This is a genomic window from Tepidisphaeraceae bacterium, from assembly GCA_035998445.1.
Lineage (GTDB): Bacteria > Planctomycetota > Phycisphaerae > Tepidisphaerales > Tepidisphaeraceae > DASYHQ01.
Window position 1 is genome coordinate 1 of sequence record DASYHQ010000008.1, and the last position, 57,379, is coordinate 57,379.

The 57,379-nt window shown below is 63.2% G+C and carries 53 protein-coding genes and 1 tRNA gene (1 of these 54 cut by a window edge); 27 read left to right on the forward strand and 27 right to left on the reverse strand.

Going from position 1 to position 57,379, the window contains the following annotated elements:
- A partial coding sequence (locus tag VGN72_01640) for a response regulator (protein ID HEV7298037.1) occupies positions 1-291 on the forward strand: 291 nt, incomplete at its 5' end.
- Between the two features lie 248 nt (positions 292-539).
- Positions 540-902 carry a hypothetical protein gene (locus VGN72_01645; protein HEV7298038.1) on the forward strand — a complete coding sequence of 121 codons (363 nt, stop codon included), beginning with the start codon at positions 540-542 and terminating at the stop codon, positions 900-902.
- A 115-nt stretch (positions 903-1,017) separates the two neighbouring features.
- On the opposite strand, the gene VGN72_01650 is transcribed toward VGN72_01645, so the two are convergent.
- Positions 1,018-1,737: a PEP-CTERM sorting domain-containing protein gene (locus VGN72_01650; protein ID HEV7298039.1), complete on the reverse strand. Its 720-nt coding sequence runs from the start codon at positions 1,735-1,737 to the stop codon at positions 1,018-1,020.
- A gap of 871 nt (positions 1,738-2,608) precedes the next feature.
- Between VGN72_01650 and VGN72_01655 the strand changes: the two genes are divergently transcribed.
- Complete coding sequence (locus VGN72_01655) at positions 2,609-3,283, forward strand: hypothetical protein (protein HEV7298040.1); 675 nt, start codon at positions 2,609-2,611, stop codon at positions 3,281-3,283.
- Positions 3,284-3,383: 100 nt separating this feature from the next.
- Positions 3,384-4,283 (forward strand): J domain-containing protein, encoded by a 900-nt coding sequence (locus VGN72_01660; protein HEV7298041.1) that lies wholly within the window; start codon positions 3,384-3,386, stop codon positions 4,281-4,283.
- A gap of 401 nt (positions 4,284-4,684) precedes the next feature.
- Here the strand turns inward: VGN72_01660 and VGN72_01665 are convergent, their stop codons facing one another.
- Positions 4,685-4,960: a DUF3302 domain-containing protein gene (locus tag VGN72_01665; protein HEV7298042.1), complete on the reverse strand. Its 276-nt coding sequence runs from the start codon at positions 4,958-4,960 to the stop codon at positions 4,685-4,687.
- Between the two features lie 498 nt (positions 4,961-5,458).
- Between VGN72_01665 and VGN72_01670 the strand changes: the two genes are divergently transcribed.
- The gene (locus tag VGN72_01670; protein ID HEV7298043.1) at positions 5,459-5,707 is read left to right on the forward strand and encodes a hypothetical protein; all 249 of its coding nucleotides are present in this window, start codon (positions 5,459-5,461) and stop codon (positions 5,705-5,707) included.
- Between the two features lie 254 nt (positions 5,708-5,961).
- On the opposite strand, the gene VGN72_01675 is transcribed toward VGN72_01670, so the two are convergent.
- Together VGN72_01675 and VGN72_01680 are read right to left on the reverse strand one after the other, a co-directional pair.
- Positions 5,962-6,342 carry a hypothetical protein gene (locus VGN72_01675; protein ID HEV7298044.1) on the reverse strand — a complete coding sequence of 127 codons (381 nt, stop codon included), beginning with the start codon at positions 6,340-6,342 and terminating at the stop codon, positions 5,962-5,964.
- 201 nt (positions 6,343-6,543) lie between these two features.
- Complete coding sequence (locus VGN72_01680) at positions 6,544-7,179, reverse strand: hypothetical protein (GenBank protein ID HEV7298045.1); 636 nt, start codon at positions 7,177-7,179, stop codon at positions 6,544-6,546.
- A gap of 648 nt (positions 7,180-7,827) precedes the next feature.
- On the opposite strand from VGN72_01680, the gene VGN72_01685 reads away from it, so the two are divergent.
- From VGN72_01685 to VGN72_01695, 3 genes are all read left to right on the forward strand, one after another.
- Complete coding sequence (locus VGN72_01685; GenBank protein ID HEV7298046.1) at positions 7,828-8,955, forward strand: helix-turn-helix domain-containing protein; 1,128 nt, start codon at positions 7,828-7,830, stop codon at positions 8,953-8,955.
- A gap of 10 nt (positions 8,956-8,965) precedes the next feature.
- Complete coding sequence (locus tag VGN72_01690) at positions 8,966-9,493, forward strand: hypothetical protein (protein HEV7298047.1); 528 nt, start codon at positions 8,966-8,968, stop codon at positions 9,491-9,493.
- A 63-nt stretch (positions 9,494-9,556) separates the two neighbouring features.
- Complete coding sequence (locus VGN72_01695; GenBank protein ID HEV7298048.1) at positions 9,557-10,006, forward strand: DUF6173 family protein; 450 nt, start codon at positions 9,557-9,559, stop codon at positions 10,004-10,006.
- 426 nt (positions 10,007-10,432) lie between these two features.
- Here the strand turns inward: VGN72_01695 and VGN72_01700 are convergent, their stop codons facing one another.
- Genes VGN72_01700 through VGN72_01710 form a run of 3 tightly spaced genes read right to left on the reverse strand, consistent with a single transcriptional unit; the run spans position 10,433 to position 12,194 of the window.
- On the reverse strand, positions 10,433-10,693 hold the full coding sequence (locus tag VGN72_01700) for a hypothetical protein (GenBank protein HEV7298049.1): 261 nt from the start codon (positions 10,691-10,693) through the stop codon (positions 10,433-10,435).
- A complete protein-coding gene (locus VGN72_01705) occupies positions 10,687-12,018 on the reverse strand; it encodes a hypothetical protein (protein ID HEV7298050.1) in 1,332 nt (443 codons plus the stop codon). Before VGN72_01705 ends, VGN72_01700 begins: the two co-directional genes overlap by 7 nt.
- Positions 12,015-12,194, reverse strand: a complete 180-nt coding sequence (locus tag VGN72_01710) for a DUF87 domain-containing protein (GenBank protein HEV7298051.1) — start codon at positions 12,192-12,194, stop codon at positions 12,015-12,017. Before VGN72_01710 ends, VGN72_01705 begins: the two co-directional genes overlap by 4 nt.
- A 285-nt stretch (positions 12,195-12,479) precedes the next feature.
- Here VGN72_01710 and VGN72_01715 point away from each other — a divergent pair, with 285 nt between their 5' ends.
- Entirely contained in the window at positions 12,480-12,773 is a 294-nt protein-coding gene (locus VGN72_01715) for a hypothetical protein (GenBank protein HEV7298052.1), read from the forward strand.
- 199 nt (positions 12,774-12,972) lie between these two features.
- On the opposite strand, the gene VGN72_01720 is transcribed toward VGN72_01715, so the two are convergent.
- The 6 genes from VGN72_01720 to VGN72_01745 form a co-directional block, all read right to left on the reverse strand.
- Positions 12,973-13,383 (reverse strand): DUF1643 domain-containing protein, encoded by a 411-nt coding sequence (locus VGN72_01720; GenBank protein HEV7298053.1) that lies wholly within the window; start codon positions 13,381-13,383, stop codon positions 12,973-12,975.
- Between the two features lie 106 nt (positions 13,384-13,489).
- Complete coding sequence (locus tag VGN72_01725) at positions 13,490-14,806, reverse strand: site-specific integrase (GenBank protein HEV7298054.1); 1,317 nt, start codon at positions 14,804-14,806, stop codon at positions 13,490-13,492.
- A gap of 31 nt (positions 14,807-14,837) precedes the next feature.
- Positions 14,838-15,494, reverse strand: coding sequence for a hypothetical protein (locus VGN72_01730; protein ID HEV7298055.1), 657 nt, complete (start codon positions 15,492-15,494; stop codon positions 14,838-14,840).
- Positions 15,491-15,748 (reverse strand): hypothetical protein, encoded by a 258-nt coding sequence (locus tag VGN72_01735; GenBank protein ID HEV7298056.1) that lies wholly within the window; start codon positions 15,746-15,748, stop codon positions 15,491-15,493. The genes VGN72_01730 and VGN72_01735 overlap by 4 nt, the downstream gene beginning before the upstream one ends.
- A 38-nt stretch (positions 15,749-15,786) precedes the next feature.
- The gene (locus VGN72_01740; GenBank protein ID HEV7298057.1) at positions 15,787-16,191 is read right to left on the reverse strand and encodes a hypothetical protein; all 405 of its coding nucleotides are present in this window, start codon (positions 16,189-16,191) and stop codon (positions 15,787-15,789) included.
- Between the two features lie 27 nt (positions 16,192-16,218).
- Positions 16,219-17,577, reverse strand: coding sequence for an AAA family ATPase (locus tag VGN72_01745; protein HEV7298058.1), 1,359 nt, complete (start codon positions 17,575-17,577; stop codon positions 16,219-16,221).
- 47 nt (positions 17,578-17,624) lie between these two features.
- On the opposite strand from VGN72_01745, the gene VGN72_01750 reads away from it, so the two are divergent.
- From VGN72_01750 to VGN72_01770, 5 genes are all read left to right on the forward strand, one after another.
- On the forward strand, positions 17,625-17,909 hold the full coding sequence (locus tag VGN72_01750; GenBank protein ID HEV7298059.1) for a hypothetical protein: 285 nt from the start codon (positions 17,625-17,627) through the stop codon (positions 17,907-17,909).
- Between the two features lie 587 nt (positions 17,910-18,496).
- Entirely contained in the window at positions 18,497-19,963 is a 1,467-nt protein-coding gene (locus VGN72_01755; GenBank protein ID HEV7298060.1) for a DUF3375 family protein, read from the forward strand.
- Positions 19,960-20,673 (forward strand): DUF4194 domain-containing protein, encoded by a 714-nt coding sequence (locus VGN72_01760; GenBank protein HEV7298061.1) that lies wholly within the window; start codon positions 19,960-19,962, stop codon positions 20,671-20,673. The genes VGN72_01755 and VGN72_01760 overlap by 4 nt, the downstream gene beginning before the upstream one ends.
- On the forward strand, positions 20,670-23,975 hold the full coding sequence (locus VGN72_01765) for an ATP-binding protein (GenBank protein ID HEV7298062.1): 3,306 nt from the start codon (positions 20,670-20,672) through the stop codon (positions 23,973-23,975). The genes VGN72_01760 and VGN72_01765 overlap by 4 nt, the downstream gene beginning before the upstream one ends.
- A 110-nt stretch (positions 23,976-24,085) precedes the next feature.
- Positions 24,086-25,231 (forward strand): Wadjet anti-phage system protein JetD domain-containing protein, encoded by a 1,146-nt coding sequence (locus VGN72_01770; protein ID HEV7298063.1) that lies wholly within the window; start codon positions 24,086-24,088, stop codon positions 25,229-25,231.
- Positions 25,232-25,586: 355 nt separating this feature from the next.
- On the opposite strand, the gene VGN72_01775 is transcribed toward VGN72_01770, so the two are convergent.
- Complete coding sequence (locus tag VGN72_01775) at positions 25,587-25,892, reverse strand: hypothetical protein (GenBank protein HEV7298064.1); 306 nt, start codon at positions 25,890-25,892, stop codon at positions 25,587-25,589.
- Between the two features lie 104 nt (positions 25,893-25,996).
- On the opposite strand from VGN72_01775, the gene VGN72_01780 reads away from it, so the two are divergent.
- Positions 25,997-26,239 carry a helix-turn-helix transcriptional regulator gene (locus VGN72_01780; protein ID HEV7298065.1) on the forward strand — a complete coding sequence of 81 codons (243 nt, stop codon included), beginning with the start codon at positions 25,997-25,999 and terminating at the stop codon, positions 26,237-26,239.
- 244 nt (positions 26,240-26,483) lie between these two features.
- Here the strand turns inward: VGN72_01780 and VGN72_01785 are convergent, their stop codons facing one another.
- Both VGN72_01785 and VGN72_01790 read right to left on the reverse strand, forming a co-directional pair.
- Entirely contained in the window at positions 26,484-27,959 is a 1,476-nt protein-coding gene (locus VGN72_01785; protein ID HEV7298066.1) for a hypothetical protein, read from the reverse strand.
- A 116-nt stretch (positions 27,960-28,075) separates the two neighbouring features.
- Positions 28,076-28,149, reverse strand: a tRNA-Arg gene (locus VGN72_01790).
- A 149-nt stretch (positions 28,150-28,298) separates the two neighbouring features.
- Here VGN72_01790 and lpxD point away from each other — a divergent pair.
- From lpxD to VGN72_01805, 3 genes are all read left to right on the forward strand, one after another.
- Complete coding sequence (lpxD, locus tag VGN72_01795) at positions 28,299-29,291, forward strand: UDP-3-O-(3-hydroxymyristoyl)glucosamine N-acyltransferase (GenBank protein ID HEV7298067.1); 993 nt, start codon at positions 28,299-28,301, stop codon at positions 29,289-29,291.
- 162 nt (positions 29,292-29,453) lie between these two features.
- Complete coding sequence (locus VGN72_01800; protein HEV7298068.1) at positions 29,454-31,403, forward strand: ABC-F family ATP-binding cassette domain-containing protein; 1,950 nt, start codon at positions 29,454-29,456, stop codon at positions 31,401-31,403.
- Positions 31,404-31,422: 19 nt separating this feature from the next.
- A complete protein-coding gene (locus tag VGN72_01805; protein ID HEV7298069.1) occupies positions 31,423-31,638 on the forward strand; it encodes a lipoyl domain-containing protein in 216 nt (71 codons plus the stop codon).
- Positions 31,639-32,249: 611 nt separating this feature from the next.
- On the opposite strand, the gene VGN72_01810 is transcribed toward VGN72_01805, so the two are convergent.
- From VGN72_01810 to VGN72_01835, 6 genes are all read right to left on the reverse strand, one after another.
- The gene (locus VGN72_01810) at positions 32,250-33,026 is read right to left on the reverse strand and encodes a glycosyltransferase family 2 protein (GenBank protein HEV7298070.1); all 777 of its coding nucleotides are present in this window, start codon (positions 33,024-33,026) and stop codon (positions 32,250-32,252) included.
- Positions 33,023-34,696, reverse strand: a complete 1,674-nt coding sequence (locus VGN72_01815; protein HEV7298071.1) for a hypothetical protein — start codon at positions 34,694-34,696, stop codon at positions 33,023-33,025. Before VGN72_01815 ends, VGN72_01810 begins: the two co-directional genes overlap by 4 nt.
- Positions 34,697-35,342: 646 nt before the next feature.
- Positions 35,343-37,376, reverse strand: coding sequence for an ABC transporter ATP-binding protein (locus VGN72_01820; protein HEV7298072.1), 2,034 nt, complete (start codon positions 37,374-37,376; stop codon positions 35,343-35,345).
- Positions 37,377-37,522: 146 nt separating this feature from the next.
- Positions 37,523-37,909 (reverse strand): response regulator, encoded by a 387-nt coding sequence (locus tag VGN72_01825; protein HEV7298073.1) that lies wholly within the window; start codon positions 37,907-37,909, stop codon positions 37,523-37,525.
- A 369-nt stretch (positions 37,910-38,278) separates the two neighbouring features.
- On the reverse strand, positions 38,279-39,802 hold the full coding sequence (locus VGN72_01830; GenBank protein ID HEV7298074.1) for a TolC family protein: 1,524 nt from the start codon (positions 39,800-39,802) through the stop codon (positions 38,279-38,281).
- A gap of 2 nt (positions 39,803-39,804) precedes the next feature.
- Positions 39,805-40,380: a TetR/AcrR family transcriptional regulator gene (locus VGN72_01835; protein HEV7298075.1), complete on the reverse strand. Its 576-nt coding sequence runs from the start codon at positions 40,378-40,380 to the stop codon at positions 39,805-39,807.
- A gap of 135 nt (positions 40,381-40,515) precedes the next feature.
- On the opposite strand from VGN72_01835, the gene VGN72_01840 reads away from it, so the two are divergent.
- The 4 genes from VGN72_01840 (at position 40,516) to VGN72_01855 (ending at position 45,062) form a co-directional block, all read left to right on the forward strand.
- Positions 40,516-41,832 carry an efflux RND transporter periplasmic adaptor subunit gene (locus tag VGN72_01840; protein HEV7298076.1) on the forward strand — a complete coding sequence of 439 codons (1,317 nt, stop codon included), beginning with the start codon at positions 40,516-40,518 and terminating at the stop codon, positions 41,830-41,832.
- 354 nt (positions 41,833-42,186) lie between these two features.
- On the forward strand, positions 42,187-44,100 hold the full coding sequence (gene asnB / locus VGN72_01845) for an asparagine synthase (glutamine-hydrolyzing) (GenBank protein ID HEV7298077.1): 1,914 nt from the start codon (positions 42,187-42,189) through the stop codon (positions 44,098-44,100).
- A gap of 132 nt (positions 44,101-44,232) precedes the next feature.
- A complete protein-coding gene (locus tag VGN72_01850) occupies positions 44,233-44,628 on the forward strand; it encodes a transposase (GenBank protein HEV7298078.1) in 396 nt (131 codons plus the stop codon).
- The gene (locus VGN72_01855) at positions 44,628-45,062 is read left to right on the forward strand and encodes a transposase (protein ID HEV7298079.1); all 435 of its coding nucleotides are present in this window, start codon (positions 44,628-44,630) and stop codon (positions 45,060-45,062) included. Before VGN72_01850 ends, VGN72_01855 begins: the two co-directional genes overlap by 1 nt.
- A gap of 57 nt (positions 45,063-45,119) precedes the next feature.
- Here VGN72_01855 and phoU read toward each other — a convergent pair whose 3' ends face one another.
- The 4 genes from phoU to VGN72_01875 form a co-directional block, all read right to left on the reverse strand.
- Entirely contained in the window at positions 45,120-45,773 is a 654-nt protein-coding gene (gene phoU, locus VGN72_01860) for a phosphate signaling complex protein PhoU (protein ID HEV7298080.1), read from the reverse strand.
- Positions 45,774-45,958: 185 nt separating this feature from the next.
- A complete protein-coding gene (locus VGN72_01865; GenBank protein HEV7298081.1) occupies positions 45,959-46,474 on the reverse strand; it encodes an NADH-quinone oxidoreductase subunit A in 516 nt (171 codons plus the stop codon).
- A gap of 910 nt (positions 46,475-47,384) precedes the next feature.
- Positions 47,385-50,081 (reverse strand): hypothetical protein, encoded by a 2,697-nt coding sequence (locus VGN72_01870; protein ID HEV7298082.1) that lies wholly within the window; start codon positions 50,079-50,081, stop codon positions 47,385-47,387.
- A gap of 172 nt (positions 50,082-50,253) precedes the next feature.
- Complete coding sequence (locus VGN72_01875; protein ID HEV7298083.1) at positions 50,254-50,448, reverse strand: hypothetical protein; 195 nt, start codon at positions 50,446-50,448, stop codon at positions 50,254-50,256.
- Positions 50,449-50,605: 157 nt separating this feature from the next.
- Between VGN72_01875 and VGN72_01880 the strand changes: the two genes are divergently transcribed.
- Together VGN72_01880 and VGN72_01885 are read left to right on the forward strand one after the other, a co-directional pair.
- Complete coding sequence (locus VGN72_01880; protein HEV7298084.1) at positions 50,606-51,385, forward strand: SRPBCC family protein; 780 nt, start codon at positions 50,606-50,608, stop codon at positions 51,383-51,385.
- An 84-nt stretch (positions 51,386-51,469) separates the two neighbouring features.
- Positions 51,470-52,642, forward strand: coding sequence for a zinc-dependent alcohol dehydrogenase (locus tag VGN72_01885; protein HEV7298085.1), 1,173 nt, complete (start codon positions 51,470-51,472; stop codon positions 52,640-52,642).
- A gap of 170 nt (positions 52,643-52,812) precedes the next feature.
- On the opposite strand, the gene VGN72_01890 is transcribed toward VGN72_01885, so the two are convergent.
- Positions 52,813-55,023, reverse strand: coding sequence for a hypothetical protein (locus tag VGN72_01890; GenBank protein HEV7298086.1), 2,211 nt, complete (start codon positions 55,021-55,023; stop codon positions 52,813-52,815).
- 140 nt (positions 55,024-55,163) lie between these two features.
- Here VGN72_01890 and VGN72_01895 point away from each other — a divergent pair, with 140 nt between their 5' ends.
- The 3 genes in view from VGN72_01895 to VGN72_01905 are tightly spaced (at most 17 nt apart) and all read left to right on the forward strand, a layout consistent with a single transcriptional unit that may run on beyond the window.
- Positions 55,164-55,946, forward strand: coding sequence for an ABC transporter ATP-binding protein (locus VGN72_01895; protein ID HEV7298087.1), 783 nt, complete (start codon positions 55,164-55,166; stop codon positions 55,944-55,946).
- The gene (locus VGN72_01900) at positions 55,943-56,710 is read left to right on the forward strand and encodes an ABC transporter permease (GenBank protein HEV7298088.1); all 768 of its coding nucleotides are present in this window, start codon (positions 55,943-55,945) and stop codon (positions 56,708-56,710) included. Before VGN72_01895 ends, VGN72_01900 begins: the two co-directional genes overlap by 4 nt.
- A 17-nt stretch (positions 56,711-56,727) precedes the next feature.
- Positions 56,728-57,379 carry the 5' portion of an ABC transporter substrate-binding protein gene (locus VGN72_01905; GenBank protein HEV7298089.1) on the forward strand. The gene runs 365 nt beyond the window's last position, so only the first 652 of its 1,017 coding nucleotides appear in the window; its start codon is at positions 56,728-56,730; the stop codon falls past the right edge of the window.

Here is a 57,379-nt window from a genome sequence, read left to right on the forward strand (position 1 = left end):
TTTACCGCCGCGACCGCAGCCGAGGGGATGGAGGTACTTCAGGCCGAGCGGCCGGACGTGGTGGTGAGCGACATCGGCCTCCCGACGCGAGACGGCTACGAGTTCATGAAGCAAGTGCGGGCGCTCGCCGAGGATCGCGGCGGTAAAACGCCCGCGCTGGCGTTGACCGCCTACGCCCGCGCGGAGGATCGGATGCGGGCGATCCGCGCAGGCTTCCAGATGCACGTGCCGAAGCCGGTCGAACCGGCCGAGTTGATTACGATGGTCGCCAGCCTCGCGGGCCGAGCATAAGCGGACCTCCTGCAAACCTCGGACGCCCCGCCGTGCAAAAGACCGCTGCAGCACCGGCGACGCGGCTGGCGGTATAGCCGCACTGCGACGGACCGGCCGGGCAGAACGGTCCTTTTGACCGCGTCGCGGCTCGGCGCCCGGCCGGCCGCTGAACGTCGGTCCGTTATGCGGCGGGGGCACACCCTATGACAACCACAGGCCGACGCGTCGTCTTTGGCCTAGTCGTCCTCGCCGTGGTGGCGGGGACCGTGTCCGAGGCGTACCGTTTTTTCGACCGACGCGCAATCGTGCGTGAGGCGGCGCAGGCCGCCGATATCGCGTTGGCATCGGCATCGGCGTCAACGGCACCTGAGGACGCGCGGCGATGGTTGGAATTCCATGGCTTTCGCGTCATCGTTTGGAACCCGCACGACTCGCGTGGCTATGTCGGCATGCAGCAAAGCGGATCGAATGAAAGACGCGCCATCGTGCAAGGACAACGGCAGATGCGAGATGGGGCAGAACCGACGTGGCTGGATCTGACGTTCCGATTCAACCACGACGGCACGTTTCACGACGTCCAGTCGCGTCCATCCCGGCTTGAAGTCCCGACCACTCGGCCCGCTGCGTAGCCCGCTGGTGGCGCGATTCCCTGCCCCCTTCCCGGTCGAGGCGGTACGATGACGGGCGTGGCGTGGGGCCGGCGAACGTCGACCGTTACGTGCCCCCACCAACGCGCCCCCTGCCTTACGCCCTGCGTCGGCGCAGCAGCGCAACGCCGCCAAGGGCCAGCAGCGACAGGCCCGCCGGCTCAGGGACGGCGACGATTGCGAAGTCGAACTGACCTCTGGCAGTCGAGCCGCCGTCCGCGTCGGGCGACGCGAATGTGAACGCCTGATGGAACAGCTCGTACGTGCGGCCCGCCACCAGCGCACCGCTGAGGCTGCCGCTAGAGAGGTTGACGTTATCGCCTGCGGTCCCACCAAACACGAACGTTTGATCGACGGTGTTGAGGCTTTCCTGCTGGGCCCGATACAAGTACGTGTTGGTCGTCTTGTCGAGCAGGTGGCCGTCGAAGCGCGTGCGGCCGGCGCTGGTCGCATCGTCCGCCACGTACTGGCCGCTCGCCGTGTATGTGGAGTCTGTCGTGACCTGAAATGTGACGATGCTGTAGGAGTCGGCAAAGTTGTATTGCGTGCCGTCCCGGGCATGGTCGAACGTGAACTTCAGGTCGGTCTGGGTCAGGTCGTAGGTGGTGGTGCTGGTCGCGCCGTTGGAAGTGGCGGTGTTCGTCTCAACGTAGGGCGACGCTGCGAGCGAACCCGTGGGATACTTCTCGCTCCTCACGCTGGCGGCCTGCGATTTGAGCACGGTGGGCGGCGCGAGGATGACGTCCGCGACCGCGGTTGCCGCCGTGGGACCACACAGCGCCGCCGCAATCATCACCGTCTGCACGCACTGCTTCATCTGGAACCTCTTGGTGATCGATCGCACCCCGACCCGCCCCGCGCGGCCGGCTGCCGATAGAAGGTACACCGACAACTCCGACAAGCAAGCGCGGTGTGCCGGTGGCACCGTCGCGAGCGGGTTCGCAGTTGGCGGAGTAGGCAAATGGTGGCGCGATGGAGGGAAACGTGGCCCGCGATCCGTTCGTCGGCCGCGTGGCCGGGTTGGGAGTTGGAACAACACGCGGATTACGAAGAGCGTCAGCCGGAGGGTGCCGATCCCGACACGGTTGTTAACTGGCAAGCGGAAATAGAGCGGAGAGTCCGAGAGTTCCGGGCCAGAGGAGGCCGGGACGGTTGGACCTGGCGCCAGTGCCCTGCTCTCTCCCCTTCCCGGCCGAGAGCACCCAATCCCAAAACCCGCAATTTCAGCCCGAAAACGAGCGAACCCTGTTAACTGGAAGTAACAGGGTTCGCGGTAAACTATATAACGCCTTGCCATACAAGAAGTTATGAAGCTCACACTGCAGGACTCGAACCTGCAACCGGTGAGTTAACACCCAACTCATGACCGTGTTTGGACGAGGCAGCTATGCGCGACCACGGTTGTCGCCCGAAGGGGGTCGTTCGGGTCCACTCCACGCTGGGGCGCTCCCGCTCCGTCGCACACCTGCCCAGAAATCTGGTCGTGCCGACGTGAGGCCTTCGTATCGTCCGTCCCCCTTGCGACCGTGTACCGTACAGGCCCCCACTCCGCCGCATCGAAGATCCGATCGCTTGACACGGAAACGGTGTCATCGCCACAATGCGTGACACGGAAACCGTGTCGAGCGTCCGCCGGCGTGTTGCGGGGCGACAGGGGTACCGTCTCGACGGGGACAACCATGAGATCGATGTCGACCACGGAACACAGCGGTACTGCGCCGATGCCCGGCGGCCCGAACCGCCGACACCACGACCGGGCAGCAGCCCGACCAAACTGCTGCCAGCTCGGGACGCTGTTACTAACCGCGGCACTGGGGACGGTGGCCGGCTGCGAGGACCGTCAGGAGCAACGGGCCGCCGCAAGCACGCCCGCAGCCCCGCCGGTCGTGACCGTCTCGCTGGAGCAGCAGTCGTACGAGCGGTACCGCGCGACGATCGGGCCAATCGTCGAAGAGCTGATGCGCATGCGGGCGACCAACGGAGGGGCCGGCGTCGACGCCGACGCGTTCCGCCGCCAGCACCCCGAGGCGAAGCTCCGCCACCGCCAAGCGGACATGGCGCTGACGGCCGCGGACCGCGCGCGGCAGAGCTGGACCTACATCGAGACCGCGATGCGGTTAATGGAAGGGGCCGAGGAGCTGCTCCAGCGAATCGACCAGATCGAAGCCGAGGTTCGGGCCGAGTCGCCCCGACACGACGGCCCGGCGGCCACGGCCAGCCGCGAGGAGACCCACAAGTGGACGCTGAAGCTGATCGATTACGTGGCGGAGACCGAGGCCTCGAGTCGCACGGCGGCCCAGTCGATCGTCGCGGCCGGCACCGCGATCCAGCAAATGGAGCAGGCCCTGAAGGACGGAAAGTAGCGACCGGTCTCGCACGGTTCGCATCAACGCCGAGCTGAGGCATGAGCACGTACGGCGGCGTCGGTCGCATTCTGGAACGAACGGCTCAGCAGGAGAGGTCATGGCCACGGCATCCTCGTCGCTGCCCGATGCCTACGCGGTCCTGAGCGTCGCCCGTACGGCGAAGCCCGAGGAGATCCGCGCCGCCCATCGCCGAATGGTGCGGGCGCATCATCCGGACGCCAACCAAGGGCAGGACGCCGCCGTCGCCCAGCGGCGGTTCCAGCAGGTGCAGGAGGCCTACGACCTGCTGCGCGATCCTGCGCGGCGGGCAGAGTTGGACCGGCAGTTGCAACGGCTCGACGAGCAACGGCAGCGGGCGGCAGCAGAGGCGGCGCGGGCGGCGGCCGCAGCAGCAGAAAAACGACGCGCGGCGCAGGCCCATGAGCGGGCCGCATCGTACGACACGGAGGAACTGGAGCGGGAACGGCTGCGGCGCGATGCTCCGAGCGACCGGCGTTCCGCGATGCCGCGGGACCCCTACGCGACGCGATCGAGCGACAGGAAGGCCACGGCAGCATCGCGACCGTCACCAGGAGACGAACGCCATGCGGCGCCATCGCGGCGTGCGGTGAACCCGAAGTTCAAGGCCGAGCAGGACGCGATCGACCGGCTGATCCGGGAACTGGAGGAACTGCGTTCGTTTCCCGATCCTGAGGACGCCCCACCGCCGCCGCCTGAGGTCCGGAACGGCAGCGCGACCAGAGTGTGGTGGGCGGCGCGGGATTGGGTGCATTGGCTGTTCGACGGGTACAACGCGATGTGGACCGTCGGCGCTGTCGTCACTACGTTGATCGCCACTTCCCTGGCTATGTGGGGATTCGATCGGACGCGGGAACTCGTGGGCGTCGCGCTGGTCCTTTTGCTCGGGGGGATTTGCGTCATGATTGTCGCGGTACACCTATGGTTGTGGGCGACTTGGACACTGCGGCAGCTACTCGAGCGTCTGAGGTCGTCGTAGAGGCGATCGCGGCGGCGCACTTTTAGCGGCCGTGGCCTCGCAGGGTGCTCCACGCGCCGCTGAAGAGTGGTGCACTGGTCACGACGCCCGCGCAATCTGACAGCTTTCGTCTGCGCCTCCTTGGTCGTGCTGGCTCGCGGGCGTTCATCAGCCTACCGTGCTTCGCCTGCGCCCGTTCTTCCAGCCAACATTTCGCGTTGACCGTCTCACAATCACTCGCGCATCTTGGCCCCCGCGACGTCCCGAAGTGTGTGACGCCGCAGCAGGCCCGGCCGGTTGCACCGCGCCGGGCCAATTTCGTTTCTCGGTCGGCCGGCTTGGTGGTACGACGGCGACGCGTTTGCACGGTCAGGAAATGCTGGGCAAGTTTAAGGACGGGGGCAGTGTCTAATGGGCGCGGGCTATTCCGTGTGCACGGTGGGACGCCCGTCCTTCGACCGCGTCTGGACCGGAAACCCGGAAGCGACGTGGGTACTCGCTGGATTGTTCTGGGTGAACGCCCAGACGATGACCACGAGCCAGAGGGGCCAGAACACGGTGGACACCCGGCCGCAGACCGTGATGGCGGTGGCATCCGAGTGATTTCGCCTGCGGGCAATCCATCCGGGTATAGCTGCCATCAGAATGGCGAAGACCACCATCAGGACGAGGATTAAGACATTGCCGGCTTCATTCATGCCCGACTCCCCGTTAGTGGATCCCGCTATTCTAACGTGCGGCGTCGTCTAGCTAATGCGCCGTTTCAAGTTGCGTCGATCGACCTCGAACCTAAAAAGGCTCCGTGTCAGGTCTCGGCCATCTAGCCGGCGCAGCCCGCCCGCCTACTGATCGATGTCGGACTTGCTACAGTCAGTTGTTCGCGATACTGTGCTCGTGTTCGCTAAAAGGGTGAGGCGTCTCCGGGGAATCTGCTTTAGGGGTATCCGTTGATAAATCTGCTGTTGTGTAAGTCGTCGGCCCGCGCCGTTGCCGATGACAGCGTTCACCCCGAGTGCTGGCGTCGCCGGACGCGCGATTGAGGCATTCTGACACTGCGTGCCTAGTTCCGCTGCGACAACGAGGCACGCGGTGTTGCTGGCCGAACCACGGGTGTCCCTAACCACCTTCGGCCTCCAGGTGCTGCGCATCTTCGCCTACCGGGAGAAAGCGATCGGCGAACTCCTGCTCAACTGACTATGCCTATGGACCTGCTCGACCTCATCCAGTGGCCCGCGATGGTGGTGACCGTGGCGGCAGCATGGCTGACCGGCTCTACGAAGAAACGGCGGCGCCACATCGGTTTTTACCTGTTTCTGCTGAGCAACGCGCTCTGGGTGGCGTGGGGGGTGCCGCAGGCGGCGTGGGCGCTCGTAGTGCTCCAACTCGCACTCGCGACGATGAACGTGCGCGGCGCTAAAAAGCAGGACCCGGAAGCAACTTCGTGAACGCCGCGCACCCGCGTTATCGCTTGCTGCATCGCCGCTGTCGGCGGAGGCCGATTACCGGTACGCGTGCGAGCTGGCGCAGACGGTGCCGAAGCCGCTGCCAAACGCGAGCGCCGACCGTCGCACCTGACCGCCCAAGGAACGACCTTGGCAAAGCGATTGAGATCATGGGGCAGGTGGGATGACCATTCTACAGCGGGAATCATTGCTTGTGCGGTCGCGGGAGTCGCGCATTGCGCGAGAATGCCGCGAGGTCAGTGCGGGTCTTTATGCTGAGCGATCGCCATATTGATCGTCTTCAGCAGGGCAAGGAACGAGGTCACTAGCAGTACTCCACCACCTACGACGCAGGCCACCCCTACACTGCCCGTCTTTATCGATTGCTCGAATAGTGTCAGTTCCGATGGGCCTTCGTCGTCTAGCGCCACCAACACAATGCCGGCGACCATCATGACGAGCGAGGCGAGGAGGATCATCGCGAAGAGGCCGATCAGGTACGGGGTGTATCGCTCGATGAATTTGCGATCTTGACGGGGTACGTTCATGGTCACTGCCTCTTCTTCCATTTCGCCACCAGCGGAATATTTCCGTGTGCGAACCAAGCCTCCGCCTCGACGCTCGACAATGGCGAGCATGCGCGCAGTATCGGTATCCGTAACCGCCTCGAGCGCAACGTTTCTGACCTCTTGGGGATCGCGCGTGTCCGGCGCGAGGAGCGGTGTCTCAACCGCAGGATTATCTGGCGGATTGGAAATGCCGTGCCCCCGAAAAGAGTTCGGGCATAGCGTCATCTAATACGACGCTATGCCCGATTTGGAACGCGGAACTCGATCGACTTAGACGCTCGCCGTTAGCCGATTGTGGTCTTTTTGATCAGCCTTCCCTGCGGCGTCGAACAGATCGTTGAAGACTGTAAGCAGCGGGCGCCCATGCTCCTTCGCTTGGGCAGTATCGAAGAAAATCGCAGCTGGCACTTCGAACTCGCCGTTCTCGAACTGCTCAACAGTCATGCGAGGATGCGGCTGCTCGACACGCAGAATCCAACGCCCATCGTCACGGCTCTTGGCGATAATGAAGTGAGTGATCTTCTCCTCATCTTCATTCGTGCCACTGGAGCGAACGTCTAACGTCCCCCAAGTGGGACGCGGGTAGGCGTCCATTTCTTTGATGAGGCGATCGCACTCAGGCGAGTGCTTGCAATCCGCAGGATCTCCCCAAATGAAAATCGAGACGTTGCGTCCCTTTGACAAGACGCCGCGGAGCGAATCGGCAAACGTCCGCCCCGTCACCTTGCTGTAGAGGTCGTCACGTAGCTTCGCGCACAACGAACCACACAGCATGTAGACGTCGAGCTTCTCATCCGCAGCACGCGAGAAGATATCGTGGGTGTATTTCACGGCGCTGGCCGGCGTGCGATTGACGCCTTGCCCAACGCCCGCGTGTCCCAACTGCGTGAAATATTTTTGCGTCATAAGTCCACTCCTTGGACTATGTCCCATAAGCACCAAAAGTCGATTGTAGGCCTTGTCTAAATACAACGCCACGGCCAAAAGACAAGTGCATTATGCCCCAGTGCGGGAGGAACGGTAATCGACGCGACCGTTAGTTTCCACTGCTTTGCGCCCTTTTTCGTTTACAAAATCGATGAAATTGACGGTCGCCTGGTGCACCTTTTCGCTGGTGTAAACGTTCTGTTCGGCTGGAATACGGTCAACTGAGTCGTCCGGGGCAGGGCTCAATTCGACAACGTCGACACCGCGCGCATGCTGCGTCGGAACGGCAGAAGTTGGCGCAACGGAAGAGGACGGGCTCGCCGCGGTGGCTATGAGAGTCGGTCGTAGGGGACTCGGTCCATCAACGGACATCGTCGCACTTCCCTTTGCGAGCCGGAGGTTGTTAAGCGTAGACTAATACACGCATTGCTTAGGTTACGTGTAAGACGATTCGTATGTCAAATCACGAATTGCGGACACCATCTATAGGGTAGGGTATCGCGCACCGACTAAACACACGCGGTTTCTTCGACGTCAACATAGCGTCCAAACCGGAGAAGTAAATATAGGCTTATAACCTATAAGCCTATATTGACTCCGCAGAGGCAGGCGGTATGATTCCTTCCAATGGCTGTAAGTCCTGGCGAAAAGATCAGAGAAGAACTGGACCGGCGAGGGTGGACCCAAGGCGACCTGGCCCACATCCTCAACCGGCCGCTGCCCACCATCAACGAGATCATCGGCGGCAAGCGCGCGGTGATGCCTGAAACGGCTATCGCGTTGGAAAGTGCCTTCGGCACCCCCGCGTCCGAGTGGATGCGGCTTGAGGCGGAATATCGGCTCTCGCTGACCAGCCGGGACGACTCGAACGCAGAGGCCGTCGCCCGTCGGGTGCGCCTCTACGACCTCGCGCCCGTCAAGGAGCTCGAGCGCCGTGGCTGGATCCAACCGGCCAAGGACGCATCGGCCCTCGAGAAGGAACTGTGTCGGTTCTTCGGGGTCACCAACCTCGACAGCGAGCCGCAGATCAACGTCGCTACCCGCCGGTCTGAACCGACCGAACACCTCTCGCCACCGCAGCGCGCTTGGTGCTTTCGCGCAAAGCAGATGGCGCGGGTGGTCCACGCGGAGAAATTCAAGCGCGAGTTGCTGCCTCAGTGCGAGGCGAGGTTGCGCGAGCTGGCCGCGTTCCCTGACGAGGCACGCCAGGCGCCAACGGTGCTCGCCGGCTTCGGCATACGCTTCGTTGTGATCGAACCGCTGAGCGCCAGCAAGATGGATGGCGCCGCCCTCTGGCTTTCGTCCCACGAGCCGGTCATCGCCATGTCGGTGAGGCACGATCGGATCGACGCGTTCTGGTTCACGCTCTTTCACGAGTTCGCGCACATCAAGAACGGCGACGCGTCGGTCGACGTCGACCTGGTCGGCGAGAGCGCCTACCCGTCGGAGGCCAAACCGGACATCGAGCGGCTGGCGGACGCCGAGGCGTCGCGCATCCTCGTGCCGGCGGACAAGCTCCAATCCTTCATCACGCGCGTGGGGCCGCTTTACTCGAAGGTCCGCATCAACCAGTTCGCGCACCGAATGAAGATTCACCCTGGCATCATCGTGGGGCAGCTGCAGCACCGCGGCGAGGTCAAGTGGACCTCCAATCGCGAGATGCTGACGAAGGTCCGCTCGATCGTTCTCTCGACTGCCCTGACCGACGGGTGGGGCAAGTCCATTTCTGTCGACCTCTCCCAGGCGGGGAATTAAGGTAAACGTTATGCGTCAGAACTTCAAACGCACGGCCAGCGAGCAGCTGCAGGACATCCTCAACGACTACCTCAAGCGTCATCCCGATGTGCGCGAATGGGAGATGGATGACGTCGCAGCTTGGGCGCTTCGGGAAGGTCGCTGGCACCCGCCGACGCGCAGCGCGATTCGCATGTGCGCTAGCGAACTCGCTAAGGCGGCCCGAGAGGAATACACGACCGATCCGCAGGGGCGTCGGGTCCGCGTCAAGCATGCGCGGCGCGAGATGACGATGGTGGATGGCAAGCCGAAGCAGATGGTCTTCTGGGAAGACGCGCGCAACGCCTCTCCAGACCATATGCGCGTTTCGCTCCAGCAGCGACGCACGAGCATCCTGTTGGACAATGCTCAGCTCAAGCGCGACACCGACAGTTACAACGAGAACAACCCGCACGGCGCTCATATCCAGATGAGCTTCGACTACACGGAAGACTTGCTCGAACTGGAGGCGCCAGAGGATTACCCGGGCATGGAGGGTGATGACGGCGATGACGAATAGGAGGTGCCGGCCGCTCCTCGGCGTCAATGCACCAAAGGTGCCTTCCGTGACAAAGGACGAACGATGACAGATGAGAATGACGATAAGTTTAGCGGTCCAACGTTCCGGCTCCCGGAGCTCAACTTCGGCGGGATACTCCCACATCCCGTCGAAATCCCGGCGGATCTACTGCGGGGGCCAAAGGACTACAACCTCGCCAGCGAGTTCCACTCCCGATTGATCAAGTGGATAAATGACTTCGACCAGAGCCTCGACAATGCTCACGAGGTCGGCGTGAAGCTTGTCAGCTTTGGGCAATCTGTCATCTTCCATCTGAAGGACATCGGCTACTGGAATCCGTCGTTAATATCGTTCAGCGGCGAAACCGAGGGCGGCGAGCCCGTCGAGCTGATCCAGCACGTAAGTCAGATCAGCATTTTGCTTATGAAGCTTCCCAGAAAGAACCCCGAAGCGCCGAAGCAACCGATCGGGTTTAGCTCTGAAGATGAGCGCGACGGGCAACCGCGCGACTAGGTCAGACGTCGCTGCGTCTCCTCACCACTAATTCAGCGTGACGCACGACGCGCTCGATAGGCCCGCATCTTCATCGCACCCCGCGTGAGCCCCACCCAATCGGCCGCCTCCCGATGCGTCCAGCCGGCACGCTGCATGCCTAGGGCGTATGCCTGCGTCGTGGTCTGCCCCCTTCGCTTTAGCGGCGGTCACTTCATGGTCGCACATACTCACCGTGGCGGCGGCAACGTTTCCGCATCCCATCACGCGACACCCCGAGCGTCGCCCGCTGGCGAGCCCGCTTGAGCCGGCAACGCATGGCTGCCACTGTGATGCCCAGCTGGTCGACAAAGTCCCGCCCGGACTACATAGGAAATATTCTCTTGTGACCTGCTTACCCGAGCCCCACTGCATAGAACAACGCCGTCGGCGTCACTTCCTCTTTCTTCAGCTCGACCAGCCCCATGCTGCTGAGCCGGTATAGCGGGTTTCGGAACCCGCTCGATTGCGGGTTCTGTACCCGGCCGCGGCTGCCAGTGAATCACGCGTCGTCGCCCCGCCGATCTTGTGCAGTTCCTCGAAGATCTTCTTCGTCGGCCCGTCCATGACCTTCGCCAACGCCTCGTGATATCCCTTCAGCGTCGTCGATTTCTCCGGCCAGTTGGCCCACGTCGCACCCTCGTCGGTGAGCGCGTCGTCCTTCACCAAGCCGGCGGCTTGGCAGGCGTACAGGGGATTGCGAAACCACTGCTGCGGATGTTCGAATAGCCGGCGATCGGCGCGATCATCTCGCGGCTGGGCTTGGCGACGCCGATCGAGTGCCACCACGCGTACGAGTCCAGAATCTTCGACATCGGCGCGTCGATGGTCCGGCGCTCGCCCTCTCCCGACGTACCGGGAGAGGGTCGCGAGGTGGAAACCGTTTCCACGCGCGGCCGCGCTGGGGCAGGTGGAGCCACCCGACCCACCCCAGCGGCAACCGGCTGAATCGTGGCGGTTCTGACGTCACTCGAGCGGATGTTTCGGGCGACCGTCAAAATGCTGTGGATCTCATCCCGCTCCAGCTTCAGAGCCCCGTGCAGGCTTGGCACCAGATCACGGGCCTTATCACCGACGGTCGCTAGACGTTCATTGGATCGCGTGAGCAACTTCTCCAGCCGCTCAATTTGCTTGTCGGTGATGATCGGCTTCTCGACCGTCTTCGTCTCGACCTTCCCCACGGGCGCCGGCGCGTTGCGCAACTTCGTCAGCTCGGCCTTTGCCTCGGCCAGTTCGCGACGCAGCGGCACCGGGTCGTTGGCCTTGGCCTGCTCGATCACGCTGGCCAGCTTCTCCTTCACCACGTCGAGGTCGACGTCGGCCCATCCGGCGTTGCTGACCTTCCGCTGCAGCTGCGGCGGCGCGAACCAATCGAACGCCGTGAACATCGGGAAGGCGATGCGCTTCGGCCTGAAGTTGACTTCCGGCGACCACACGTAAGCCTCGCCGCGCGGCAGTCCGGCCAGCGCGCCGAGCACCTGCTTGCCCATCTCAGCGTCGCCCGCCCCATCGATCCAATCCTTGACCGCCCCACGGTCGGCCGCGTGGATCACCCGCATGGCGACGAGTGTCTCGCAGCTCGTCAGCGTGTCGTTGTGGACCTTCTGCGGCCGTTGTGACGCGATCAGGCAGACGAGTCCGAGCCCGCGGCCCTCGCTCAGCAGGCGGTTCGACCAGTGCAGCGACTCGCCGGCCTGGGGGCTCAGCACCTTGCCCTTGGGCGCGAAGTTGTGGAACTCGTCACCGACGACGTACAGCTCGCCCGCGTTCTTCGCGAAGAGCATCTCGGCGAAGTCGATCCAGAACTGCTGCATCTTCGCCGTCGACCAGCCGCGGAAGCCGTTGACGGCCGGGCGGTTGCCGGTCGCGATCAGCCCGGCGACGTGCTTGCCCGACTGCGGATTGATGGGCACGTCGTGGGCCTTGGGCTCCTTGAAGTCGCCGAACATGATGACGGGGAAGCCTGCCGCCCTACCGTCGCCCGACGACTTCAAACCCCACCAATCGCTTTCGGGTCGATGGTGACGACGCGCTTGTCCCGCGCCAGCAGGTGCTCGACGATGTGGCGCAGGGCCGACGATTTGCCGGCGCCGGTCTTTTCCAGCACGACCAGGTGCTGATCGAGCACCTTCTCGGGCACGCAAAGTTTCACGGCGGTCGTGTTGCTCATTTGCTCCGTCCCTTTCTCTTCGGCAGCACGCTGCTGGCCATAGTGTGTTTCCCTCATTCGTTTGGCTTTGCTGATTACTGGCGTATAGTTCGAGTGCCGGCGGTGATCCCCGTAGAAGGTTCCCCCCCTCCTTCTACACCCGCCGGTTTTTCATGCGCACTCCGAACGAGCTTTTCCACGTCGATCTCCTGTTCATCGAACGCCAAACGCGCCCGTCCGTTCAGTCCTGAACCAACTTCGCCGGCCGTCGTTGGCGCCGCCGATCCCGCTCCTTACCGTGCGCCCATGGACCGCACGCCCCTTGATCTCCAGCAGTGCCACCACGTCTGGCAGCGGACGCGCGAGATGGTCGCCTACATGAGCCGCCTGCGTTCGGCATTGGCGTCTCGTGGGCATGACCGCCGGCACACGTACTACCGGATGGTCGACGACGCCTGGCGTGCGGCGGTCGCCGTGCAGACGGCGTCGTTGATCTGCGGGGGTGAGTACGGCTTCTCCGTCCCCCTCGGCACGCTGGCGACCGGGGACATACCACCCGTGTCGCACGACGTGCGGAACTGGCTTGGCGACGGGATTTGAGGGCGTGTCGAACATAGTTTAGTGCTCTTTCGTAGGAAGAACCGCCGTTGCCTGTATGAACGCGTCACGTGCCGTCGCCGGGTCCTCACCGGTGCGGATCCTGTCCAGCAGTCGATACGCTTCCTTTCGGAGCAGGCACGTCGCCGGCTCGCGAGCTAAGGCAGCCTAGTGGATCCTCTGCAGTTCTGCGGGCGTCAGGTCAGCCATCGTTAATCCTTAGTTCGTCCGTCCTCGGCACGGTCGAGCCAGCCACGTACAGCGGGTGCTTTGGGTAGCCGTCTTTCGTCACCGCCAGCGCTTCTACCATTCGATCTGACAGCAGCGTCAGCACCGCCCGATCACGCTGCAGGTGTGCACCGTGATAGCCCCAGGCAACGATGACCCGCCGCCCTGCTGTCGCGATGCCGATCGTCTCGTTGTACTTCGGCCCCACGGGATCCGCGCACTGGTAGAGCATCGCTGGGTCGGTCGATCGCAGCGCGAAAAGATTGGCGACGCAGATGCCGCCGGCGACCCACGAAGGCGAGAACCCCATGCAGCGGCGGATCGGCGGGTCGTCAACCTCGGCGTCCGCTGTCGACGGGTTGAGCATGATCCAGCAGGGCGTCAGCTTCTTCGGGTTTCACACTCGGTTGAGCTTGAGCATAAAGCAGTACCGCCCGCACATCGTGAGGTCGACAGTCGATTGCTGTCGGGCATGAGCATCGGATCAGACATTATCCTAGTTCAGCCACCACCGCCGCGCTTTTGTTTCCGTCGGCTTGGGCGTACTCCAGCGTCTGCGCGAGCGTCCGGTGCCCCAACAATAGGCGCGCGGCTTCCAAGCCCTTCGTCCGCCGCAGGTCTGTCGCGTACCGATGGCGCAACTGGTGCGGGTGCCAGAACGCCTCCTTCGGCAGCGCCCCGGCTCGGTTCGCCGCCCGCATCGCGTACCGCAACGCTCGGTGGTAGCTGCGCGGACCGTACCTGCGAATCACTTCCGTGGTCGACATAGTCCTGGTGAGGTTATGGCTTCGCAGCTGCCGCCGCTCCTCGATCGCCCGCTGCGGCGAGAACAGGTAGGCTTCACGACACGCACCATCAAGCAACGCACCCAGGATCTCCTGCACGCGTGGCCCCAGCAGCACCGCCCGGTCGTGCCCCCGGTACGCGGTCTTGTGCGACGCCGGCCGGTAAACCCACACCGCACCGCTCACGTCGATGTCGCAGGACCGCATGACACACAGCTCGCCGGAGCGCATGCCGGTCAACCGCTGCACCTGCACCATCGCCGCCAGCGTCGGCGGCAGGTACGGCAGCACCGCGTCCACGTGCTCGTGGGGCACCGGCCGCACCGGCGGCGTCTCCCGCGCCCCCGACCGCCCCCTGCGCAGCGGCTCGACCGCCGCCAGCGCCGCGATCACCTCCGCCGGCACCATCTCCTGGGCCACCGCCCAGCGGAACAGCCGCTTGACGCACGTCACGCGCTGGTTCACCACGTTGCGGCACAGGTTTGCCCGCACCATTGCCCCCTGCAGCGCCCGCAGGGCCAACGGCCCGAACGCAGCCGCCGGCGTTGAACCGTACAACGCGACGAGGCACTTCGCAGCCGCCTCGGCCGGCCCGATCCCGCTGCTGGGCCGCCCCGCCGGATCGAGGTAGTACGTGCGTGCCCACCGCAGGTACGCGGCGGCCACCTGAGCGACATCCGGTGCTGGCTTCGCCGTGTCGCTCGACGCCTGCGGCGGCTCCCCCGTCGCCAGCCAATGGGCGATCGTCCGGCGGTACTTCTCGTAGCTGGCGTCGGTGCCGGCCCGGCCAAGGTAGACCATTCGCCCGGCCAGACGCACGTACCCCACCCCTTTCGCCTTGTGTACGCGGTAGGCGGGCAGCGCGACCTGACGCTCGTGGCCAAGGGCTTCGCCGCTCCGCACCTGCACTGAACTGGCATCGGCGACTCGCGGCCAGCCGCGCCGGTCCGTGCCGCGCCCGTGAGGGACGTCGGTCGTGGTGGAGATCATTGTCGTCGCCTTACGGCCGTGCAAGGTGCTCATGTATCCTCTGTCCTGCTCTTCGGTGCCTCGTTCACTTCACGTACAGGCGGTCCTCGGCCGACGAGACCGTCACCCCGTCCGGCACCTCGCCCAGCTCGGCGACGTGGCGGTTGAGCGCCTCGCGCATCACCTGCTTGCGGACCCGCGCGTCCTCCTGCCGCGCCCGCTGCCACCGCGCCAGCTCCGCGGCCACGTCCCCCTCGGCGTCGACCGTCACCCGCAACGCCTCGCGCAGGTGTCGCTCGCACCAAGCCACCAAGGACGGCTCGTCGATCACCTCCAGCCGTCCCGGCTGCCGCCGCAGCCCGACCGTGCCGGCGGGCAACGGGACCGACCGGGCGCGACCGCCCCGCCGCCCCAGTTCGTCGCGGAGCCAGCCCTCCAGCTCCGCCCCGAACCGCCGCAGGAGCCACTGCTCGTCCCGCTCGGCCCGCCGCAGCTCCCGCTCGGCCCAGTCGCGGGCGCGGGCGGCGTAGGCCCGGCACTCGACGATCTTCCGCACGACCCAGGAGGCCGTCGCCTCGTCGACGACCCGGAACGCGTCGTCGACGATGGCCGCGACACCCGGGTCCGCGTCGTCGTCATCCCCACCGCGATGGAGCCGGTCCTCGCGGTCGGCCGCCTGTTCAACGGGCAGCCGCGTGGCCGGTCGCCGGCGACGCTGGATTATCTTGATCACCTTGCTCATATGGATCTCCTTAATGACTCGATGCACGTGAGGGTCATCAGGACGGCCTCGCGGTGCAGGATCAACACCGTCGCGTGCGACGGGCACGCGGCGTCCAACGCGACGTACAGTTCCGTCGACCGCTCCATTAGGTAACTCGCCAGCTCCGGCTCGGTCCGCTCGAGTTGCCGCAGCGCCCGACGCGTCCCCAGCCGTTTTACGTGCTGCTCGGCCTCCCGAAGGGCGGCAGGACGAACGGATCGGTTCGGTAACATGGCAAGCTCCACCTCGAAAGATCTTCCCCGTCTCCGCGTCAAGTGTTCGACGTTCCCTGCGCCCCACCGTCCTCGGACGCATCCTCACGACGATCGCCGGGCTCGCTCGCCTCGTCCTTCAGAAGCGACGGGTCGAGCCGGGCGAGCAGCGCGCCAAGCTCCGTGCCCCGCCAGAGGCGGTAGTGGGCGAGCCGGTAGGACTCCAGCGCCAGCAGCACCGCGTCCCACACCGCCCGGTAGGCCCGGTCGTGCGCCTCCAGCGGCAGGTCCTCCAGGTCGCCCAGCGCGTTGTTGGCGTACGCGCCGACGGCCAGCGCCAGGTCGCCGTCGCGCTGGAACATCGCCCGCATCGCCGCGACGTGGTCGGTCCCCGCCAGCCGTTCCCGCGCCGCCTCGATCGTCGCCTCCGTGATCAACCCGTCCGTCATCGCAACACCTTTCATCTTCGTTCCATCTCTCCGGCCCGGCCCTTAGCAGTTCCACGCCAGCGCGTTCAGGTCCAGGGCCGGCCATAACCGCGCCATGGCCTCGGCCAGCGTGCCGACGCCCCAGATCGGGCAGGAGCAGTTCGACGGCAATTGCTTCTTCGAGGCGGCCGGGACGAGCAGGAACAGCTCGCTCAGCTCATCCGTGTGGAGGGCGGTTCCCATCGAGCGGAGGACCGCGGGCGTGAACCCGCGCACGTGGCCGCTCAGGTCCAGCTCCCCCACCGCCGCCATGGATGGATCGACCGCGCGGCCCAGGCACGCCCCGGCGATCGCCAGGCACAGCGGCAACTGGAGCAGCGATCGCGCCGCTGCGCCGGCCGGTGCCCCGCGCTGGTCGGGCCAGCGGCAGGTGACGGTGAGGTCGAGGTCCGGCACGATCGCATCGAACCCCGGCAACCGCCGGAGGATCTCCGCCGCCATCCGCACCTCAGCCGCTGCGATGCCTCGGCAAGCGAGGATGCGGCCGCCGCCCGCGGTACCAACCGCCGGCAACGCGGCCGCCACCTGAAGTTCGACGGGACCGACGCCCGGGACAAACGACTTGGCCGTCGCGATCTGCGACGTCGCGTGGGGCGCGGCGACCAAACGGGTCGTGACCGGATCGACGATCAGATTGGTTGGGCGAAGGACTGCCGGGCCGAAACGGTTCTTCGGGACGGTCAGCGTGCGCCGGCCCCCGCGGCGGTCCAGGTGCAGGACGACGTCGACCGCGTGCTCGAGCGTCCGCGGGCCGCGGATCGCGTTCTGCTTGGTGACGTGGCCGACCAGCAACGTGGCAATGCCGGCCGACTGCAAAAGCCGGGCGGCGTCCAGGGCCGCCCGGCAGGCCCGCGCGTCCGATCCGCCGGCGCCAGTTGTGCCTTGAATGCTGTCGAGCACGACGAGCGCCACGCCGGTGTGCGCGGCATCGGCGGCGATCACGTGCCGCGCGACGTACGCCGGCAGATCGGCCGGATCATCGGGGGCCGCGAGCAGCGCGAGGTTCCGAAGCGAGGCCTTCGCGTCGGCCTTCGGGCCGCCCGACACCATGCGTTCGGCACGGTCGCGTACCCGCGAGACGTGCTCTTCGCTGAGGAGGACGAGGGATTTTCGGCCCCGGGCACCCAGGTCCAATGCGGATTGCAGCGCCAAGCCGGATTTGCGGCTACCAGGCGGTCCGACAAGAAGGGAGATACCAACCCACCTATCCAGCCGAGGGAATGACCATCGCAACCGCTGGTCATTAGACACCGCGTCGGCTAGCGGCATGCCGGAGTTGGAAACGTTGTTTACGGCGGGACGAGCAACCATGCGTCCCATAATAATATTATATACGAGGATGTCAAGTTTAAAACTTAACATAGCCGATGTCGCTTGCTCGGAGGGAAATTTGACCGTCTAATCCTGCTGTGCCGAGACGCAAGCAAACCATTAGCTTTTCAATTGATCCGGTTCTGGCCGATCGCTTTCGGGAAGCTACCAGTGCTTATTTTGGAAAACTGGGCCTATGCTTTTCAGCGTGCATGCTGATGTGGTTAGAGGCGGATCCGGAGGTTCAAGCGAAGTACCTAAAGCGGATTTTCGGTGCCGAAGTCGATGAAGAGCTGCTTGAATTAATCGAGCAGGCCAAGGCCGAGCAACTGAAGCGGATCAAGGCCCGCGAAGACGGCTCGAAGCCAAAACGCGGCTCCTGAGCCCTAAAGGCTCTGTACCGTACACGGTCGCGCACCCCCCTTCGCTCCCGCGGACACCAGCCCCCGCCCCCTTCGAAACACCCACGCTCGCCCTCTCGTGCAATGGCGGCGCTGCACACAGCCACGCGTGACCCCCTTCGGCGGAAGACGGTGGTCGCGCATGGCACCGCTGGGCTGTCATTGGTCCCTGCCCCGCACGCGGGCCGCATCTGGCTTCTGCTTGACGACCGTGAGGGCGGTGCCGCTAGCCTCCGTCGAGGACGTGCGGGTTTCGACGACGTGTCCGGCGGCGGTTTAACGTGGTCGTAACCCATGCAAAACGTGCGCGGTAGTTGGCGAACCCCGCGTCTGTGCCGAGCGGCTTCGGGATAGGTTCGGCACGACAAAACCGACGCACTATGCTTGTACGAATTTTCGTGAGGATACAACGCCGCGCGGGTATCATCATTCCTCGCTGTCCGACGTCCGATTGGCGGCGTTTGCGAATCCCGTATACGAACGGCAACCTTGGGTGGATCGCTGACTTCATAAGCTTCGGGTGATTTCCGGGACAACGGCGAGATATGAATTCGGAAGCATGTCAACGATTGATCAAGCTCCGTCGAAATCACCCGGCGTGGCTATTGTTGGCTTCTCACAATGGCCCACTGATTCTCGTCAGCCTGCAGTCACTCATCGATGCCCTTCCCAACGGAATTGATTTCGAAGCCGCAGTCGAGCACCTCGGTGGTTTGTTCGCCGACAACTCGAATGACGACAACTTTGACATCGGAGACGATCATGCCATGGCCGCCAGGCGGGAGTTGCGGCAGTGGCTGAAGCGCGGGTTGATTGTCGAACGCGAAGGCCAGCTGCTAGCCACCGACGCCTTGCAGCGGTCGTTCTACTTCCTGAACTCGTTGCAAGATCAGCCGATGACCTCGACCGCCTCGCGCCTGGCAACGGTGCAGCGAGAAATCGAGAATCTGGAGGCTCAGTTGAGCCACAGCCAGAGCAGTCGCGAAGAGTCGCTGAAGCAGCGCATCGCGACGATGCAGGATGAACTCGCAGCCGTGCAGTCCGGTGACTTTGAAGTGCTGACTGGCCCACAGGCGGCAGAAGGCATCCGCGAAGTGTATCAACTGGCGATCAGTCTGCGGGCCGATTTCCGCCGGGTGGAAGACTCGTATCGTGAAGCAGACAAAGCATTAAGGCAGCGAGTCATCAGCGAAAAGCGACACCGCGGGGAAATCGTCGATGATCTTCTGAACGGACACGACGCACTGATCAAAACTGGGGAAGGCCAGGTGTTCGAGGGCTTCTATCAGCAGCTGGTGAAGTCTGTCGAACTCGAGCAAATGAAACAGCGTTTACGCTTGATTCTGGAAAACGAGAATACGGATACAGCACTGGAACGGACACAGAAGGCCGACCTGCGATCGCTGGTGCCACGCCTGGTGCAGGAATCGCAGCGTGTCATTCAGGCCAGGGCTCGAAGCGAGCGTGATGTGCGCAGTTTCCTTAAATCGGGACTCGCGGACGAAGAGATTCGCGTAGGTGCGGTCCTGCAGGAATTGTTTCAAGTGGCGCTACGTGTGGACTGGCAGTCCGCCGGTGTGCGGCGCGCACCCGGGCCACTTCCACCCGTTGCCATCGCGGTGTCGAATCTACCGTTGGTGGAGAGACTGCTGTTCAAAGAAGTGAGTGACGGCGAATCCGACGATCTCGATCTGACCATTTCCCCTGCTGATCCGGCACAAATGGACGAGGAGTTCTGGCGAGCCTATCGCGCGTTGAATCGCACGCAGCTGTTTGACGCGACCATCGAAAAACTTCGGATAAGCGCCCAGCCGCTGACCATCGGCGCACTGGCAGCGACGCTTCCACCAACTCACGATCTGGAAACACTGGCGTACTGGCTGGCAATGGCCCGCGAAGCGGGTATCGCCGTCGAAAACAACACTGAGGTCATTCACCTGTTCGATGAAGGTGAAGGCTGGACGCGGTTCTTTGTACCGACGGTGGAACTGACCTTCGTAGCGGTGCATAAGCTGGCGCCGGGGAGCCTCGAATGAGTGATGAAGCCGACCCTAGCCCATTAGCGACAAGCGAGCAGGTTGAGGGACCCAAATTTGAATCCGAAGCGTACTCTGCAGCGAAGTCTGTCGCGGCGGATGCAGTGCCGTCGGAGGTAAAAGCCGTCACCCAGGAGTTGCTCCGGTATGGGTATATTGAGGAAGCAGCCAATCCCAAATTGTTTCAGACAGCTACGATCCACGAACGGGATGTCCGTCAAGCGTTGATGCCATTGGATCTGGCCGTTCGGCTCGATGCGCATCGCGGCATCGCGCTGCTGGTGGTCGCGACCGCCGTGTCTGAATCTTCAGGAAGTGTTGAGGCATGGTCGCATCCCCTGGTAAGGCGACAGCGCCTTACGCTCGAACAATCGTTGCTTGTGGCGATTTTGCGACAGACGTTCTTGATTCACGAGCAGGAGTCGGGCGTCGGGCATTCCGCGGCGAAGATTGCCGTCGATGACGTATCATCTCAATTTCTGACCTATTTTGACGATTCGGGAAGCGATGCCCGCAACCGAAGTCGGCTGTTGAATCTACTGGACCAGTTGAAGGTTCATGGCGTCGTTTCCGAGGTAGACAGCAATATGGAATTGACGATTCGTCCCATCATCGCGCATCTCGCGAACGCCGAGCCGCTTTCATCATTGCTTCGAGTGCTGAAAGAAAAGGCCAGCAAACCCGAGCAGCCAGAACCGGAGCACGGATGAGCAATCAACAGGGGCTATTTGGTGCAGATACCGCAAATTCCGACGGCAATGAAAGGCAACCGTCGTTTCGATTGTACCAGCTGGAAGTCTTCAACTGGGGACCGTTCAGGGGTTTGCACCGAGCCGAGTTTGACAATGGTGGCACCGCAATCATCGGTCCCACGGGCAGCGGGAAGACTACGTTGGTTGACGCGTTGATGACACTCCTTGTTGTATCACCCCGATACAACCTCGCATCGACCGGTGGACATGAAAGTGACCGCACCCTGATCTCGTACGTCCGCGGCGTGTTGGGCGGCGACGGGTCCGACGGGCGCGAGGAAGTCGCCCGCCCGGGCAAGACGATCACCGGTATATGCGCAACGTATCGATCTGGGCCGGACGTTCTCCGGCTGGCTGCCCTGTTATGGACGGACGGTTCAGGCAATACCGCAGAAGATCTCAAGAAGCGGTGGATCTTTTCACAGGCAGACGACCAGACGCTCGATAAGTGGCTGACATTGCTGCATGACGACGGTCTTCGAGATCTGATGCGCGCGGGGCGTGAAACGCCAAAGCTCCGGATTTTCGACAACAAGAAAGCGTACCTTGCACACGCCCGCAAATTCTTCGATGTCGGAGAAAACGCCTTCACGCTGCTTAATCGCGCCGCTGGACTGAAGCAGCTGAATAGCATTGACGAAATCTTTCGAGATTTGGTGCTGGATGATCGAAACGCGTTTGAGCGCGCGATCGAAGTGGCGGGTGAATTCGACAACCTGGCTGGTATCCACACCGAACTCGAGACAGCCCGACGCCAACGGGATTCATTGCTCCCGATCGCGGAGGAACATCGAAAGTTGGGAAAGTCGCGTGTCAAACTATCCACTCTCGAATCATTGAAGCGGATCATCCCGGTCTTTTATGCGATTGCAGGCGAGCGACTTTGGAATCAACTTCTGAAAGAAATCGTCGCGGACACGGAAGATGCCCAATCGCGGCTCGATGTCGCACGAGGAAACGAGAAAGACTGTCAGAGTCGCGTCGAGACTTTTCGAGAGCGGTACCTCGAGCTTGGCGGCAATGTGATCGCTGAATTGCAGAGGACGATTAAAGCCCAGGAGGAACGCGTCAACGAGCGCAAGAAACATGCGAACGATTACCAGCGAATGACAGTAAGCCTCGGGCTCGATCAGGACCTAAGCGAAGCGGCGTTGACGCGGAATCAGGCAGTGCTGGACCTCAAACGCCAGAAGTCGGTTCAGCAACGCGATTCGAAGCACACGGAAACGCTGACGGTAATGTCGCAAAAGCTCGTCGCTGAAACCAAAGTCGGCGAGATCGAAGCGTCTTTACGGAAGGTTCAAGAGCGGCCCGGATCGAATATTCCGCCGCAGTATCAGGATTTCCGCAGCGAACTTTCACGCCAGCTTGGAACGCAGGAGACCGCTCTTCCCTTCCTGGCCGAACTCATCGAAGTGAGGCCTGAGGAGAATGTGTGGCGCGGCGCGATCGAGCGTGCCATCGGGTCAGAACGGCTACGAGTTCTCGTACCAGAAGACCGGCTTCAGGCCGCGCTGCACTGGGTTAATAGTCGAGACAATCGGCTACACGTAAGACTTCAACGCTCAAATATCCAAGATCAACCGCGGGAAGTTTTCCGCGACAGCTTCATTCACAAACTCAACTTTAAGCAGCACCAGCTCCTCCCGACGGCAAAGTTGCTACTGGCGAACCGCGATCTTCATTGCGTCGAATCGGCGGATATGCTTCAGAATGTTGAACATGGGTTAACCGTCGAAGGCGCGATATCGGGTAGCCGCGGCAAGTTTGAGAAGCAGGATCAGCGCCGCCTTAACGAAGGTTGGGCGACCGGATTTAACAATAAAGATCAACTTGAAGCCTTGGCACACGAGTTGGGTTTCTTGCGTAAGCGCGCCGCTCAATTTGAATGCGAGTCAAAGACGCGTCGTCGCGAACTGGACAACCTGAACGCCCAGCTCGCCATGATCGATCACCTTTTAGCGATTGATTTCAGGACGATCGATCTGCCCGGAGCTGAGGCTGAATTAGCTCGATCGAACGAACGACTTACGTCGCTTTTGCATCCGGAATCCGACGCCAGTCAGGCTAAAGCTAGCTATGACTTGGAGCAGAAAACGTTAGAGGGGATTCAGGGCGACATCAGAAAGTGCGACAGCAACCTCGCAGTTCTAAACCATAAGTACACCGAGGCAAACGCAGAGCGCGATGGATGTGTAAAGCGTCGAGCTAGCGGACTCACGCTGGAAGAGTCGGCGTTGGCGGAAAAGGAACTGACAATCCGGTCAACCATCGACGCGAAAGCACTCAACGATGCAGAACGCGATGCCGCCCGTACGGTGGAGAACGATCTGAATGAACAGCAACGAAGAGTCGCCGAGCATGAAAAGCGACTAGTCCGACTCATGGGCGAAGCGAAGCACGTCGATACTGGTGCGCTCGCTGATAGCGGGTCGGATCTGGTTGACGTTAACGACTATCTGGGTCGGCTTCGCGTCCTGAACGAAGAAGCCTTACCGGAGAAACTTAGTCGGTTCATTGAATACCTGAATCGGTCATCCGACCAAGGTGTCACGCAACTGCTGGCAGGAATTACCGAAGAAGTTGACGCAATCGAACAGCGCATCGGCGAGCTGAACCAGACGTTGGCTAGAGTCGACTTCCGGTTGGGCCGCTACCTTCAACTGCAGCCCCAGCGCATTAAGCATGAACGTCTGCGGTCACTCGAAAACGTCTTACGGGAACTCCGAAGCGCTGCTCTGAAGGACGATGAGGGCAGTAGTCACTATAAGGCGCTTCGCGAAGTCGTCGCCATTCTTCGTGATGCCGGACAGAACAGCCGCCAGCAAGGTTCCCGGGCGCTTCTGGACCCTAGATATCGTCTGCAATTCTTCGTCGTCGAAGTAGACCGACACACCGGAGATCGGTCACCGCCTCGCACCGGTTCGCAAAGTGGCAGCGGTGGCGAAAAGGAACTGATGGCCAGCCACATATTGACTGCGTCACTGAGCTACGCGCTCTGCCCCGCCGAGTCTAATTGCCCGCTTTATGCTACGGTTATTCTCGACGAAGCCTTCTCAAAAAGTTCGCCGTCGGCGGCTGGGCGGATTATTGAGGCCCTGAGAATCTTCCAACTGCATCCTGTCTTCGTCACGCCGAACAAGGAAATCGGTCTGTTAAAACAGCACACGCGACGAGTCATCTGTGTTCAAAGGCCCAAGAAGGAGGCCACCCTCGTCTCAATCTCTTGGGAGATGCTAGAAGCAATGGTAAATGCGTAACGACCACTGTGTGTCCCGCGGCGCGGCGTCTGCCGAATCAGTGTTCCGCCCGTGCATGCTGTTACAGTGCTCAAAGCCAACGGGCTGAACGAAATTATCTCGGCGAAGCGATGAAATCACCCGCTGAACTCAAAGCAAGTCTGCGTCGCCAATGGAGCGCCTCCGCGGTGCGAGAAGCTTGCCTGCTTGGCGGCGCCGACGCGTGGCCGATCGTCACACAGATTGGTCGACCTAAGCCGAAGGAAGTCGCGAGCGACTTCGATGCGGTTAAACGTCATGTTGAAGAATGGCGTCGTGTGAAGATCGGCGAAGTGATCTGGGGATCGACCAGCTACCGAGCCACATCAGGCCCCGTCGAAATTCCGCTTAACTGGAATATTCGGCAGCCTTCGGAATGGATCGCGGCTTGTGACGACCGCTCCGTTCGGGAAGAGTTCGAATCGATGTCCACATTTTGTGAGCACGCGGAAGCGTGCTTTCATCGTCTCCTAATTGGCAGGCCGTCATTGTGGCGCGAGAAGCCGGTGGATGAAGTGCTGCAAGCCGCTCGCCTTGCAGCGGCATTGCAGCCGCTGTGCGCAGACAACAAGCCGCTGCGCGCCTTGTCATTAGAGGGGATCGACACAAAGTTTTTCGAGCGCAATTCGCGTCTGATCACTGCCCTGCTTGATGAGCGATTCGATGGCGAAGTTAGCCGTATCGGACTCGAGTCATTTCTTGGCGCGATCTCGGATCAGGATCATTGGCTTCTGGTGATCGATCTCGATGGCTCACTACTTCCGTTTCACAAGCAACGTGTTCGCAGTTCCGAATTGAAAGACTCGCCTCTCCCCGGCCGACGGCTTTTGGTTGTCGAGAACGAAAGCTGTCAACACCACTTGGTAAACGTCCCCGAGACCATTGCCGTCCTCGGCGCGGGATTCGACTTGGAATGGCTCAAAGGGCACTGGTTGCAATCCAAGCAAGTAGGCTACTGGGGCGACATCGACACATGGGGACTCCAGTTCCTGGCAACGGCTCGGCAGAGCGTGCCGCACGTTGTTGCACTCATGATGACCTCTGAGATCTACGAGCAAAATTCGGAAGGATCGGTTCCCGAACCAGTTGTTGCCGGAAGGGTTGCTCCGACGGGACTTACCGATATCGAACAATCACTCTACGAGCGGATCCTTAACGAACGTCGGGGCCGATTGGAGCAGGAGTTTTTACCCACTACCGTCGTACGCGATGCCGTTCAACGCTGGTGGAATTACTAGCGCGTTGGCGCCACAAGCCGACCAGCAGAGCAGCCTGCGTGTCGACATCTGGTGCAATCGTGGACGCCGGAGCGTTCCCCGGAGGAAGCGGCGATTCCCCTCACGGGACCACTGCCCAGTGGACAAGCCGACACCTGCCGCTTCTCCCGGCACTACGCAGGCACCGCGGCGCGGAGGCGGTCTTTCCTTCGACATGCGCGTGGGTGCGCTACGTGTGGCGAACCCACGGCCCCGTCGTAAGCGTCCAATCGAACACCGCTCCGGTGCGGGCTCATCCCTCCTTGAGCTTTATCTGACCGCAGGATGGCCGACGCGTGCGGACGACGACCGATGCAGTAGTCCTAGACGCCACATTCTAAAGCGAAATCATCTCGGTTGAACCGTAGACGAACTCTGTCCGATTGATCGAGATTTTTTCCTTCGCCAGACTGATCGTGCCGAGTTTCTTTGTTGTCGAAGCGACGGTGCAGATTGAGATTGATGACCGGTCCCATTCACCTGGCTTACTAGCTCCGCGTGCAATGATCCGTCGGAAGAACTGCGACGGCATTCGGTTCCCACGGTCGCCTTCATTGATCTGCGCGGGATCAAGATGGTGGGATTCCGCTGGGGTTTCATACCTACGGCGAATGGACGCGATCCACTCGTCGTCTGGCAACATTTCGCGAAACCGTCGCAGCGCACGCCTTTCGCCCACCTGCAATGACGAAACCAGCAGGCGACACGCATCCCGTGTCATCCGCCTTGGCTCTCATGATTGTCGCAATGGCCAAGGCCCAGCACGTTCCTACCTACCGCGCAGTGCCGACGCTCTTGAGGAAGCTTCGCGAGGACGCAGCGCTCTCCCAACGAGAGCTCGGCACGAAGCTGAAGAGACCGCAGAGTTGGATCTACAACTGCGAAACGGCGAACCGTCGGGTAGATATTACCGAGTTCGTCGCCTGGTGCCGTGCCTGCGCCGTCGACCCCCTCGCCGCGATGTCGGACCTACTTAAAAGCGGCAACTGAAACGCTGCCTGCGGATTGAACCACGTACACCAGCGCCGTCGCTCCATACGGCTACCGTCGAGCGCGACGCAGTGCTACCCCTGTACTCGACCGGTGTGCAATTCCGTCTGGCGGAAGGGTGTTTCTCGATTGCCTCGCGACCGCTAGCGGTACACGCAACGGGTGCCAAGTGGGGCCGTGGCAGACCTTCTATAATGATCACGTAACGCGGATAGTTGCGTCGAGTGCCGGCGTTCGAAATTAGTTACGTCCTAGGACGCTGCGTCGGCCGCTTGTTCTTCTCGGGCGGGACGTCGAACGTTCCTGCCCGCTGCAGTTCCGAGTACATCTTCTTCTGCAGCGTGTGAAAACGTTCGAACGCCCTGCTCTTGCTGTAGCTCTTGGCGAGCACGCTATGACGGGCGTGGGAGAGCATCACCTGCCCCATCTCGTCCCCATCGTTTCGTACCATCCAGTCGGCGCTGAACTTCCGCAGGTACTTGAAGGACAGCGCCTCGGGCACCTCGGCCTTCTCGCGTAGGTCATTCCACGATTGCTTGACGGCGTCCGAGAGCAGCCTACCGTCGCGGAACGTCAAGAGGGCGCTCCCGTCTCGCGTGCGGAACGCGAGCGGATCATGGGTGCGGCAAGCGAACGCATTACGCAGCAGGGCGACCAGCTCCGGCGGCAACCAAAACTCGCCCCGCACCTTCGTCTTGTGCCGGACGTGGATCAGCGTCGCGGCGTCGAGGTCGAAATCGCCCTGCGCCATCACCGCCAGCTCCTGCTGCGTCGCGCCGGTGAACAGTGCCATCAGCATGAGCGTGCGTTGGTGCGGTGTACCGTGGCGGTAAAGCTTTACGAGCATGGACACTTCGAATTGCTCAATCGTGCCGGCGCTTCGAAGCTCGGTCTGCGTCATCAGGTCCGCAACGCGCACCTTGAAACACTTCGCCAGCTTCCGCGGCGCGGTCCACCCGCCGTATTCGACGTCATCGAGCCACGTGAAGAACAGCCGCAGGTAGGTGAGGATGTTCTTGACGCCGGCGGGCGTGAGCGGAGCGCCGTCGCGCAGGTTCTTCGGGCGGCCCTTATAATGGTTCGCGAGCGAATCGATCCACAGGTAATCGACCGTGGCGAGCGCACAATCGCTGCGTACGGCCTTGAGGTTCACTTCGACGACCTGGGTGGCCCGCTCCCGATGGCGATCGCTCATCCGACGCGTCTTCAGGTGGGCGACGTACGCGGCGATCGCCGCGTACAGGGTGGAGGGTCGTGGCGGGGGCACCACAGCACTGCTTGCGTGCGGCGGTGCGACAAACGGAGCGACAACGGGGAAGTCGGGAATTGGTGGCAGACCGGCGACCGGCGGACGGCTGCTTAACCGATTGATCGAACCACCCACCTTGGCCGCGATCTTGCGCGTGCGGTCGTCTTCGACTTCGATCAAAAGCGACAGCAGTCGCGCGTGCTCGTCCGTCCAGATTCCACCGGCCGGAGAGACGAACCGCTTGAACGTCTCGTTGTGGACGTTGGCTAACCAGATCGCGCGCGCCTGGTTGTGACCGAGCCAGAATCGCTTTGGCGCCAAGGTGCCATTTGGCTTGGCATACTTGCCGATGTCCTTGCTGTACCCCTGCCGCCCACGGAACGTGATCTTGACCGGCGGCGCCGATGCGGACAGATCGCGAACGGCATCGAGCAGCCCCGGGAAGTTAGCGTCGAAGAATTCCTTGTCCATCACCCCATTGTAGGGCCAGTTTTCGAATTGATCGGATACAAGATCGGATACACCAACGAAAAACGCCTCTTTTCAGAGGCGTCGTTCGATCGTTAAGTTATTGACTTACAAGGAAATGCAGCCGGGAGGATTCGAACCTCCAACCCCCTGATCCGTAGTCAGGAGCTCTATCCAATTGAGCTACGGCTGCGTGCCGGTCGGCCGCTTTCGCGGACGGGTGGGAGAGTGTGCGGAGTTGCATCGCATCTGTCAAGTTGAACGCATCTCCTGCGCGCAGGTTCGTGACCGGACGGGTGGTCGGGTAAGATCGGCCACGGGAGGCCTTGGGTGAAAGTGACGTTGAAAGAACTTGCTGAACGCATCGGCGCCGAGCTCATCGGTGACCCGGCGGTTCAGGTGGAATCGGTTGGCTCGATCGACGATGGCCGGCCGGGGCAGGTCGCGTTCCTGTCCAACCCACGCTACGCGAAACACTTGGAAACGACCACGGCGTCGGCGGTGATCGTCAAGCCGCAGGTGGTCAGCGACCACGTGCCGCTTTTGCGGATGAACGAGCCGTATTACGGTTACTCGTTGGCGGCCACGCTGCTGCACGGGTTCCGGCAGCATCCGCACGCGGGGGTGCATCCAAGAGCGGTCGTCGAAACGACTGCGACGGTTGGCGAAGGGTCGATCCTGTACGCCGGCGTTTACGTCGGGCCGAACGCGCGTGTGGGCCACGATTGCGTGCTGCATGCGAATGTGGTCGTGTACGACGGCTGCGTGATCGGCAACCGCGTGGTCGTGCATGCCAACACCACGATCGGGGCCGACGGGTTTGGCTTCGCGACGTACAAGGGCGTGCATCATAAAATCCCACAGGTGGGGAACGTGGTGATCGAGGACGACGTAGAAATAGGAGCCAACTGCGCGATCGACCGCGCCGCCATGGGCAGCACGACCGTTGGTGCCGGAAGCAAGCTCGACAAGCACGTGGCAATCGGTCATGGCGCGAAGATCGGCCAGCACGCGCTGCTGGTCGCGCAGACCGGCATCGCCGGCAGCACGACCATCGGCAACCACGTGACGATCGCCGGTCAGGCCGGCATCGGTGGGCACCTGCAAATCGGTGACAACGTGACGGTGGCGGCGCGGTCGATGGTCATCAACGACGTGCCCGACCAGACCGCGGTCATGGGCGTGCCGGCATTGCCTATCGCACAGGCCCGGCGGGTGTACGTCGTCTGGCAAAACCTGCCGGAACTGCTCGACCGCGTGCGGCAGCTGGAACAACAGGTCAACGAACTGGCACACACTGAAGGCCGCCGCGACGACGTGGGGTTTCAGCCGTGATGCCTCCGCCGTGGCATGGGCGTCTCGCCCATGCTCGTCAGCAGAACAAGAGACTTTATCAGATCAGTTGCTTCGTCCGCGCAGCTGATCAAAATTCGAACTTCATCAACTTCCCGCATGCATGGGCAAAATGCCCATGCCACGAAAAGAGACGCAGTACCCATGGCCCTGGCAGCATTATCCAATATCGAGAAAACCTTCGGCGAGCGCGTGATCTTCAAGGACCTGAACCTCATCGTCGACCGCGGTGAACGTCTGGGCCTGATCGGCGACAACGGGGCAGGCAAGTCGACCATCTTCAAGATGCTCACCGGGCAGTTGAAGCCCGACGTCGGCAGCGTCGCGATCAACAAGGGCACGAAGGTCGGCCACCTCACGCAGGACCCCCACTTCGACCACGAGAACACCGTGATGGACGAGGCCGAACTGGCCTTTGCCGAACTCCATCGCCTGGCGCACCTGCTGCGCGATCTCGAGCACAAGATGGCCGAGGTGGAAGGGGACGAACTCGACGCCGTGCTGGAGAAGTACACGCAGGTGCAAGGCGACTTCGACCTGGCCGGTGGGTACGCGTGGCAGCACAAGCTCGAGGCCACGCTGCAGGGCGTCGGCCTGCAGAAGGACACCTGGGAACAAAGCGTCGCCACGCTCAGCGGCGGTCAGAAGTCGCGGCTGGCGCTGGCGAAGATCCTGATCGCCGAGCCCGATCTGCTGCTGCTGGACGAACCGACGAACCACCTGGACCTGGCCGCCATCGAGTGGCTGGAAAACTACCTGCTGCAGTACGACGGCGCCGCGATCATCATCAGCCACGATCGCTACCTGCTCGACCGCCTTGCCACCCGTATCGCGTGGCTCACGCGCTCGCAGATCAACAGCTACCCCGGCAGCTACAGCGCCTTCGAAGTCCAGCGGGAGCTGCACGAGAAGTCGCAGCAGCGCGCCTACGAGAAGCAGCAGGCCGACATCGACAAGCAGGACGAGTTCGTCCGCCGATTCAAGGCTGGCCAGCGTGCCCGGCAGGCGAAGGGTCGCGAGAAGCGGTTGAACGCCCTGCTGTCGTCCGACCGCATGATCGACGCCGTCACGAAGTCGGCCCACATCCACGTCAGCATCCAGACCGACCAGCGGGCCGGCGACCGCGTGCTGGCGGTGAAGGAACTATCCAAGGGGTTCGAGAACAACAAGAAGCTCTGGGACAACCTGAAGTTCGAGGTCAAGCGCGGCGAGCGGATCGGCATCATTGGCCCCAACGGCGCCGGCAAGTCCACGCTGCTGAAGGTCCTGCTGGCCGAGATGGACGCTGACGGTGGTGAGATCAAGTGGGGCTCGAACCTGAACGTCGGCTACTACGATCAGACGCTCGGCAACTTCGACCCCGAACTGACCATCTTCGAAGAGGTGCAGGAGGAGAGCGGCGCCAAGGACAACGAGGTGCGCAGCGTCCTGGGCACCCTGCTCTTCACCGGCGACGATCACTTCAAGCAGATCAAGCTGCTTAGCGGTGGCGAGCGTGCCCGCGTGCGACTTGCGGAACTGCTGCTGGAGAAGCCCAACGTCCTCGTACTGGACGAACCGACGAACCATCTCGACATCGCCTCGTGCGGCGCGCTGGAAAAGACGCTGAAGGAATTCAACGGCACGATCATCTGCGTCAGCCACGACCGGTACTTCCTGGATCACGCGGTCGATCGGTTGTTCGTGATCAACCCGCCGGACATGGAGGACTTCGACGGCAACTACACCAAGTGGGCCGCCGCCGAGCGCGCCAAGGCCCAGGCCGCCAAGGAAGCGAAGGCCGTGAAGGACAAGGCTCAGGCCAAGAGCCAACCCAAAGCCGCCCCGAAGCCCGTTACGCCCCCACCACAGCAGAAGCCGGCTACGAAGAAGGCCGACAACCCCTACATGCGGCCGTTCGGCAAGCTGTCGATGAAGGACTTGGAAAAGCAGATCGCCGACACGGAGATCGCGCTCGGCCAGCACCAGCAACAACTCGCCGACGTCGCCACCTTCAAGGACGCCGCTAAGGGGAAGCGCGTGCAGAACGAGTACGCGGAGTTGGAGAAGAAGCTGAAGGCGCTGGAAGAAGAGTACTACGCGCGGGAGACGTAGCGATTGGGAACACGAAGAAGTGACGCCACACACGGCCAACATCGCACGCTGGTACCAGCCGGACGGTGCCTTCGTCGTCGTTGATCAACCAGTCTGCGAGCTCGAGACGGACAATGCCTCGGCCGATGTTCCGGCATCGGCCACCGGGATCCTCCGGCATTTGGCGCAGGTTGGGGATGCTGTCACCTTGACCAGACCGTTCATGCGCATCGATCCTGTCATCGGCAATAGTTAAACTGTATCCGCTTCTGTAGGACAGGCATTCCTGCCTGTCTCTCCCCCCGTATTCTGTGGCACAGGCATTCTTGCCTGTGCCTCCTTTTTCTTCGCTTCCGGTGGGACGGACATTCTTGTCTGTCTCTATTTGCGCTTCCGTCGAAGAGAAAGAGACGCGAAGACGCGAAGGCGCGAAGCGATCGCGAAGGGCATTCCATAAACCGATACCGCGGCGGCGATTTGGGTAAGCCGAAACGCGATTTCATGCACCATTGTGCAACATTGGCTGGTCGCGACGGGGGCACCGGTGTCCGCGTTGCCTGCTATTCGGTTGTCAAAGAACACGCTATCCATTTCTACGCTAGCGCTGCGCGATTCAGATCGGTTCGGCGCAACGCCCGGGGAAATCCTTCGCGTCTTCCTTCGCGACCTTCGCGCCTTCGCGTCTGTTCTCCTTCAATCAGAGCGCAAGGAGAGACAGACAAGAATGTCCGTCCCACCAAATGCAAAAGACAGAAGAGAGACAGGCAGGAATGCCTATGCCACAGAAGAGCGAATACGGGGGGAGAGTAAGACGGGGGAAGAGACAGGCAGGAATGCCTGTCCTACAGAAGAGTTGTGCTATCGGGTTTAGCGGCCGATCAGGCGCATCAGGCGGTAGGCCCAGACAACCTTTTCGACGTGGAAGCGGTGCACCGCGCGTCGCCAGGGGCTTGGGGTGTAGCGTTTCATGACGGCGTGCTGTTCGTCGAACTGGGCGCGGTTCAATTGGCCGCTCTTGCTCGTGGCGTGGTGGCGGAAATTCGCGAGCAGGTCGTCGATGACCAGCGGCGGAGACACCGTGGCCATGCGCAGCCACAGGTCGTAATCCATCGTGTAGTACAGCGACAAGTCGAGCGGCCCCACGCGCTCGCCGAACGCGCGCCGCCAGAAGACGGCGGGCTGGGGGATGATGTTTTCCGTCAGCAGTTGCGACAGCGAATACCGCTCCAGTCGCCGTCGCTTGTAGTTCACCACGCCTTGTCGCATCCGCGTGCCGTCGAGCGAGATCACCTCGTACCGCCCGACTAGCCATTGCGCGTCAGGATGATTCGCGAACGCGCCCGCGACGGCGGCCAATGCGCCGGGAACGTACAGATCATCGCAGTTCAGCCACGCCACGACGTCACCATCCGCGGCGGCCAAGCCTTTGTTGATCGCATCGGACTGGCCCTTATCCCGCTCGCTGGTGAACGTCATGCGCAGGTCGTTTAGTGATGACAACCACTCGACGGTGCCGTCGGTGCTGCCGCCATCAACAACGATCCACTGGAGATCGAAATCGCCCGCCTGCGACAGGATCGACTCGGCCGTCTGGCGCAACAGTGGCAGGCCGCTCAACGTTGGCGTGACGATGCTGATCTTCACCGTACCGCCCCACCGGCGGCCGGTGGCGAGGCAGCCTCGGTCGCCGGTGCTTCGGGTGACGGTAGCGCGCGTGCCGGGTTCTTCCACTGAATCGGGTGCAGCACCCAGCCGGTCGTTTCGGGGTCGCCAACCGTGGCGATTGGGGGGGCCAGTTGAAGTTGCGTGCTGTTCAACCAGGGCGCGACCGTCTCGTCGGCCGGGTTCAGCACGTAGGCGCGGTCGACGTCGGCCAGTAACTGCAGCGACGGCGCGTCGATCAAGCCAACGCCGGTCACGTTGCGCTCGCTGTAGAAGGTGAGGATGCGCTCCGTCTTGTACGGCGACACGATCCACGCGTTGTCCGGCAATCGGTCGTGCAGCACCCGCCCGATCTCCGGCCAATGGACGTACCGCCCATCGCGATACTTCACCAGGAACGGCCGTTGATGCTGATCGTAAATCCAGCGGACGATCTTGGCGAAGTTCGTGCCCGACCCCAGCAGGAACAGCGCCACGAACGCGATGCGCCCCCAGTTGCCCGGCAGACGCTTCTCGACGTACACCAGAAACCGCCACCAGCCGTAGACCGTGAGCGGCAGCACGGGCAGGAAGTATCGGTCAAGCGGCAGCACGGCCAGCATCATCAGCACCATGAACAGGTACAGCAGGCCCCAGATGAAGCGATAGCGGAACAGCGACAGCCCGATGCCGATCGCGACGATGCTGCCGATCACGTTGAAGCTGAAGCGAACGCCACCGATAGTGAAGAAGCCCAGGTCCAGCCCGAACATCGCCTCTGACGCCGCCGGGTCGAACAGGCCGGGCAGGTTGACGGTCAGCATTCGGTTCAGGAACTCATCGGTGCGATCGCGCGCGACTTCCAGCAGCGCTTGTTCGTATTGGCCGAAGGTCGAGGTGCTTTGCACGCGGCGCGGGTCGAGTCGGAGGAAGCCGATCATGATGGCCGCCACCAGCACGATGCCCGCCAGCGCCCAGCGGGCACGGCCCATGAACATCAGGCGCACCGTCGCGAAGAACGCCGCCCCCACCAGCGCCCACATCGTCGGGCGCATCACCACCGCCAGCGCCAATCCCGCCAGCAGCAACAACCAGTCGTGCCAGCGCGGGCCGGCGCGCCGCGGCGCATCGACATCGTCATCAGCGCGTGCCCGGCTGTGATAGACGATGGCCTCGAAGCCGCACAGGAACGCCAGCACGCCGAGGAGGAACGGCATGTCCGACCGCAGCTCAAAGCTGTAGCGGTAGAACATCCGGCTGACCGCCAGCCCCAGCGTGATGAAGACCGCGGTCGGCCGGCCTGCGTGCAGCAGGAACAGGCGGTAGCACAGCGCCAGGCAGGCCAGCCCGGTCAGCAGCATGATCACGTGCCCCACCACGATCGCGTGCTGCGGCGCCACCGTGTACACGCCCGCCCACAGCCAGGGTAGCCCCGGGTAGGCAAGGTGGTGCGGCTCGCCGTGGTAGGTGTAGCCGTTGCCCTCGGCGAGGTTACGCCCGATGGAAAGGTACAGCGCCGCGTCCGGCTCCGGCCGCCACTGGCCGTTGAAGCCCATCAGGTAGAGCAGCAGGATCGCGATGAAGATCGGCTTACGATATGCGTCGGCCAACGACAGCAACCGATCGGACCATGCGACGCGCGGGGAAAGCTCAGGAGAGATTGTCGTGGCCATCAATTTCGATCCGCTCGTTCGTCACTGCCAGAACCCGCGAGTATAGAGCGGGACCGACGCCCGGCAACTCTGTGGTGGGATCGGGAGGGTCGCCGCACGGGAAGATTGACCGGTTCGCGTGCGGCAACGGCAGAAGTGGGAACCGTGGAGACGCGGAGAGCGCGGAGACAGAGGGAGAAGAGGAAAGGCACTTGTCCGCTCGTTCCGATCGTGGTGCTTACGCAATACGGCCGCAAGTCATCATCTTGAGGGCGCTGAAGAGGATGCGCAGGTGCGCTCTGGTCGTGGCATGGGCGTCTCGCCCATGCGTGTGGACTGGAACAAGCGATGTGATTGGTTGGCTGTTGCGCTGACCAAGTCTTGGAACGGACTCGAATCGTCCGGCGTTATGACATGCATGGGCGAGACGCCCATGCCACGGCCGGAGCGGACGCGACCACATTTGTGCTTCAGTACTATGTGCAAGACGAAGAGATCCTTCGGAGTACCTCAGGATGACCGATTGGGCTGATGGTGCGTCGAAGCCGTGGTTCCAAAAGGAAGCGCTTACTGCTTTCGTCTCCTTCTGTCTCCTCGTCCTCCGCGTCCTCCGCGGTTAGTTTTTCCCGGTCGAGGTCCGGCAAGGCAATCCCACGGCACGACATCATCACGTCGCCGCCAGCGCCAGCTCGGCTTTTACTTCGTCCTGGCGCGTGCCGAACTGCTGGCGGACCAGCTTGGCGTAGAGGCCGCCCTTTTCGATCAGTTCGCGGTGGTTGCCGACTTCGACGATCTGACCGGCCTCGATGACGAGGATGCGGTCGGCGTTGCGGATCGTGCTGAGGCGGTGGGCGATGATGAAGCAGGTGCGGCCCTGCATGAGCTGGTCGAGCGCGCTCTGCACGAGCGATTCACTCTCAGTGTCGAGGGCGCTCGTCGCTTCGTCCAGGATGAGGATGCGCGGGTCCTTCAGGATCGCGCGGGCGATCGACAGACGCTGACGCTGGCCACCGGACAGATTCACGCCGCGTTCACCGAGTGGGGTCTGGTAGGTCTTGGGCAGACGCGAGATGAACTCGTGCGCGTTGGCGGCCTTGGCGGCTTCGATCACCTCGTCGTCGGTGGCGTCGGGCTTGCCGTAGGCGAGGTTGTCGCGAATGGTGCCGGAGAAGACGAACGAGTCCTGCTGCACAATGCCGATCGCCTGGCGCAGCGGGCGCAGGCTGTAGTCGCGCACGTCGATGCCGTCGATGACGATGCGGCCGTCGGTGACGTCGTACAAACGCGGGATGAGCGAGACGATCGTGCTCTTGCCCGACCCGCTCGGGCCCACCAGGGCCACGCGCTCGCCGGCGCTGACGTTGAACGAGAGGTTGTCCAGCACGTAGCGCCGGGTGGCGTCGCCCTCGTTGCAACCGGCCCCACCCGCTTGGCGGGCGGTGGGTTCGTCGAGTTGGGCGCGGGATTCCTCGCTGTCGTCGTGGTAGCAGAAGCGCACGTTCTCGAAGGCCACGACGCCCTTGGTGGGGCTCGTCTGCACGCTGCCGGGCCGGTCGGCGATCTTGGGCGTGATGTCGAACACGCGGTAGACGCGGTCGAGGGCTGCCATGCTGGTCTGGTAGACGACGTTCAGCTCGGCGAAGCGGCGCACGGGGCCGTACATAATGCCCAGCCAACCCAAGAAGCGCGTCACGTCGCCGGCGGTTAGCGGTGGGTTGCCGTACAGCGTGAGGTAGCCGCCGTAGCCGATGACGATCATCGTGCCGCAGTGGACCAGCCCCTCGCTAATGGCGCCAACCATGTGGGCGATCTTGCTCTGCCGCACCACGCGGCCGTAATGCTCCTCGGTGTCCAGATCGAACGCGCGCTTCTCGCGATCCTCGGCGGCGTGCGTCTTCACCAGCGCGATGCCGCTGAGCCGCTCCTGCACGTTGCCCGACAGCTTGCTGATCTGCACCTGCACGCGGTCGCTGGCCTCGCGCACGTGGCGGTCGAAGACCTTGAACGTGATCGCGTAGAACGGCAGGATTGCCAGGCACGCCAGCGTGAGTTGCCACGACACGCTGAACAGCAGCACGACGGCAATCAGCGTTTGAACGAAATCCATGCAGACGACGATCACGCCACCGTTGATGATCTGCCCGGCCTGCTGAATGTCGTTGATCAACCGGCTGACGATGCTGCCGGTGCGCTCGCGCGAGTAGAAGTGCAGCGAGAGCCGCTGCAGGTGGTCGAACAAGTCGCGGCGGGTATCGGTGATGATGCGGTTACCGAGCTTAACCGTGTAGTGCCCGCGGCAGTACGTGATGATCGCGAACATCAGCGCGGTGCCGAGGCCGATGCCCACCAGCACGGTGAGCCATTCCAACCGTTCCTCCCGCGGCGGCGCGTTCTCACCGCGCACGCCGGGCACGATCACCTCGTCGATCGCACTACCGATGAGCCATGGGATCACGAACGTCAACGAGATGTTGACGAGCCCGGCGATCACGGTCAGCGCTAGCAGTCCGCGGTGGTGCGTCGCCTGGCGTAACAGCCGGCGGAAGGATTTGTCGCGCAGCAACCCCATGAGGTACTCCAGCGCGGATGTTAGTAACGCCGGGAAGCGGTGACTGCGCCGGAAATCGGGTTTGCCCCAACTTTCGTGCAATCCTAACGTCGGCAGCGTCGAACCGGTGGCGGTGTTGGGCGTCAGGCTCATGGAAGTCGGGCAGAAGGTGCGGAGTGCGGTGGTGATGGTCAGGTCAGACCTGCCGGGCCCGGCCCAGGGTTGGGCTCGCGTAGAACGATGGTCTACCTAACGGCGATTCCGCCGTCGTTCATCAGACACGGGGACACACACTTTGGTTAGGAGGCTGACGACGTGGGAGCTTCGAGGTTACGATGGACGACGCCCAGCAGGTGCTCCGGCGAGAATGCGGCCTTCAGCAGGTAGTCCTTCACGCCCAATTCTTGTGCCCGCTGCATGGTGTGTTCGTCGGACACGCCCGTGAGCATGACGACCGGCACGTCGCGGAATTTGCGTTCCTCTCGGAACAGCATCAGGAACGTCAGCCCGTCGAGCTGCGGGATCATGACGTCCAGCAGCACCAGGTCCGGCCGATGGTGACGCGCAGCGGCAAGTGCCTCCCAGGCGTTGGCAGCACCGGCGACCTCGTACCCCTCGAGCTTTAACAGCTTCATGAGTGGCTTGCGCGCTTCAATCTGATCTTCTACCACAAGAATCGTTGACATCCGGCAGTCACTATCGCGTGACTGCAAAAATCGCGATAGAGGGAAAATCTCAAAATGATCTAGTGGGTAAAGGAATTGGTGGAGACGAAGGGTTGCCCAGACTAACAAAGAGTGTTCAAAGGACCTGCCGAAACGTTGTCATCCTGATTGTGTGCAGGGATGTGACAGCAACTCTCTTATGGACCCATGGGAGAAGTTCGGTGAGGGCGATTTCAAATTGTTAGCGATTAAGAACGAAAAATGCACCCTCACCTAGCCTCTCCCGGAGTACCGGGAGAGGGACCGGAGCGACGTCGTCTGACTGAGTAAACACCGTCTCAGGGTGACGCAGTGTGCAGAAATTAATGCCTTGAAATGATGCGAGGAAAATCAGCGCTGCGCCGGTGCCGGATTCGATTGCGCAGGCACGGGGTCGACATTAAGCGACACGATCTGGTTCTCGGGCAGATGCAGTTGGCCCGACTGTCGCAACAGGCTGAGGTAGAGGAACTTGCGTTCGTATTCAGCACTAGCCAGTTGCAGCTCTGCGGACAACACCTGATCCTGTGCGGTCAGACGTTCCAGGTTGGTGGCAAGGCCCGCACGGTACGACTCGTCCGCTTGGCGCAGCGCTTCCCGGGCTGCGGTGGCTTGGACGCGCAATTCGGCTAAACGGGCCAACGTCGACGTGAGGTTCTCCATCGCGATGCGCACGTCGCTGTCGATCAGGCGGCGGAGTTGGTTCTCGCTGAATACCGCCTGGCGATACCGGCTCCACGCGGTGCGCACGTCGGCATGAATGAGGCCGGCGGTGAAGATGGGGATATCCAGGCTGAGCAGGCCGTTCCAGTCGCTGTCGGTGGGCGTGCTGTCGCGGGTCAGGAAGTAGTTCACGTTGAGGTTGAGCGACGGGTAGTACTGGTTGAACGCCCCGGCAACCTCCTGCCGCGCCGCCCGAACCGCGGCCTGAGCGGCCGAGAAATCGCGACGTGCGGCCAGCGCGCTGCGCAGCACGGCTTCCAAAGCGGGCAAATCGATCGATGGGTCGAAACCGTCCGGCAGCGCCACCGAATGCACCGGTGCATCGATCAGGAACGCCAGCGTGCTGCGGCCGTTGATCACGTCGGCACGCGCCTGAAGTAGCTGCACCCGCGTCTGCGATGCCTGCGCTTGCGACTGCGCCACGTCCAACGGCCGGGCGAGCCCCGCACGCTGACGGCCTGTGGTGTCGCGCAGGCGCTCTTCCTGCACCTTCAGCGCATTCTCCAGTACGCGCACCGACTGCTCGCTGCGCAACACCTCGTAGTACACGCGGGCCACGTCCAGCAGCAGCGCCGCCTGCAGGTCCAGCAACAGGTCGCGTTGCTGCTCGGCCGTCGCGTTGGCCCGTCGGCGGTTTGCGACGTCGCGGAAGCTGTTGAACAGGTTCCAACTGCCGGTGACCGGCACGTCAAACCGCTCGTTCCGCTGGCCGCTGCCCCCGGAGACGACGATCGTGCCGCTCCCACCACCCGTGCCGCCACCGGTCACGATGGTGCTGCCACCGGCACCACTGACCTTGTCTTGGAAAAAGTAGGTTGGCGCCAGCGAGATCGTCGGGAAGAACGCCGCCGCGGCGCGGTCCTTATCGATCAGGGACTGCAGGTAGTCCTCACCACTGATGGAGAGCTGTTCGTTGTTGGAATTGGCCAGCTGCAGCGCCCGCACGAGCGTCAACGGCTTGCCCTGCTCGTGAATCGGACGCGTCGTCGGCGCGCTGATCACGTCGCGGTAGATCGAGACTTCCTTCTCCTGGTCGACCGCGCAACCGGTGAGACCGGCCCCTCCCACCAGCAGCGCAATCGATGGCAGCAGCCGGTGCACCGGCAGGTTCGTTCGAGCAGAGTTCGATCCAACGTTAGCGGCCTGTGCCATGGTTATGGGTTCCTCTGGCAGATGCCACCGCGAAGCAGCGACATGATGTGGTCGACGACACCCTGCTGTGTGAGTTCCTTTGGTCCAAACAGCATCGCCGACCGCACGAAGCTGGGGATGTACGCCGCCGTCAGTTGCGGCTGCGCGTCGCAGAACTCCCCTTTCGCGTTGCCGTCGCGAATGACCTGTTCGATCAGCGTCGCCAGCTCGTGGCGCTTCTCGTCCCAGTCGGTTTCAGCCTTGCAGACGCCTTGGTTACGCATGAGCTCGAACATCGGTGGATGCTGGTACGCGAAGCGGGCCAACTCATTCACGAGCGTCTCGATGCGCACCATGGCGCCGCTTCCACTGTCAGAGAGCGGCCCGCGCAACCGCGCGACCATCTCGGCAAAGCCATCGTAGATGATCGAGAAGTAGAGGTCTTCTTTGCTGTCGAAGTAAACGTAGAGCGTCCCCTTGCCCACACCGGCGGCGGCGGCGACGTCGTCCAGGCGCACCTTGTGGAAGGGCTCGCTGGCGAACAGCTCGGCCGCGACGGCGGTGATGTGTTTTCGCTTGTTGTCGTCCCGCAGTCGCATTCGCAAATCCCGTGTTGCCCGACGGATGAGAGGGTTCTATAGTCCGACAGACGAGTAAAACTGACCGGTCGGTATTCTAGGTCGTTCGGTCATCGCCAGCAACGCGAAAACACGGCAATCCCTGTGGAGAAACCCATGTTCGACCATCAGCCTCGTTCCACTTTCGCCCGCTTGTCCGGCGCTGCCCGTGCCGTCGGTGTGGCGACCGCGACGCTCAGCCTCGCGCTCATTATAGGATGCGAAGAACCCGAGGCGCGGGGTGGACCGAAAAAGGCCGAGCCGATCCCGGTGAAGGTCGCCAAGGCTGAGGCCCGCACGGTAACGCGGAACGTCGAGATCACCGGCACGCTCTGGGGCGATCAGGACGTGACGATCAGCGCCAAGGTGCCCGGCCGCATCGCCGACATCTTCAAGGACGTCGGTGATCGCGTCACCGCCGACGAGCCGCTCGTGCAGATCGACAAGACCGACTACGAACTGGAACAGCGATCGAAGCAGATGGCCGTCAACGAGTTGCTGGCGCGGCTGGGGCTCGAAAAGATGCCCCCCCGCGACTTCAACCCCGTCGACGTGCCCACCGTGCGGCGAGCGAAGCTGCAAGCGGCGAACGCTGAGGCCCGCTATAACCGTGGCAAGCAACTGCACGATCAGGCGCAACCGCTCATCAGCGATCAGGACTTCGCCGACCTGCGCACCGCGTTCGACGTGGCGCAGAGCGGCTACGACGTGGAACTGCTGACGGCCCGCGCCCTGGTGAGCGAGGCGTACTCGCGGCAAGCCGAATTGGCGATCGCGACCCAGCGACTGACCGACACGACGCTCCGAGCGCCGGTGGTGGCCGTGCCGCGCTCGGCGCATGTACAGGCGACGACGAACCCGGCGAACGTGTCGTTCGGCGTGGCGAATCGGATGGTTTCGGTGGGTGAATACGTGCAGGCCGGCACGCCGCTGTACCGGTTGATCGCCGACGATCCGATCAAGCTGCGCGCCAGCGTGCCCGAGCGCTTCGTCGGTCAGATCAAGCCCGGCCAAGCGGTCACAATGCACGTCGAGGCTTACCCCAAGCAATTCACCGGCACGCTCTCGCGAATCAACCCGCAGATCGACCCGGCCAACCGCACGTTCCAGATCGAGGCATTGTTCCACAACCCCGACCGTCAACTGCAACCCGGCGCGTTCGCCCGTGGCGCGATCGCGACGCACGAGCAAGAAGGCGTGATCTTCGTCCCGCGCGACGCCGTCACTACCTTCGCCGGCGCCAGCAAGGTCTTTTCCGTCGCGGACGGTAAAGCCAAAGAACATCGCATACAAACCGCGCCTGGCAACGAGGGCGCGTTCGTCGAGCTGACGTCCGGCCTCACCGAACCGCTGGAAGTGATCGTTGGCGGCGTTGGCCGACTGGCCAACGACATGCCGGTGACGGTCGCGCCGGCAACCCAGCCGGCGCAGTAAGCCCGGACAGCCGCCCGGGTTGTTGGGGCGATCAGTTACGAGGATCCGTTCGACTGTGACTCGATCCCGCGGCCTATCCAGACCCGCGGCAGCACGAGCCAAAGTCACAGTAGCGATAGCCAGAATCCGTCATCACCCCTACAGGACGCAAGTCCCGCACAACCGCTACGCTTTTTCCATCTTCACGTTCAGGATCTTTTGACGTTTGCCTCCACACCCCTGCAGATTACCATCGGGTTCGGTTGAGCGATAAGTCGTCATTCTGGCACGATTTATTGTGCTCTACGGCCGATGTTTTGCCCATGTGAACATGGGCATTATGTGTAACCTGTAACGAGCCGATATACTTCGTAAATGTGTGGAATTGCAGGCATCATCGCGTGGGATGAACGATATCGGACCTCGCGCCATACGCTGGCGCGGATGAGCGACGCCATTGCCCATCGCGGGCCAGATGGCGAGCGGCTCTGGTTCAACGACGAGGCGTCGGAGATCTCCCTCGACACGCCCCAGGTCGCGTTCGCCTTCCGCAGGCTCGCGGTCATCGACCCCGATCCGCGGTCGATGCAACCGTTCACGATCGACTTCAAGACGATGATCTTCAACGGTGAGATCTACAACTACCGCGAGCTGCGCGAGGAGCTGACCAGCGCCCGCCCCGACTACGAGTGGCGCACCAACGGCGACGCCGAGGTGCTGCTGGTCGCCTACGACACGTGGAAGGACGGCTTCATCAAGAAGCTGAACGGCATGTTCGCGCTGGCGATCTGGGACGAAGACCAGCAGTCGCTGTTGCTCGCCCGCGACCGCATGGGGCAAAAGCCGTTGTACTGGACGGCGTCCAACGCGGGCACGGCGACCGTGGTCGCGTTCGCATCTGAACTTGGGGCGCTGCGCCGGTTGCCCTGGTTCGATGCCACGCTGAGCCGGCCATCGCTCGAGCACTACTTGCGCTACGGATACATGGAAGGGTCGGCCGGTCACACGATTTTCACTTCCACCGCGATTCTGCCGCCGGCCACCATGGCCAAGTGGCAGTACGGCCGGCAGGTATGGAAGAAGGAATACTACGACCCGAACCTGCGCTCGAGCGACGCCAGCCCCGCCAAGACCGTCGACCGGACGCGAGAACTGGTGGCGGCAGCCGTCCGGCGGCAGTTGGTCAGCGATGCGCCGCTGGGCGTGTTCCTGTCGGGTGGGATCGACTCAGCCGTCATCGCCGCCTGCGCCCAGGCCGACGCGCCGACGCAGACGTTCTCCATCGGCTTCGAAAACAAGCAGTACGACGAGACCCCCTACGCCCGCGAGATCGCGGCCCACCTGGGCACCACGCACCACGAGTTCATGGTAAAGCCCGACGCCGTCAACGACCTACCCATGCTGGCGACGGTGTTCGGCGAGCCCTTCGCGGACTCATCCGCGCTGCCCACGCATTACCTGGCGCGCGAGACGCGCCAGCTGGTGACCGTCGCGCTCAGTGGTGATGGTGGCGATGAACTGTTCGGCGGATACGCGCGGTACCGCGCCATGAAGTACGACTCGACCGTGCGCAGACTGCCCCGCTGGGTGCGGCGGCACCTGGCGACGCGCGGCGCTGAGATGGTGGCGTCGGCACACCCGAAGTCGCGCAAGTCGAAGATTGCGCGCTTCCTGCAGACGATCGACCAGGACGCCGGCAAACGATACGCCAGTTACCACCGCCTGTTCGACCCGCACATGATCGCAGACCTGTTCCGCGAGCACGCCGTCGACATGCACTACGTCGACTACATCGCCGGCTCACTGGACGCCTGGATGGGCGACCGCGACGCCGTGCAGGCGGCGCTGGCGCTGGACCGCATTTCGTACCTGCCGAACGATCTGCTGACGAAGGTCGATCGCGCCACGATGCTGCACGCCTTGGAAGTGCGCAGCCCGTTCCTCGACCCCGACCTCGTCACCTTCGCTGCTGGATTGGAGACGCAGGAACTGATCGGTGGCGGCCCGAAGCGCATGCTGCGCGAGGCCTTCGGCAAGTTCCTGCCCGGCTGGGTCTTCACCCGCCAAAAGCAGGGCTTCGCCTTGCCGATTGCCGACTGGTTCCGCAACGACGCGGCCGCCAAGGCGATGCTGAACGACTGCCTATTCGCCTCCGACTCGTTCGCCAGCACGTACTTCAACGGGAACGTGGTGCGGTACTTAGTTGAAGAACACGCGTCAGGCCGGGCCAATCATGCGGCTCGGTTGTATGCGCTGTTGATGCTGGAACTGTGGTGGCGTCAGCAGTAAGGTTGGCTCGATAGACAAGTGAAAAGAAACTGGCCTGGTTGCTGAAGCAACCAGGCCAGTATTACGTTTTGACTAAGAGCCTGTTTCACAACCGGTGCGTGCCTACCATTGTGGAACGACACGGAGGTCATGATGAAGGAGCTGTTGCCCGACGTGGTGTGGGAGGACGTGCGGACGCTGTTGCCGTCCCACGCGGCGCACCCCAAGGGGGGGCGCGGCTGGTGCGACGACCGCCAGTGCCTGCGTGGCATCCCGTTCGTCAAGCAGACCGGCATCCCCTGGCAGTACCTGCCAGCCGAGGCGTTCGGCGTCAGCGGCAGTACCTGCTGGCGACGCCTGCGCGACTGGACGGCCGCGGGCGTCTGGCCCGCGCTGCACCGCCGGGCGCTGGACCGCCTGGCGGCGGTCGGCGCGGTCGACCACAGCCTTGGCATCGTCGACGCCGCCAACGTGCGGGCCGTTTTTGGGGGGCGCACACCGGGCCCAACGCGGTCGACCGCGGCAAGCGTGGGTGCAAGCGTCACCTGATCGTCGACGCGTGCGGCACGACGCTGGCCGTCTGCACGACCGCGGCGAACGTGCGCGACGAGCAGGCGGTGCCGACGCTGCTGCACCGGCTGGCGGCCATGGGGCTGCGCGTGGGCAGCCTGCACGGCGACCGGGGCTACGGCTTCCCGGCCACGCGTCGATTGGTCGCCGATGCGGGCATCGAGCCCGTGCTCGCCGAACGCGCCGACCCCGGCCGACCGCGCAAGGACGGTCGGCCGCGTCGCGTCGCCGACCACGGCAGCGGCCTGGGCGTGATCCGCCGCGTCGTCGAGCAGACGCTGGCGAACTTCGGCCACAGCCGGCGCATCAAACTGTGCTACGAGAAGTGCCACGCGCACTTCCAGGCGTTCCACGACCTGACCGCCGCGATGCTCTGTTACACCCGCCTCCGCCACTACCGAAGCGGGTTGTGAAACAGGCTCTTAAGCAACCAGGCCAGTTTCAATCCATCGAATTCAAGGAAGCCTACCCTACAGCGCGTGCAAGTGCCGGATGATCAACCCCGTGTGTACGTAGATGACGTCCTCGGCAATGTTCGTGCAGTGGTCGCCGATGCGCTCCAGATTCTTGGCCATCATGATGTTGCCGAAGTTCACTTCGGTGTCGCTGCCCTGCATGTTCGAGAGCATGTCCTGGACGATCTGTGCGTAGAGCGCGTCGACGACGTCGTCGCTGCGGACGACTTCCTTGGCCAGGTTCTGGTCGCCGAGGTTTAGGGCCTTCAGGGTGCTGCGGAGCAGGTTGACGACGCTGTTGCCCATCAGCTTCAGGTCGGCCGGGGCGCGGTAGTTGTGCTCCAGCACAAGCGGGCGGACGCGCTGGGCGCAGTTCACGGCACAGTCGGCGATGCGTTCGAGGTCGGAGTTGGCCTTGATCACCGTCATGATGATGCGAAGGTCGATCGCGGTGGGCTGGTGCAGCGCCAGGAGGTTGATCGCGAGCTTCTCGATCTCCACCTCCTCGTCGTCCACGCGCTTGTCGGTCGCGATCGTCTGCTCGGCGAGGCGCTCGTTGCAGGACACGATGGAGTCGACCGACTGTTCGACCACCTGTTGCACGAGTGCGCTCATGCGGGCCAGGCGGTTCTGGAGGGTCTCAAGCTGATCGGTGAAGTTGATGGCCATGGGTGAACGCCTGCCGTGACCGCGTCGCGCGGGAACTGTCGTCCCATCGCGGCGGCATACCTGTTTCGGGCGGCAAGGAAATCTTGCCACCATCGCGCCAGTTTAACGCATCGGCTGAAGATTCATAGCGCTTAACAGGGGCAAGATTCGGAATTAACGCGCCCCTAGCGAACGCCCCCGTGTCACTACACTGGTTTGGCCGCCTCAGTGAGCAGGTTCCCCGCCCCTTCCAATGGGCCGCTCACCGCATCCGACGACTGGACCGCCGGCGTGTCATCCCGCAGGTTTGAAACGGTCGCCGTGCGCACCCAGTCGAGGTATCCGAAGCGCCAGAGGTATGCGAACCCGATGAGGATCACGCCGAAGAAGAAGAGCATGTCGACGATCGCCACCTGCCGCACCGCGAACGCGTCGGGCAGGCCCGATTCTTTGGCAATGCGCACCGCGTCGCCCCAGGCCACCGCCCAGGGGTAGAACAGCGCGATCTCGACGGCGAACACGAGGTACACGAGCGCAACGATGTAGAAGCGCAGATCGAACTGCACCCAGTTGCTGCCGATCGACGGCTCGCCGCACTCGTACGCTTCGAGCTTCTGCGCATTGGGCAGCTTCGGTCGCGCCAGCGACCCGATGGTCAGGTTCGCGAAGACGAACACCCCGCCAAGCACGACGAAGAGGACGATGGAGAGCAGGACTTCCATGGCGACCTCGGAGTATAGGATTGCACGCTCGACGAAGAAAGCCCGCGGCCCCCGCCTAGTTTAGCCCCACCCCGCCCTCTTCTGTAGGACGGGCATTCCTGCCTGTCTTTCCCCCCGTCTGCTTCTCCCCCCGTATTCAATCTAGAAGAGTTAGACGCGAAGGCCGCGAAGGAGTCGCGAAGGTGGCGCGAAGAAGAGGTTGAACCACAGAGGACACAGAGCGCACAGAGGCAGACACGGAGCAGGAAATGCCTTTGATTGGGATTTGGTGCTTGGTCATTTGTTTGGCATTGGGGCTTGGGATTTGGCTTTATTGCAGAATACGGGAGAACCCCGAAGGCACAACGGCGCGAAGGAGGACCCGAAGAAAAAGCCGATGGCGTTGCGCTCAATCGAGGTCAATCGCGCAGCGCGACCGTAGAGATGGATAGCGTGCTCTTTGACAACCGAACAGTGTGTGTACGAGACGTCGCGGCGACGTTCACGCCCCAACCGATGGTGCAAAATGGTGCAGAATGGTGCACGAATTCGCGAATCGCCTTACCCAAACCGCCGTCGAGAGCCGCGGTGGTCCGAAGTTTTTGTGTCCTCCTTCGCGTCTGCTTCGCGACTTCGCGCCTTCGCGTCTCTTTTGACTTCATGGAAGCGCAACACAAGAGAGACGGACAAGAATGTCCGTCCCACCGGCGGAGAGACACAGGCAAGAATGCCTGTGACGCAGAAGAGAGGCAGAGAGTACGGGGGGACAGGCAGACGGGGGGAGAGACAGGCAGGAATGCCTGTCCTACAGAAGACAGAAACGGATCTCTTTCTTCTCGTGAATACGGGGGGAGATCCTTCGGACTACCTCAGGATGACGATCTGTGCGGCCGTTTCGTCAAGTGCATGGCGCGGGGAAGGCGGCGACGGCCTACTGCACCGGCACTTCCTCGTTCAGGATGCGGGTGCCGATCTGTTCCTTCACACCGCTGCGGATGCGGCCGTTGGGGGGCAGGTTGACGTTGCTGAACTTGTAGCGCTTCAGCATCGTGCGGCCGGGGCCAAGATCCGTCACCAGCCGTTCCTGGCGCGCCTGGCCGGGGCAGATCGCGAAGGCGTTGTAGTCGATCGCCTCGTTGCCGTAGTTCGTGATCATCTGCTGCACGAGGATGTCGTTGCCCTCGCGGAGCGCGATCGTCTGGATGCCCACGTCGCTCAGGCCCAGCGTGACGGTGATCGGCACGGTGAAGTTGACGTTCTTGTCGGCCTGCACGGCGAACTCGGCGTCCAGCGTCTTGGGGCCGGCGAAGCTGTTGTATGGGAACTCGATCGCGATCTCGCGGTCGAACGTCTCGCCGGGGTTCAGGCTGAACGTGAAGGTCGGCGGGTTCAGCGTCCAACCGTTGGGCGCCCGCAGCTTCACCTGACCGGAGATCGCCTGCCGGTACGGGTTGCTGAATCGCAGGTGCCGCTCGTGCGGCTTGAAACTGCTTTCGAGCAGCGGGTTGTCGATCGACACGCTGGCGCGCATCTGGGCCAGCGGCGCGTCGACGTTCACCAGGATCGTCGGCATCGCGCCGACGCTCAGCAGCATCTTCCCGTCGGCGGCGCCGGGGTTGGCCAGCAGTGGCGTGGTGTTGCCCCACAAATCGATGCGGGCCGGCCGTTCACCCAGGTCGATCGTCAGCTGCTTGACCGTCTCACCGCTGGCCTTGCCCGGCACGGCCGATCGGTCCCACAGCACCACGATGCCCTGCCCGGCGCGGTCAAACAGAAACGCCTCGATGCCCTCGGCCATCGGCATCTTGCCCTTGTACGTGGCGCCGCTCAGCGTGGTCATGAGCGTGCGCACGATCATCAGCAATTCTTGCGGCTGCTTGCTGAAGCCCTGCCCATGGCGCTTCACCGTGAACGGGAGCGGCACGTCGATGCGGGCGGCGCCACCGGCCAGCGCGTAGACGATGCGCTCGGCGAAGTCGCGGATCTGCATCTGCCGGCCGTACTGCTTGGCGTCCAGCAACTGAAGCGACACCGACAACGCCGGTGGCGCACCGGTCGCCCCGCCCGACGCCTGCGCGGTTCGTTGGGCGGTCAGGTCGTCCATGTACAACGGCAACTGGCTCGGCAGCACGCTGGGCGGCACCGAGAGCGCCACCGTCGCCGGCATTTCCCCATCCAGCTCGTACCAGGCCGGCCAGGGCATCGCCAGGTCGGGCTTCATCAGCAGATTGGCGAACTCGGCATAGACGGCGTGATACACCTGCCGCATCGCAGGATCGGTGACGAACGCGTCGGTGCCGTCGGCCCCAAGCTGCCAGCGATCGAGGTGATTTGCATGCCGGGCCAGCAGGTAAGACAGCTGAGGCTGCCATGCTTCCTTCGGCGCTTTCAGCAGGCCGGGCCAGCCCAGACCACCCAGCCGCTGGTTCATCTCCGGTGGCGGTTCGGTGAGGCAGGCGGTGGGCGCGACGCCCATGGCCTGCAGTTGTTCGAGCAGCGTGTCGAAGCGGATCGAGTCGACGCTCTCGATGTCGCCCGAGGCGCTCCAGACCGCCAGCTTCACCCGCCCCACCGACAGGTAGGGCAGCAGTTCCGGCAGTTCGTCCCAGCCGTCGAACGGCAGGTCGAGGGCCGTCACGCCAAACCGCGCATCGGGCATCGAGCCGCGCAACGGCCAACGGTCGGCAAGCTGGATGAACGCCAGTTCCTGTTCACCCACGTAATGGCCGCCACTGCTCATCACGAGGTGCGCCTCGTACCACCCCGCGGGCAGTTCGGGCAGCGACATCGTGACGTGCTTGCGGTTGGGGCCGAGCACTTGGGCGCCGGTCATGTCGAGCACGCCACTGCGCTGGTAGACGGACTTGCCGTCGGCGTCGGTGATGACCAGCTGGGCCGAGAGGTCGTCGGTAAACTTGTCGTTCACCAGCACGCCGACCCGTCGCGAGTCACCGGGGCGGAAGATGTTGCCTGGGCGGTCGGTGCTAAGGGTGACCTGCGGCACCTGCGAGACCTTGATGTCGTCAAACCACGCGCTGCCGCGAATGTCCTGCGGGAACAGCGCCTGTTTGCCAAGGGTGGTCGGCCGGTAGATCGCCGGTTGCAGCAGGCTTAGTTCCACGACGAGGTAGGTGGCGTCTGGGTCGGTCGCGGTCAGCTCGACGGCGATCTTCTGCCAATCGCGGTTGCCAGCGGGGGAAACGAACGGCTCGGACCGGACGATGCTGGCTTCAACGGGGCGATGGTCGAGATCGGTAAAGTAGGCGGTCATCCGCACCCGCGCGTGAGCCATTGGTGTGGTCTGGCAGAACCCCTCGACGCGGTAGTGGGCGTCCCGTTCAATCTTGATCCGACCCGATTCGTACCGGTAGACGAGGCTGCCACCGTTGAGGTCGTATCGAAAGCTGTACTTGCCACTTCGGGCGCGGTCGGAGGCAAGCTGGCCGTTGACGTAGTGCGGCTGGGCGTCCCCTTCCACCTTCACCCAGTTCATGGGCAGCGGTTCGACGTTGCCAAGCTGGCGCTCCTCGAAATCAAAGCTGCGCAACACCCGCCGGGCGTCGGTGGTCTGACCGTGCGCCAGGGACGCCAATGAGAGCAGGAGGATGAGGGCGGAGAGGGCGCGCATGGTCCGTATGAGCGTTATCGGACCGACGGCGCGTAGAACTTTGATTTACAAAGGGAATTTTTTCGGACGCGTCAGAATTGCCCCACATAGCCCCAGGCTTGCCCGGGTTCTTCTTCGTTCATCGATAAGACCCCCGGGCAAGCCCGGGGCTATAGGAGAAGCAACACGACCGTCACGCTTTCGACTTGCTCGCGCTTTTGCGTCCACTGCCGGACTTCTTCCCACCCCCGGACTGTTTGTTGACGGTGGCCCAGGCGCGGCGTTCGGCTTCCTTCTTCGACGTGCCGCGCTTCTCGTAGCCTTCCTCGATGTGCTCGGCCTTTCGCTTCTGCTTATCCGTGTAACTGGACTTGTCGCCTTGTGGCATGGCACCTCCGGGTTAGAGATGCCCGGTCACGAGCAAACGCCGCACCAGCTCACCACCAGTCGCTGTTTCAGAACTTCACTGAGACCACGCACGCGACGGCTGGCACCCGCTTTGTTACCGACCACAGAGCAACTTGAAGCCTTAACGGAGGTTCGGAATGACGCAGGCGATAATGGACACGATCAGGCCCGCACAGGAAAAAATCAGCTCGGCGATGTCGCAGGTGTCGGCCGGGCCGAGGGTGAACGTGGCGGCGCCGGAGCGACTCGCCAGCGTCGCAGTTGGCGCCGTGCTGGCGGGCTTAGGCCTTAAACGCCGGGATCCGCTCGGCGTGGCCATGCTGGCGGTGGCGGCGGGATTGACCTACCGCGCGACGACCGGCTACTGCCACGCGTACGGTGTACTGGGCATGCGCTCGGCCGAACGCCCCGCGGCGCCGGAAGAGTACGACGAGTCGGGCATCCACGTCACACATTCTGTCACCATCGCCCGCCCGCGCACCGAACTGTTCGCGTTCTGGCGTCAATTCGAAAATCTCCCGCGCTTCATGGACCACCTGAAGGAGGTCCGCACGCTCGCCGGCAACCGCTCGCACTGGGTCGCCAAGGCCCCCGCGGGTCGCAGCGTGGAATGGGACGCGGAGATCATCAACGAGGTCCAAGATGAGGTGATCGCCTGGCGGTCGCTGGCCAACGCAGACGTCGACAACGCCGGCAGCGTCCGCTTCATCCAGGCCCCAGCCGGCCGCGGCACGGTCGTGAAGGTGACGATCGACTATATCCCCCCGGCCGGCGTGGTCGGCAAGTGGGTCGCGACGCTGTTCGGTGAGGAACCCAAGCAGCAAATCCGTGAGGATTTGCGCCGCTTCAAACGCCTTATGGAGACCGGGGAGATCCCGACGATCGAAGGCCAGTCCAAAGGCAGTTGCGGCGCCTGAATGCCACGCGCGTGAACCGGGCTGGTCGCTTTAGCAACCAGCCATCCCCCACATAGATAACACGACAAGACCACGGAGCCCGTCATGAAAGCAGTCACTTGGTGCGGTAAGTACGACGTTCGCGTGAGCAACGTGCCCGACCCGAAAATCCTGAACCCGCGCGACGCGATCATCAAGGTCACCAGCACCTGCATCTGCGGGTCCGACCTTCACCTGTACGACGGTTACATCCCCGGCATGCAGGCCGGCGACATCATCGGGCACGAGTTCATGGGTGAGGTGGTCGAACTCGGGCACGGCGTGAACAAGGACAAGCTGAAGATCGGCGACCGCATCGTCGTGCCGTTCACCATCTGCTGCGGCTCGTGCTTCTTCTGCCACAACAACCTCTGGAGCTGCTGCGAGAACACCAACCCCAACGCCGTTGTGCCCGAACAGGTATACGGCAGCACGACCGCGGGCCTGTTCGGTTACAGCCATCTCACCGGTGGCTACGCCGGCGGGCAGGCCGAGTACGTGCGCGTGCCGTATGCCGACGTCGCGCCCATGAAGGTGCCCGAAGGTTTGACCGACGATCAGGTCATCTTCCTGACCGACATCTTCCCCACCGGTTACATGGCGGCCGAGAACTGCAACATCAAGCCCGGCGATACCGTCGCCGTATGGGGTTGCGGCCCGGTGGCGCAGTTCGCGATCCGCAGCGCCCTCCTGCTGGGCGCCGAACAGGTCGTGGCGATGGACGACGTCCCCGAACGCCTCGAGATGGCCGCCCAGGGCGGCGCGACGACGATCAACATTCACGATGAGTACGTCTACGAGCGCCTGCGCGACCTCACCGGTGGCCGCGGGCCCGACGCCTGCATCGACGCCGTCGGCATGGAGGCCCACGGCCTCACGGTCGACGCCTTCGTCGACAAGGCCAAGGCCGCGCTCTACCTGGGCACCGACCGTACCCACGCCCTGCGTCAAGCGATCAACTGCTGCCGCGCCGGTGGCACCGTCTCGGTCCCAGGTGTGTACGGCGGCATGATGGACAAGTTCCCGATCGGCGCCTTCATGCAAAAGGGCCTGACGATGAAGACCGGTCAGACCCACGTGCCGGCCTACCTCGACCGCCTGATGGGCCACATCCAGCGCGGCGACATCGACCCCAGCTTCGTCGTCACCCACCGCCTGCCCCTGGACCAGGCCCCGCACGCCTACGAGATCTTCCAGAAGAAGGCGGACAACTGCATCAAGGTGGTGCTGAAGCCTTGAAGATTAGCGGACAAAACCTGTCGTCTCGCGCACTTGTCATCCCGATGGGAGGCTTGCCGACCGGAGGGATCTCGACCCGCGGACGGTTCGCGAACGTGGGAGATCCCTCAGGTTGCCAAGCCCATCGGGATGACATTGCCTTGACCCGCTACAAAGGAAGTGAAATTGCTCTAGACGATGCGAATCGCCAAATCGTTGAACGTGAAGCCGGTCGCGGCCAGCGTGTCATCGATCGTCGCCGGGTCGTCCAGGCGACGCAGGCTGAGCCTCTGGCCCTGCTCGTTCGTCGCGGTTAGCGAGCCGATCTGATCGGCCGCCAGGCCGAACGCCTCGCCGCCGTTGGGGGTGACGACCGAGCCCAGGCGAATCGAGCGGAGCGTGCTGGCGGCGATGACCGAGTCGCCGAACGTCGATGGCGTCACGCGGTTCATCGTGCGGATGGCGACCGAGGTGATCGTCGCCCCGCCGGCCAAGTCGGGCAGCGTGTCGGGGAAGGCGTCGGAGCCGACCCGGCCGGCGTAGATCTGCGAGTCGCTCATCGCATGCACGAGAATGCTGCCGATGTTACCGGTGGTGTCGATGGTCGTGCCGGTCATCTGGTCGCGCACAGTCAGGCTGCGCAGGGCCGCCACCCGGCCGACGGGGGCGTAGGCGTCCAACGTCGAATTCACCATCGAACCGGTGACGGTCATGACGCCGAATGACAGCGCAGAGAACGACGAATCATTGAAGGCGTTGCCGGTGATGTTGCCAATCGCGCCGGCGGCGGCCACGTTTAGTTGGGTCGCGGGCGCGCGGAACGTCACCCGTCCCACGGTTGGCCGGGCGCCGGCCGCGTCGCTGGCCCTGATCTCGGTGTCGTTCACCGCTCCGTACACCAGCACGCTGCCGATCGAACCGGCCGCGAGGGACGCGCCGCTCATCGTGTTGAACGTCGCCGAGCGCAGCGCGCCACCGACCAGCACCTCGCCGGTCAGGTTGATGTTGCGCGCGCCAAGCGTCGACAGGCCGCCGGGGGCGTTAACGTCACCGACGTTCACGAACCCATCGCCGCGCGATCCACTGATGACCAGGCGGGTGGCGCTCGTGCTGCCGGCGATGTCGATCGACTTCAGTTCGGCCGCCCCACCGGCGGTCAGGCGGGCGCGGCTGACGTCGTGGCTCTCCACGCCGGCGAACGTCACGGTCGCGACGCCCGGGCCGCTGAGGCTCATGCGGACGAGGGAGCCGTCGGTGTCGGTGTAGATGATCGATCGGTTGGCGGTCGCGCCCAGCTCGATCACGTTCGGGTTCCACACCTTGATCGTGCTGGTCGTCGCGTAGCCGTCGCCCTGGCCGTCGTTCAACACGATGCTGACGACGCGGTCGGAGAAGGTGGCGTTCGCGTCGCTGTTGGCGTAGGTCAGCGTGCGCAGCACCTGCTGGTATTGCGCAACGGTCGCGTTGCCGCTGAGGGTGAGCGCGCCGATCGTCGCGTCGTAGCTAGCGGTGATCGGCGTGCCGCTGGTCGCGACGGCGAGCGATTCGGCGCCACCGTCGGCCAGGTTCGTCAGCGTGACGACGCCACCGGCGAGCGAGCCGCTGTTGGTGTCGACGACGGTCAACCCCGCGTCCACGGCGGGCACGGTGGCGTCGGTGCCGACGATGAACTGCGTGTCGTAGCGCGCGCCGGCCACGTCGGGCCCGTTGGCGTCCACGTACGGGCGGTCGCCGGACGAGGTCGCGACGATCGTGCCGCTCAGCGTAAGCTTGGCGACGCTCGAATAGCGGTAGCTGATCTTCACCGGGATCGTCAGCACGGTCAGCCCGTCGACGACCGCCACGCTCGCGGCACCACCACTGTTGTTGACGCTGTTGTCGGCCAGATCTTCTGAGCCCTCCTGACCGACGATGTCGTAGTCGAGGCGTCCCGAGACGACGTGGACGTCGACGTTGCCGGTGGAAAACTTGCCGGCCGAGTCGATCGATACCGCGTTCGAGTCGATCACGAACGCCAGGTCGCGGACGGCGGCGTCACCGAGGTCGATGCCGAACGGACCATCGGCCTGCCCGCCGTAGTTGCCCGGGCCGCTGCCAGGGTCGTAATCGCGCGTGGAATTGCGCGCCCGCACGACCTCTCCGTTGGCGAGGTCGCCCGCGCTCACGTTGCCGTCGAGCAGGTCATCGTCGCCCAAGAACTCGATCGAGTCGCCGTCGAGGTCGACCGTGAACTGCCCCTCGTACGACGCGCGCAGCCCGTTACTGCCCTGGCCCTCAAGGTCCTCCCCAAGCGCCTCGGCCGACAGGCGGATGATGCTCTGGGCCGGGTCGACCTGGAACACCATCTGCGAAAACAGCGTGCGCGACTCGAGCGGTTCAACGGAAATCGGGCGATACAGCATGTTCAAGCTCTCCAAGGGGGCAAAACGCTAACAACGACTGTCGTGCGGCGCGATCGCTCATGCGATCACGCCACGTAAAGTAACGTGAGCAAATCCATTTGACGAATCGCTCGCGCCTGCCATGATGAGTTCGCAAACTCATGCGTACGCAGGCGCCATCCAACTTATCGGCCATCGAGGTCATCCTTCAGGATGTGGAAAAGACGTTCCCGACCGGCGTGCAGGCCGTGTCACCGATCTCACTAACGGTGCCGCAGGGGCAGTTCCTGGCGATGCTCGGGCCGTCCGGTTGCGGCAAGTCGACGCTGCTGCGGATGATCGCGGGGTTGGAGTCGGCCACCGCGGGAACCTTGCAGGTCGGCAACACCGCGGACTCGCCCGGGGCGGGCGTGGCGTTCGTGTTTCAAGATGCCCACCTACTGCCCTGGCGAACCGTGCTGCAGAACGTCGTGCTGCCGTTGGAGTTGCGCCACGACGAGCGCGCAGAGCGCGTCGACCGGGCAATGGAACAGTTGGAGCGTGTCGGCCTTGCCGATGCCGCTATGCGATACCCTGCCCAATTGTCCGGCGGCATGCGCATGCGCGTGTCGCTGGCACGAGCAATGGTCACCCGGCCTCGACTGTTGCTGTTGGACGAACCGTTTGCGGCGCTCGATGAGATCACCCGGCAGAACCTTGACGAACAGCTGCGCTCGCTATGGCAATCGCAGCGGATGACCGTGCTGTTCGTAACGCATTCGATCATGGAAGCCGCGTATCTGGCCGAGCGCGCGATCGTGCTGTCGGCCAGACCGGGGCGCGTGGTACTCGATCACGAGATCGCGCTGCCCACCGATCGCCCCGGGGCCATTCGCGGTGAACCGGCGTTCGCCAAGCAGATGCGGGTGCTGTACGAGGCGTTGGAAGGTGGGACACGGCGATGAATGCCTCCCATTGGCTCAACCAGGCGATGCTGCCGATCCTCCCCGCGATCTTGGTCGCGGGCGCATTGGAAGTGCTGGTGCGCTCCGGCGTGGTGCCGTCGTTCCTCGTGCCGGCGCCGAGCACCGTCGCGCGTACACTGGCGACCGCCGACGACCTCTGGCGCGTCGCCGGTGAAACCGCGGTGGCCGCGGGACTGGGGTTCCTTGCCAGCGCGGTGATTGGTGTGATTCTGGCGGTGGGGTTGGCGTCGGCGCAGTGGGTCCAGCGGATGTTTTACCCGTACGCGGTCATCTTCCAGACCGTGCCGATCGTCGCGATCGCGCCGCTGCTGGTCATCTGGCTGGGCTTTGGGTTGGAGACGATCGTGGCGTCGGCGTTCATCGTGTCGGTCTTCCCGATCATCGCCAACACGCTCACCGGCCTGCGGTCGACCGACCCGGCGCTGCGCGATTTGTTCCAACTCTACGGCGCTCGCCCGATGGCTACCCTGCTGAAGCTTCGCCTGCCCGCGGCGCTGCCCGCGATGATGACCGGCCTGCGCGTGGCGGGCGGACTGGCGGTGATCGGCGCGATCGTCGGGGAGTTCATAACCGGCTCGGGCATTGGCGGTGAGATCGTCGTCGCCCGGCAACAGCAGAAGATCGACCGCGTCTTCGCCGGCCTACTATTGGCGGCTGGGCTCGGTATCGCATTGTTCGGCCTGATTAACGCGATAAGCTATGGGCTGCTGCGCCACTGGCACGCGTCGGAGCGGAAGACCTAAGTCACGAGAGATATCGTATGAAAATGTTCCCACTGTTCGCCATGCTGCTTGCGGTTGTTCCTCTGATCGGGTGTGAGCGAGAGGAACAGAAGATCGTCCCCGACGCCGCGGTGGTCGAGGGCGAGATGGCCGACGTCACGCTGCAATTGAACTGGAAGCCCGAACCGCAGTTCGGTGGGTTCTACGCCGCCCAACGGGCGGGCAGCTATCGGAAGCATGGGGTGGACGTGGCCATTCAGCCGGGCGGCGCCGGCGCCCCGACGGTGGACATGCTGGGCGCGGGTCGCGTGGAATTCGCAATCGTCAGCGCCGACGAGATCGTCCGCGCCCGCGCCAACGGCAACATGCTCGTGGCGCTGATGGCGGTCTACCAGATCAACCCGCAGGGCATCATGACCCGCGCCTCGCGCGGCTTCGAGGACATCGGTGACGTCTTCAAGAACAGCGGCACCCTCGCGATGGAACGCGGCCTGCCCTACTCCGACTTCCTGAAGCAAAAGTACGGCTTCGACAAGCTCACGATCGTCCCCAGCCCGTTCGGCGACCTCTCGATGTACCGCACAAAGGAGGACTACGCGATGCAGGTCTTCGTCACCAGCGAACCACTGGCGGCCAAGAAGATCGGCATCGAGCCCAAAACGTTCCTGATCGCCGACGCCGGCTACAACC

What these genes read in the sequence shown, in the direction of transcription:
- VGN72_01775 (HEV7298064.1), bottom strand. Translation starts at nt 25,892, where the DNA reads ATGTTGCCAGACGACGAGTGGATCGCGTCCATTCGCCGTAGGTATGAA.
- VGN72_01785 (HEV7298066.1), bottom strand. Translation starts at nt 27,959, where the DNA reads ATGGACAAGGAATTCTTCGACGCTAACTTCCCGGGGCTGCTCGATGCC.
- VGN72_01820 (HEV7298072.1), bottom strand. Translation starts at nt 37,376, where the DNA reads ATGAGCCTGACGCCCAACACCGCCACCGGTTCGACGCTGCCGACGTTA.
- VGN72_01885 (HEV7298085.1), top strand. Translation starts at nt 51,470, where the DNA reads ATGAAAGCAGTCACTTGGTGCGGTAAGTACGACGTTCGCGTGAGCAAC.
- VGN72_01770 (HEV7298063.1), top strand. Translation starts at nt 24,086, where the DNA reads ATGAAATCACCCGCTGAACTCAAAGCAAGTCTGCGTCGCCAATGGAGC.
- VGN72_01835 (HEV7298075.1), bottom strand. Translation starts at nt 40,380, where the DNA reads ATGCGACTGCGGGACGACAACAAGCGAAAACACATCACCGCCGTCGCG.
- VGN72_01695 (HEV7298048.1), top strand. Translation starts at nt 9,557, where the DNA reads ATGACAGATGAGAATGACGATAAGTTTAGCGGTCCAACGTTCCGGCTC.
- phoU (HEV7298080.1), bottom strand. Translation starts at nt 45,773, where the DNA reads ATGGCCATCAACTTCACCGATCAGCTTGAGACCCTCCAGAACCGCCTG.
- VGN72_01865 (HEV7298081.1), bottom strand. Translation starts at nt 46,474, where the DNA reads ATGGAAGTCCTGCTCTCCATCGTCCTCTTCGTCGTGCTTGGCGGGGTG.
- VGN72_01735 (HEV7298056.1), bottom strand. Translation starts at nt 15,748, where the DNA reads ATGTTACCGAACCGATCCGTTCGTCCTGCCGCCCTTCGGGAGGCCGAG.
- VGN72_01800 (HEV7298068.1), top strand. Translation starts at nt 29,454, where the DNA reads ATGGCCCTGGCAGCATTATCCAATATCGAGAAAACCTTCGGCGAGCGC.
- VGN72_01875 (HEV7298083.1), bottom strand. Translation starts at nt 50,448, where the DNA reads ATGCCACAAGGCGACAAGTCCAGTTACACGGATAAGCAGAAGCGAAAG.
- VGN72_01740 (HEV7298057.1), bottom strand. Translation starts at nt 16,191, where the DNA reads ATGAAAGGTGTTGCGATGACGGACGGGTTGATCACGGAGGCGACGATC.
- VGN72_01890 (HEV7298086.1), bottom strand. Translation starts at nt 55,023, where the DNA reads ATGCTGTATCGCCCGATTTCCGTTGAACCGCTCGAGTCGCGCACGCTG.
- VGN72_01660 (HEV7298041.1), top strand. Translation starts at nt 3,384, where the DNA reads ATGGCCACGGCATCCTCGTCGCTGCCCGATGCCTACGCGGTCCTGAGC.
- VGN72_01850 (HEV7298078.1), top strand. Translation starts at nt 44,233, where the DNA reads ATGAAGGAGCTGTTGCCCGACGTGGTGTGGGAGGACGTGCGGACGCTG.
- VGN72_01680 (HEV7298045.1), bottom strand. Translation starts at nt 7,179, where the DNA reads ATGACGCAAAAATATTTCACGCAGTTGGGACACGCGGGCGTTGGGCAA.
- VGN72_01675 (HEV7298044.1), bottom strand. Translation starts at nt 6,342, where the DNA reads ATGCTCGCCATTGTCGAGCGTCGAGGCGGAGGCTTGGTTCGCACACGG.
- VGN72_01815 (HEV7298071.1), bottom strand. Translation starts at nt 34,696, where the DNA reads ATGGCCACGACAATCTCTCCTGAGCTTTCCCCGCGCGTCGCATGGTCC.
- VGN72_01690 (HEV7298047.1), top strand. Translation starts at nt 8,966, where the DNA reads ATGCGTCAGAACTTCAAACGCACGGCCAGCGAGCAGCTGCAGGACATC.
- VGN72_01710 (HEV7298051.1), bottom strand. Translation starts at nt 12,194, where the DNA reads ATGAGCAACACGACCGCCGTGAAACTTTGCGTGCCCGAGAAGGTGCTC.
- VGN72_01730 (HEV7298055.1), bottom strand. Translation starts at nt 15,494, where the DNA reads ATGAGCAAGGTGATCAAGATAATCCAGCGTCGCCGGCGACCGGCCACG.
- VGN72_01715 (HEV7298052.1), top strand. Translation starts at nt 12,480, where the DNA reads ATGGACCGCACGCCCCTTGATCTCCAGCAGTGCCACCACGTCTGGCAG.
- VGN72_01745 (HEV7298058.1), bottom strand. Translation starts at nt 17,577, where the DNA reads ATGTTAAGTTTTAAACTTGACATCCTCGTATATAATATTATTATGGGA.
- VGN72_01895 (HEV7298087.1), top strand. Translation starts at nt 55,164, where the DNA reads ATGCGTACGCAGGCGCCATCCAACTTATCGGCCATCGAGGTCATCCTT.
- VGN72_01760 (HEV7298061.1), top strand. Translation starts at nt 19,960, where the DNA reads ATGAGTGATGAAGCCGACCCTAGCCCATTAGCGACAAGCGAGCAGGTT.
- VGN72_01900 (HEV7298088.1), top strand. Translation starts at nt 55,943, where the DNA reads ATGAATGCCTCCCATTGGCTCAACCAGGCGATGCTGCCGATCCTCCCC.
- VGN72_01665 (HEV7298042.1), bottom strand. Translation starts at nt 4,960, where the DNA reads ATGAATGAAGCCGGCAATGTCTTAATCCTCGTCCTGATGGTGGTCTTC.
- VGN72_01880 (HEV7298084.1), top strand. Translation starts at nt 50,606, where the DNA reads ATGACGCAGGCGATAATGGACACGATCAGGCCCGCACAGGAAAAAATC.
- VGN72_01780 (HEV7298065.1), top strand. Translation starts at nt 25,997, where the DNA reads ATGGCCAAGGCCCAGCACGTTCCTACCTACCGCGCAGTGCCGACGCTC.
- VGN72_01765 (HEV7298062.1), top strand. Translation starts at nt 20,670, where the DNA reads ATGAGCAATCAACAGGGGCTATTTGGTGCAGATACCGCAAATTCCGAC.
- VGN72_01840 (HEV7298076.1), top strand. Translation starts at nt 40,516, where the DNA reads ATGTTCGACCATCAGCCTCGTTCCACTTTCGCCCGCTTGTCCGGCGCT.
- VGN72_01825 (HEV7298073.1), bottom strand. Translation starts at nt 37,909, where the DNA reads ATGTCAACGATTCTTGTGGTAGAAGATCAGATTGAAGCGCGCAAGCCA.
- VGN72_01830 (HEV7298074.1), bottom strand. Translation starts at nt 39,802, where the DNA reads ATGGCACAGGCCGCTAACGTTGGATCGAACTCTGCTCGAACGAACCTG.
- VGN72_01725 (HEV7298054.1), bottom strand. Translation starts at nt 14,806, where the DNA reads ATGAGCACCTTGCACGGCCGTAAGGCGACGACAATGATCTCCACCACG.
- asnB (HEV7298077.1), top strand. Translation starts at nt 42,187, where the DNA reads ATGTGTGGAATTGCAGGCATCATCGCGTGGGATGAACGATATCGGACC.
- VGN72_01650 (HEV7298039.1), bottom strand. Translation starts at nt 1,737, where the DNA reads ATGAAGCAGTGCGTGCAGACGGTGATGATTGCGGCGGCGCTGTGTGGT.
- VGN72_01670 (HEV7298043.1), top strand. Translation starts at nt 5,459, where the DNA reads ATGCCTATGGACCTGCTCGACCTCATCCAGTGGCCCGCGATGGTGGTG.
- VGN72_01655 (HEV7298040.1), top strand. Translation starts at nt 2,609, where the DNA reads ATGTCGACCACGGAACACAGCGGTACTGCGCCGATGCCCGGCGGCCCG.
- VGN72_01685 (HEV7298046.1), top strand. Translation starts at nt 7,828, where the DNA reads ATGGCTGTAAGTCCTGGCGAAAAGATCAGAGAAGAACTGGACCGGCGA.
- VGN72_01870 (HEV7298082.1), bottom strand. Translation starts at nt 50,081, where the DNA reads ATGCGCGCCCTCTCCGCCCTCATCCTCCTGCTCTCATTGGCGTCCCTG.